57 protein-coding genes and 1 pseudogene are annotated in these 46,808 nt (G+C 56.1%); 41 read left to right on the top strand and 17 right to left on the bottom strand.

Annotated features, from left to right (window positions below; translation table 11 throughout):
- Positions 1 to 104 precede the first annotated feature (104 nt).
- The 3 genes from PHX60_RS13605 to PHX60_RS13595 all read left to right on the top strand — a co-directional run bounded on the left by PHX60_RS13605 (position 105) and on the right by PHX60_RS13595 (position 3,034).
- Complete coding sequence (locus PHX60_RS13605; RefSeq protein WP_300078720.1) at positions 105 to 1,019, top strand: hypothetical protein; 915 nt, start codon at positions 105 to 107, stop codon at positions 1,017 to 1,019.
- An 866-nt stretch (positions 1,020 to 1,885) separates the two neighbouring features.
- Positions 1,886 to 2,101: a hypothetical protein gene (locus PHX60_RS13600; protein WP_300078718.1), complete on the top strand. Its 216-nt coding sequence runs from the start codon at positions 1,886 to 1,888 to the stop codon at positions 2,099 to 2,101.
- 357 nt (positions 2,102 to 2,458) lie between these two features.
- Positions 2,459 to 3,034 carry a hypothetical protein gene (locus PHX60_RS13595; protein WP_300078716.1) on the top strand — a complete coding sequence of 192 codons (576 nt, stop codon included), beginning with the start codon at positions 2,459 to 2,461 and terminating at the stop codon, positions 3,032 to 3,034.
- Here the strand turns inward: PHX60_RS13595 and PHX60_RS13590 are convergent.
- The 8 genes from PHX60_RS13590 to PHX60_RS13555 form a co-directional block, all read right to left on the bottom strand.
- Positions 3,027 to 3,239, bottom strand: coding sequence for a hypothetical protein (locus tag PHX60_RS13590; RefSeq protein ID WP_300078714.1), 213 nt, complete (start codon positions 3,237 to 3,239; stop codon positions 3,027 to 3,029). The two genes, PHX60_RS13595 and PHX60_RS13590, sit on opposite strands and share 8 nt — an antisense overlap.
- 75 nt (positions 3,240 to 3,314) lie before the next feature.
- Positions 3,315 to 3,998, bottom strand: coding sequence for a phosphoadenosine phosphosulfate reductase (locus tag PHX60_RS13585; RefSeq protein WP_366144393.1), 684 nt, complete (start codon positions 3,996 to 3,998; stop codon positions 3,315 to 3,317).
- Between the two features lie 115 nt (positions 3,999 to 4,113).
- A complete protein-coding gene (locus PHX60_RS13580) occupies positions 4,114 to 4,365 on the bottom strand; it encodes a hypothetical protein (RefSeq protein ID WP_300078710.1) in 252 nt (83 codons plus the stop codon).
- A 74-nt stretch (positions 4,366 to 4,439) separates the two neighbouring features.
- Positions 4,440 to 4,640, bottom strand: coding sequence for a hypothetical protein (locus tag PHX60_RS13575; RefSeq protein WP_300078707.1), 201 nt, complete (start codon positions 4,638 to 4,640; stop codon positions 4,440 to 4,442).
- Between the two features lie 72 nt (positions 4,641 to 4,712).
- Positions 4,713 to 5,246, bottom strand: coding sequence for a hypothetical protein (locus PHX60_RS13570; RefSeq protein ID WP_300078705.1), 534 nt, complete (start codon positions 5,244 to 5,246; stop codon positions 4,713 to 4,715).
- Positions 5,239 to 5,523 (bottom strand): hypothetical protein, encoded by a 285-nt coding sequence (locus PHX60_RS13565; protein WP_300078703.1) that lies wholly within the window; start codon positions 5,521 to 5,523, stop codon positions 5,239 to 5,241. Before PHX60_RS13565 ends, PHX60_RS13570 begins: the two co-directional genes overlap by 8 nt.
- Positions 5,520 to 5,690 (bottom strand): hypothetical protein, encoded by a 171-nt coding sequence (locus tag PHX60_RS13560; protein WP_300078701.1) that lies wholly within the window; start codon positions 5,688 to 5,690, stop codon positions 5,520 to 5,522. Before PHX60_RS13560 ends, PHX60_RS13565 begins: the two co-directional genes overlap by 4 nt.
- Positions 5,687 to 6,274 carry a hypothetical protein gene (locus PHX60_RS13555; protein WP_300078699.1) on the bottom strand — a complete coding sequence of 196 codons (588 nt, stop codon included), beginning with the start codon at positions 6,272 to 6,274 and terminating at the stop codon, positions 5,687 to 5,689. The genes PHX60_RS13560 and PHX60_RS13555 overlap by 4 nt, the downstream gene beginning before the upstream one ends.
- A gap of 227 nt (positions 6,275 to 6,501) precedes the next feature.
- On the opposite strand from PHX60_RS13555, the gene PHX60_RS13550 reads away from it, so the two are divergent.
- Entirely contained in the window at positions 6,502 to 6,972 is a 471-nt protein-coding gene (locus PHX60_RS13550) for a hypothetical protein (protein WP_300078697.1), read from the top strand.
- A 15-nt stretch (positions 6,973 to 6,987) separates the two neighbouring features.
- On the opposite strand, the gene PHX60_RS13545 is transcribed toward PHX60_RS13550, so the two are convergent.
- The 4 genes from PHX60_RS13545 to PHX60_RS13530 form a co-directional block, all read right to left on the bottom strand.
- Entirely contained in the window at positions 6,988 to 7,419 is a 432-nt protein-coding gene (locus PHX60_RS13545; protein ID WP_300078694.1) for a hypothetical protein, read from the bottom strand.
- Between the two features lie 187 nt (positions 7,420 to 7,606).
- Positions 7,607 to 7,831: a hypothetical protein gene (locus tag PHX60_RS13540; RefSeq protein WP_300078692.1), complete on the bottom strand. Its 225-nt coding sequence runs from the start codon at positions 7,829 to 7,831 to the stop codon at positions 7,607 to 7,609.
- A gap of 58 nt (positions 7,832 to 7,889) precedes the next feature.
- Positions 7,890 to 8,429 (bottom strand): hypothetical protein, encoded by a 540-nt coding sequence (locus PHX60_RS13535; protein ID WP_300078690.1) that lies wholly within the window; start codon positions 8,427 to 8,429, stop codon positions 7,890 to 7,892.
- Positions 8,426 to 8,911 carry a hypothetical protein gene (locus tag PHX60_RS13530; RefSeq protein ID WP_300078688.1) on the bottom strand — a complete coding sequence of 162 codons (486 nt, stop codon included), beginning with the start codon at positions 8,909 to 8,911 and terminating at the stop codon, positions 8,426 to 8,428. The genes PHX60_RS13535 and PHX60_RS13530 overlap by 4 nt, the downstream gene beginning before the upstream one ends.
- Positions 8,912 to 9,588: 677 nt before the next feature.
- Here PHX60_RS13530 and PHX60_RS13525 point away from each other — a divergent pair.
- A complete protein-coding gene (locus tag PHX60_RS13525; RefSeq protein WP_300078686.1) occupies positions 9,589 to 10,386 on the top strand; it encodes an HNH endonuclease in 798 nt (265 codons plus the stop codon).
- A gap of 414 nt (positions 10,387 to 10,800) precedes the next feature.
- Here the strand turns inward: PHX60_RS13525 and PHX60_RS16045 are convergent, their stop codons facing one another.
- Positions 10,801 to 11,688 carry a hypothetical protein gene (locus PHX60_RS16045; RefSeq protein WP_366144392.1) on the bottom strand — a complete coding sequence of 296 codons (888 nt, stop codon included), beginning with the start codon at positions 11,686 to 11,688 and terminating at the stop codon, positions 10,801 to 10,803.
- 46 nt (positions 11,689 to 11,734) lie between these two features.
- On the opposite strand from PHX60_RS16045, the gene PHX60_RS13510 reads away from it, so the two are divergent.
- The gene (locus tag PHX60_RS13510) at positions 11,735 to 12,250 is read left to right on the top strand and encodes a phage regulatory CII family protein (RefSeq protein ID WP_300078679.1); all 516 of its coding nucleotides are present in this window, start codon (positions 11,735 to 11,737) and stop codon (positions 12,248 to 12,250) included.
- Between the two features lie 467 nt (positions 12,251 to 12,717).
- On the opposite strand, the gene PHX60_RS13505 is transcribed toward PHX60_RS13510, so the two are convergent.
- Complete coding sequence (locus PHX60_RS13505; RefSeq protein WP_300078677.1) at positions 12,718 to 13,092, bottom strand: DUF2513 domain-containing protein; 375 nt, start codon at positions 13,090 to 13,092, stop codon at positions 12,718 to 12,720.
- Between the two features lie 131 nt (positions 13,093 to 13,223).
- On the opposite strand from PHX60_RS13505, the gene PHX60_RS13500 reads away from it, so the two are divergent.
- The 10 genes from PHX60_RS13500 to PHX60_RS16040 all read left to right on the top strand — a co-directional run bounded on the left by PHX60_RS13500 (position 13,224) and on the right by PHX60_RS16040 (position 21,594).
- Entirely contained in the window at positions 13,224 to 13,403 is a 180-nt protein-coding gene (locus PHX60_RS13500; RefSeq protein ID WP_300078675.1) for a hypothetical protein, read from the top strand.
- Positions 13,404 to 13,405: 2 nt separating this feature from the next.
- Entirely contained in the window at positions 13,406 to 13,981 is a 576-nt protein-coding gene (locus PHX60_RS13495) for a hypothetical protein (RefSeq protein ID WP_300078673.1), read from the top strand.
- Positions 13,982 to 14,082: 101 nt separating this feature from the next.
- Positions 14,083 to 14,490 carry a hypothetical protein gene (locus PHX60_RS13490; protein ID WP_300078671.1) on the top strand — a complete coding sequence of 136 codons (408 nt, stop codon included), beginning with the start codon at positions 14,083 to 14,085 and terminating at the stop codon, positions 14,488 to 14,490.
- Between the two features lie 122 nt (positions 14,491 to 14,612).
- On the top strand, positions 14,613 to 15,317 hold the full coding sequence (locus PHX60_RS13485; protein WP_300078669.1) for a GIY-YIG nuclease family protein: 705 nt from the start codon (positions 14,613 to 14,615) through the stop codon (positions 15,315 to 15,317).
- Positions 15,318 to 15,328: 11 nt separating this feature from the next.
- Positions 15,329 to 16,441 carry a helix-turn-helix domain-containing protein gene (locus PHX60_RS13480; protein ID WP_300078666.1) on the top strand — a complete coding sequence of 371 codons (1,113 nt, stop codon included), beginning with the start codon at positions 15,329 to 15,331 and terminating at the stop codon, positions 16,439 to 16,441.
- A complete protein-coding gene (locus tag PHX60_RS13475; RefSeq protein WP_300078664.1) occupies positions 16,438 to 17,784 on the top strand; it encodes a DnaB-like helicase C-terminal domain-containing protein in 1,347 nt (448 codons plus the stop codon). Before PHX60_RS13480 ends, PHX60_RS13475 begins: the two co-directional genes overlap by 4 nt.
- On the top strand, positions 17,784 to 18,608 hold the full coding sequence (locus PHX60_RS13470; RefSeq protein ID WP_300078662.1) for a hypothetical protein: 825 nt from the start codon (positions 17,784 to 17,786) through the stop codon (positions 18,606 to 18,608). The genes PHX60_RS13475 and PHX60_RS13470 overlap by 1 nt, the downstream gene beginning before the upstream one ends.
- A 178-nt stretch (positions 18,609 to 18,786) precedes the next feature.
- The gene (locus PHX60_RS13465; RefSeq protein ID WP_300078660.1) at positions 18,787 to 19,236 is read left to right on the top strand and encodes a hypothetical protein; all 450 of its coding nucleotides are present in this window, start codon (positions 18,787 to 18,789) and stop codon (positions 19,234 to 19,236) included.
- On the top strand, positions 19,233 to 21,266 hold the full coding sequence (locus PHX60_RS13460) for a phage terminase large subunit family protein (RefSeq protein WP_300078658.1): 2,034 nt from the start codon (positions 19,233 to 19,235) through the stop codon (positions 21,264 to 21,266). The genes PHX60_RS13465 and PHX60_RS13460 overlap by 4 nt, the downstream gene beginning before the upstream one ends.
- Positions 21,217 to 21,594 carry a Mor transcription activator family protein gene (locus tag PHX60_RS16040; protein WP_366144391.1) on the top strand — a complete coding sequence of 126 codons (378 nt, stop codon included), beginning with the start codon at positions 21,217 to 21,219 and terminating at the stop codon, positions 21,592 to 21,594. The genes PHX60_RS13460 and PHX60_RS16040 overlap by 50 nt, the downstream gene beginning before the upstream one ends.
- 48 nt (positions 21,595 to 21,642) lie before the next feature.
- Here PHX60_RS16040 and PHX60_RS13455 read toward each other — a convergent pair whose 3' ends face one another.
- The 3 genes from PHX60_RS13455 to PHX60_RS13445 all read right to left on the bottom strand — a co-directional run bounded on the left by PHX60_RS13455 (position 21,643) and on the right by PHX60_RS13445 (position 23,479).
- Positions 21,643 to 22,089, bottom strand: a complete 447-nt coding sequence (locus tag PHX60_RS13455; RefSeq protein ID WP_300078656.1) for a hypothetical protein — start codon at positions 22,087 to 22,089, stop codon at positions 21,643 to 21,645.
- 285 nt (positions 22,090 to 22,374) lie between these two features.
- Positions 22,375 to 23,037: a zeta toxin family protein gene (locus tag PHX60_RS13450; RefSeq protein ID WP_300078653.1), complete on the bottom strand. Its 663-nt coding sequence runs from the start codon at positions 23,035 to 23,037 to the stop codon at positions 22,375 to 22,377.
- Positions 22,958 to 23,479, bottom strand: coding sequence for a hypothetical protein (locus PHX60_RS13445; RefSeq protein WP_300078651.1), 522 nt, complete (start codon positions 23,477 to 23,479; stop codon positions 22,958 to 22,960). The genes PHX60_RS13450 and PHX60_RS13445 overlap by 80 nt, the downstream gene beginning before the upstream one ends.
- A gap of 661 nt (positions 23,480 to 24,140) precedes the next feature.
- Between PHX60_RS13445 and PHX60_RS13440 the strand changes: the two genes are divergently transcribed.
- The 25 genes and pseudogenes from PHX60_RS13440 to PHX60_RS16035 all read left to right on the top strand — a co-directional run.
- Complete coding sequence (locus PHX60_RS13440; protein ID WP_300078649.1) at positions 24,141 to 24,266, top strand: hypothetical protein; 126 nt, start codon at positions 24,141 to 24,143, stop codon at positions 24,264 to 24,266.
- Between the two features lie 204 nt (positions 24,267 to 24,470).
- Positions 24,471 to 24,834: pseudogene (locus tag PHX60_RS13435) on the top strand (recombinase family protein).
- A gap of 87 nt (positions 24,835 to 24,921) precedes the next feature.
- Positions 24,922 to 25,182: a hypothetical protein gene (locus tag PHX60_RS13430; RefSeq protein ID WP_300078647.1), complete on the top strand. Its 261-nt coding sequence runs from the start codon at positions 24,922 to 24,924 to the stop codon at positions 25,180 to 25,182.
- A 2-nt stretch (positions 25,183 to 25,184) separates the two neighbouring features.
- Positions 25,185 to 26,795 carry a phage portal protein gene (locus PHX60_RS13425; protein ID WP_300078645.1) on the top strand — a complete coding sequence of 537 codons (1,611 nt, stop codon included), beginning with the start codon at positions 25,185 to 25,187 and terminating at the stop codon, positions 26,793 to 26,795.
- Positions 26,792 to 28,162, top strand: a complete 1,371-nt coding sequence (locus PHX60_RS13420; RefSeq protein WP_300078643.1) for a S49 family peptidase — start codon at positions 26,792 to 26,794, stop codon at positions 28,160 to 28,162. Before PHX60_RS13425 ends, PHX60_RS13420 begins: the two co-directional genes overlap by 4 nt.
- 15 nt (positions 28,163 to 28,177) lie before the next feature.
- Positions 28,178 to 28,546: a head decoration protein gene (locus PHX60_RS13415; protein ID WP_300078640.1), complete on the top strand. Its 369-nt coding sequence runs from the start codon at positions 28,178 to 28,180 to the stop codon at positions 28,544 to 28,546.
- Between the two features lie 20 nt (positions 28,547 to 28,566).
- Entirely contained in the window at positions 28,567 to 29,607 is a 1,041-nt protein-coding gene (locus PHX60_RS13410) for a major capsid protein (protein WP_300078638.1), read from the top strand.
- Between the two features lie 4 nt (positions 29,608 to 29,611).
- Positions 29,612 to 29,923, top strand: a complete 312-nt coding sequence (locus tag PHX60_RS13405; RefSeq protein WP_300078636.1) for a hypothetical protein — start codon at positions 29,612 to 29,614, stop codon at positions 29,921 to 29,923.
- A gap of 2 nt (positions 29,924 to 29,925) precedes the next feature.
- A complete protein-coding gene (locus PHX60_RS13400; protein ID WP_300078635.1) occupies positions 29,926 to 30,336 on the top strand; it encodes a hypothetical protein in 411 nt (136 codons plus the stop codon).
- Between the two features lie 22 nt (positions 30,337 to 30,358).
- Positions 30,359 to 31,150 carry a hypothetical protein gene (locus tag PHX60_RS13395; protein ID WP_300078632.1) on the top strand — a complete coding sequence of 264 codons (792 nt, stop codon included), beginning with the start codon at positions 30,359 to 30,361 and terminating at the stop codon, positions 31,148 to 31,150.
- 38 nt (positions 31,151 to 31,188) lie between these two features.
- Positions 31,189 to 35,097, top strand: coding sequence for a tape measure protein (locus tag PHX60_RS13390; protein ID WP_300078630.1), 3,909 nt, complete (start codon positions 31,189 to 31,191; stop codon positions 35,095 to 35,097).
- Positions 35,094 to 35,486, top strand: a complete 393-nt coding sequence (locus PHX60_RS13385) for a hypothetical protein (protein WP_300078628.1) — start codon at positions 35,094 to 35,096, stop codon at positions 35,484 to 35,486. The genes PHX60_RS13390 and PHX60_RS13385 overlap by 4 nt, the downstream gene beginning before the upstream one ends.
- A gap of 3 nt (positions 35,487 to 35,489) precedes the next feature.
- Entirely contained in the window at positions 35,490 to 39,122 is a 3,633-nt protein-coding gene (locus PHX60_RS13380) for a hypothetical protein (protein WP_300078626.1), read from the top strand.
- 15 nt (positions 39,123 to 39,137) lie between these two features.
- Positions 39,138 to 39,797: a hypothetical protein gene (locus tag PHX60_RS13375; protein ID WP_300078624.1), complete on the top strand. Its 660-nt coding sequence runs from the start codon at positions 39,138 to 39,140 to the stop codon at positions 39,795 to 39,797.
- A 225-nt stretch (positions 39,798 to 40,022) separates the two neighbouring features.
- Positions 40,023 to 40,313: a hypothetical protein gene (locus tag PHX60_RS13370; RefSeq protein WP_300078622.1), complete on the top strand. Its 291-nt coding sequence runs from the start codon at positions 40,023 to 40,025 to the stop codon at positions 40,311 to 40,313.
- A gap of 2 nt (positions 40,314 to 40,315) precedes the next feature.
- Complete coding sequence (locus PHX60_RS13365) at positions 40,316 to 41,107, top strand: discoidin domain-containing protein (protein ID WP_300078620.1); 792 nt, start codon at positions 40,316 to 40,318, stop codon at positions 41,105 to 41,107.
- On the top strand, positions 41,104 to 41,505 hold the full coding sequence (locus PHX60_RS13360; protein WP_300078617.1) for a hypothetical protein: 402 nt from the start codon (positions 41,104 to 41,106) through the stop codon (positions 41,503 to 41,505). Before PHX60_RS13365 ends, PHX60_RS13360 begins: the two co-directional genes overlap by 4 nt.
- 9 nt (positions 41,506 to 41,514) lie before the next feature.
- Positions 41,515 to 43,518 carry a hypothetical protein gene (locus PHX60_RS13355; RefSeq protein WP_300078615.1) on the top strand — a complete coding sequence of 668 codons (2,004 nt, stop codon included), beginning with the start codon at positions 41,515 to 41,517 and terminating at the stop codon, positions 43,516 to 43,518.
- Positions 43,515 to 43,736, top strand: coding sequence for a hypothetical protein (locus PHX60_RS13350; RefSeq protein WP_300078613.1), 222 nt, complete (start codon positions 43,515 to 43,517; stop codon positions 43,734 to 43,736). The genes PHX60_RS13355 and PHX60_RS13350 overlap by 4 nt, the downstream gene beginning before the upstream one ends.
- A gap of 15 nt (positions 43,737 to 43,751) precedes the next feature.
- Positions 43,752 to 44,042 (top strand): hypothetical protein, encoded by a 291-nt coding sequence (locus tag PHX60_RS13345; RefSeq protein WP_300078611.1) that lies wholly within the window; start codon positions 43,752 to 43,754, stop codon positions 44,040 to 44,042.
- Entirely contained in the window at positions 44,039 to 44,629 is a 591-nt protein-coding gene (locus PHX60_RS13340) for a lysozyme (protein ID WP_300078609.1), read from the top strand. The genes PHX60_RS13345 and PHX60_RS13340 overlap by 4 nt, the downstream gene beginning before the upstream one ends.
- Positions 44,630 to 44,681: 52 nt before the next feature.
- Positions 44,682 to 45,059, top strand: coding sequence for a hypothetical protein (locus PHX60_RS13335; RefSeq protein ID WP_300078607.1), 378 nt, complete (start codon positions 44,682 to 44,684; stop codon positions 45,057 to 45,059).
- Positions 45,056 to 45,325, top strand: coding sequence for a hypothetical protein (locus tag PHX60_RS13330; RefSeq protein WP_300078604.1), 270 nt, complete (start codon positions 45,056 to 45,058; stop codon positions 45,323 to 45,325). Before PHX60_RS13335 ends, PHX60_RS13330 begins: the two co-directional genes overlap by 4 nt.
- A gap of 286 nt (positions 45,326 to 45,611) precedes the next feature.
- On the top strand, positions 45,612 to 46,325 hold the full coding sequence (locus tag PHX60_RS13325) for a DNA-binding protein (protein WP_300078602.1): 714 nt from the start codon (positions 45,612 to 45,614) through the stop codon (positions 46,323 to 46,325).
- Between the two features lie 266 nt (positions 46,326 to 46,591).
- Positions 46,592 to 46,808 (top strand): helix-turn-helix domain-containing protein (locus PHX60_RS16035; protein ID WP_366144390.1); only part of this gene is annotated, 217 nt, incomplete at its 3' end.

Genomic DNA, 46,808 nt, shown 5'->3' with positions numbered 1-46,808 from the left:
GGTAAACACGTCAAGCCCTATGCTTTGGATAAGGCTATGGGTGCGCTCAAAATTTGGACTTGGCAAGAACATGATGGTACCGATGGAACCTTGGGAGCCGTGCCATGCGTTTAACCTCTGAATACCATATTCCTACCACTACCCGCTGGATTGCCGGGGGGTTGGCCAGTGTGGTGACTTTAGTGTGTGCTGGTATGGCTGCTATGTCGGCAATGGAGCGTTCTATCAGCCTTGCCGGGGCTGTCATGTTCGTAGCGCTGGCATTGGTCATGGTGGTTGGTAGCCATTTGCTACCCGCATTGGCCCGTGGTAGCCGCATTGGCCAAGGTGTATTTGCCGTCTGCGTACTGGTGACGCTTTACAACCATGCCTATTTCTTTGATAGCGAAAAACGCCACATGGGCCAGCAGCGGCAGGCTGAAGTACCGCCTTCGCCCGAAGTGCTGCGCTATGAGCAAGAGCTAAGCTTGATTGCTGCCCGTGGTCTGCCATTGGTGTCTGCTGACCTGGCAAACGCACAGGTAACAGTTGCAAAGGCGACAGCAGCATTGGAGCGTTGCCAAGCCAAGGAAGGCGCACGTTGCACCTCTGCTGCAGCTGCGCTGGATATTGCCCAAGCTAAGGTCGGTGCGTTGCAAGATGAACGCGCCCAAGCCTTACGTGCTGAAGACTTGCGTTCCAGTCTGTCCACAGCAGTAGCAGCCCATAGCGCCAAAGTAGCCAAAGCCGGTGTCAATGCCGTGGATGCCTCGATTGCACGCTTGCTCGGCATTGACGCCGATACCGTGGCCACCATCACTTCGGTCATGCAGTCCATCGCATTGGAAGTGATGGGTGCTTTGCTCTGGGCCGTAGCTCTGCCCAAAGTTGTCAAAAAACCCAAGGCACAAGAGGTGCGTATCAAGCACTTGGTACCTTATCGCCCACAGGCCCAGCGCACTGTGCAGCAGATTGGTTGGGTGCAGAAAGTGCTGGCTCATAGCCAAGCACGCTCTCGCGACTCGCCAACGCTGGCATAAAGCCCTTCTGCCCAACAAAAAGCCGCCTTTTTTGCCAAGGCGGCGCTGCTGCATGGGCCGCAAAGAAAACAGGTTTGCATAGAAGAATCTCCATTTTTAGAAAACGATGCCCCAAGTTTGGTAAGAAAACCAAAAATTGGGCACTAGGTTTCTTTGGTTGGAACGCCGTAGCAATCCGCTAGGAAATTTAGCGCCGCCTGCCGCAAAACGTTCCATTTTTTGGAAAATTTTATTTGGCCCAAGGGAGTTATACAGCTCGCAAGTGCGGCGCTATCATCAACAGCACTTGATGCCGCTTTTGCGGAAATGTCATAGAGGCCTTCGCGGCTAGATTAGAACTGGGCGCAGCTTTTTTGTTGGGCCACATGCAAACAAGCCCGTCCCTGCTGGCAGGCTGGCGCTTTTTCTTGGGCGCACGAAACCTCCAACCACCACCACTGTCTTTCCAAGTTTGGCCAGCGTAGCAATGCCTTGGTTTTTTTCCTCTGCGGCCACTGAGGGTTTTTTAGTCCCAGTCGATTCTCAACAGACAAACACAGAGTGTCAAAAAAACGACCCACAACTCAAATGGAATCAATAGCTTAACTAAGTTGATTTTCCACAGAGAGGGACACAGATTGAAAAAGAGAGGGGTTTTTATTGTTGATTTGCTGAAATTTTGAGCAATTTCTAGAGTGCTGATGGAGCATATAAAAAGGCCAAAACGAAAGGAAATATCTGCTGGTGTGGCGGCCAGTGCGCGTGGGTTTTGGTGAATTACCACCTTTGGCCCAGCGTAGGTAGATGGTTAAAGACGGGGTTTGCGCTCCGTGGTGGCCCAAGGGCTGCCGAATTAGCGCACGCTGCTCGCGTAGAGCGCCGTTCCGATGCGACTGAGCCTTTGGCGGCGGTATCGGGGGCCACGTTACCGTAAGGGCGTGGGTACGCAAGTCTGGCACGGCTTGCGTACTGCTTTCTTCTTCTTTAAGTACCGTGTCGGGGTGCAAATCCCCAAAGCCTTATCCGGCAAAGGGCAAAAAAAAGCCACCCGCTGGGGGGTGGCTGCTGCATGGAAATACCGGCCAAATTTGGCCGGTCGGTAGTGCAGTTCAAGACAAGGCTTGCTCCCGTCCAGCCTTGCTGCTGTAACAATGCGCTCGGGGCAATGCTGCTCAAACTCGGGCGGCGCAATCCATTCCCCACGCGCTGGTATTGGTGTGCAGCGGCGTTGGCATTCCAGACATTGCGGGTCTAGGCGTGGGCCGCCAGCTAGGTAAATTCCGGCGCAGTGGGCAATGGGTTTTGTGGTGGTTGTTGGCATGTGTTTGGGCGTAAAAAAGCCCGCTTGGGGCGGGCTGGTGGGGGTGTTTTTTAGGTTTGGCTAAGCAGCTTTTGCGTGTAGGATGTTCGTTTAGACGGCGCTGGCATGGTGTTGGCTTGTCGTCTAATCAGCGTTATGCATGAAAAAGGAATTTGCAATGATTAAAGCGCTACCCACGCCAATACAAAACATGCTCAGTACTGGCCTTATATTTATGTACACAGCGAATGTTCAGGGAACCATGGCTGACTTGATCATTGCGAAAAAATATCCTGATCTTAAGAGAAAGTTTGTGGCAACACCAAAAATAGTTCCAAAAGACTATCTGAAAAAAAGATGCAAGTATTGGGAAAAGCAGTTTGGCTCTGTAAAAAATGAGTTTGTAGAGATATTTTCAGAGGAGTTGAGCCCTGAAGAAGTTGGTAGAATTACAAAAATACATCATCTAAGAAACATGATAGCGCATGCTCATGTGTCGCATGGACGTGACTATATGATGTATCGCCCGCACGGAGGAGAAAAGCTAGAACAAAAGCTCATTGAAGATTTGGGTATCCAGCTATCAGATGAAGCTGCTGAGCCTATGCTATTGAAAATCGAGCTTTGGAAAGAAGATGAGTTTCAGGCCGTGAGCAACTTAATATCCAGCATTACAGAAGATACGTTTGTTCGGCTTGCCAATAATTTAGGTGTTCCTATTGGACAAATTAGCTAAATGCATAACAAATCATTGCAGCGGACAAGCCGCTGAATGCGGCGTTAGATGACAAGTCAGGCCCAAGCAATGCTTGCCCAACAGCATCTATTGTTGCGCTCAAATCGTCGTGTAGATAATCAGGCATTCGCTTTTCTTGCGAAAGCCCCCAAGATTCAATTGCTGACAGCAGGCGCACTAGGCGCAGTAATTCTTGTTTGGTCATAGCGTTGTTTGTTGGTTTATGGATTGTTCTAACCCACCGTTGCACGGGACTGTTGCCAGCCCGTGAACTTGGGCGTTAGCCATCGTAGCAACCGCATGGCACATCTTCTGAGCGATGGAAAAGTCCCATCTGCGCCTTGTCTGCGCGGATTAAGTCTGCCCACCTCCAGCTACGCCCAAGTCCAGCTATCACCGTCAGTTCGGCGTTCGACTCAATCGCCAGCGCCCGGTCGATCAGGGGCTGCGGTAGGCTCAAAATTTCATGCACTTTGCTGTTCGGGCAGAAAAAACATGCGCTCTTACCAGGTGTTGGCAGGCCAGCCGCCCGGATAGTGTCAAGGCACTCATCGCGACCCATGTCCCATTCAATGAGCGGATATCGTTTAGCGTAAGGGTCAGCGCTGGCAGCGCCCCGGGCAGCGCGGTGCGGCTCGTCTGCGTCAAAGCCAATACACACAGTCACGTCGTCGCCGAGCGACTGCGACTTGAGCCATTTTGCAAACGGACGGCGCTTGTACTTGTCGCTGCACGATTTGTAGCCAAAAACCACTGAGGGCAGGCGCTTGTTTGTCAAGCACTCCACTTCAAGCGTCCGGTGCATCCCGTCGTTCTGCACACTCACAATCGCCGGGTAGCCACGCGCCACCAGCCACTCGCTGAACATTTTGGTGTAGGAGTAGGTTTCAGGGCGCTCGCCGCCAGTATCAGCAAACAAAATTACCGCGCATGATTCGCCGCGCCGCATCATTTCAATAAGCATAGCGGTGCTATTTACTCCGCCGCCGTAGCTCACAATTTGCATTGTATTTCTTTCATATTTTTTAGGTCTAACCGTTTCATTGCACGGGACGCTTTCGCGCCCGTGAATTCAGGCGTTAGATTTCAAATGCATGCTCAGTATCGAGCCATCGTTTCCCCGCATCAGTAATCTCAACACGGCAGTTGTTGTGAATGTAGGCCAGCTCCACCATCTGACCCTCGAATTCTGGGTTCTCGGCGGGCATTTCGACCACCATTCCAGCAAACTCCCCTTCGTAGCCACGAACCACAGTTCCGCTTGGCGCTTCTCTTAAAAAGCAGCAAAGCCATACTGCACTTACACCGTCTCGTTCTAACGCATCAGCCATTTCAATGCTCCTTGTGTATGTGTTCTAACCCGGCAATGCACGCGGACTGCTACGCAGCCGGTGATTGATGGGCGTTAGCGGTATTTCGCCGGTTCGCGGCCCTCGTTGAATGCAATCACATCTTCAAGCCGCTGCATCGACTCTTTGCTCAAATAGATGCAGTAACCGTCACGGTAGCCAATCCGCGCTTGCAGCTCCTTTAGGTGGCGCACTGGGTCGTAGTCCACGTACATCCTGCCAGTAGCAATGGCCTCGTTTTTTGCGCTCTCGCTCATCTCTTATCCTTGGATTGCTCTAACGTTCCGTTGCACGGGACTGTTGCCAGCCCGTGAACTTGGGCGGTACGCTCAAATCTCCACCACCACATCCCCCGGCTGGCGTTTCCCTCGGCGCACTTCCAAAATCCGCTTAGCAGTCATGCGATGGCAGCGAATCACGCTGCGCTCGTTAAGCCGCCCTAGTGCCTCCGCATAATCAATCAGCACCATGCGTACACAGTGCAGACTGCCTGGTGGTGGCACCTGCTGCTGTGGTGCCAACACCAGCCCGGCCATTGCTGCGATGGCCTCTTTCAGCAAGCCGCTGCCATCGAGCACATCGACCAGTTGCCCTTGGCAGTCCATCCACGGCCCGCACTCCACTAGGGTTTCCATCAGATTCACGGCATCTGAGCACACGCGCCAAGCATCTGCCGGGGGCGATGGCTGCGTCTCCAGTGCGGCCAGCGCTTCCCACATCTGTGTGAGTTGGTGAATGCGGTGCGCTTCTGGTACCGGCGTAGTGGCGCTGGCCTGCATTTCATCAATCAGGGTGTAGGGCATGGCCGAGGCAGCACGGTGGCGGCGCTGGTGGTGCCCCTTGCGCTTAACAACTTTAGCCATGAGAGGCCCTTTCTTTCACTTTGCTGAAATGGTGCCGGTGGCCGGGCAGGTTGCGCCACGGCAGGTGTTGGTCTTTAGCGACAGCTGCTGCCTGCACTGTGTGTCCAGTGGGCAGGGCATCGCCTTGCTTGTCGGGGAATCCAGCCAGCCAAGCGGTGCCGTTCCAAAAATCGAATGGGCAAGGGTGCTGGTAGCGTCCATGAATGAGCGGGTATTGGCGCTCGTACCAACCGATGTGAGCTGGTGGCGCGCTGGCTCTAGTCCATTTGGTACTCATGCTGCATCTCCTTGCTTTTGTGGGCGCTGTGGTTGGCTCTTGGATGGTTCCGGTGCATCCACTTCATCCCGGTCATCAGGCGGTGGGCCGGGGTAGAAAAACTCGGGCAGATCGGCATGGCGCAATGCACGTTTGGCCTGGCTTTGGCGGCTGTGTGCGGTCTTCATAAGTCCACTGCCTCTCTTGGCATCACGTCGCACATCCAAGCGTCGCCCACGCGCTGCACATGGAAGTTGGACTGTGGTGTGTAGCCGCTGCCGATATGCCAAAGCTCCCCGCCAGCAGTAGCGACAAAACGTTGCAGATCGGGCGTGCTCGCATCTAGCGCTACGTTGGAATGCGGTGGCTGTAGCAGTAGATGCGCCCGGCTGGTTAGCAGGAAGTGCCAGTAGGTGCAGCCACGGTACTGTCGCCACCAGTGCATGATTTCTGCCGGGGTGCGTGGCACTTGCAGGTCGATGCCCAACTGCTGGCTTTGCAGGTGCAGCAAAAACGCATCGCTGTCGCAGCGGCACAGTGCTAGTTTTTCTTGCGGCTGCTCGTGCGTCTCTGGGGTAATGAAGGTGTTGAGGGGCACACGCCAGCGCATACAGGCTTGAGCTGCGATGCACATGCGAACTGAGACTGGGCGGTAGCGGTAGCTATGGGACAGCGTGGCCATGACCTTGGCCCGGCTGTCGGCATCGGGGCCACACAGTCCGATGAGGCGGTTGGATGGTGCGGTGGGTAGTAGTGTCGTCAGGGGATCCATGTGGCTCCTTTGGGGCGAAAAAAAGCCCGCACTGGGCGGGCTGTGGTTAAAAGTCCCCGTCTATTTCCGAGGTGCCACCCAGCTTTTAAGCGCGTACTGGGATGCGCTATTCTTGGGTCTTCCATAACACCAAGAGTTTAAAAATGCCATTACAGATCATTCCTGGGCAGGCACAGGTGCCACCAAGACCACCACCGCCACGCCCACCACCTACCGGGAGGTAAACCATGCCGCAGACCAGCCGTGACGACACCCTTTTTAACTTGCGTTATGCCGTGCGCGTGCTGGAGCGCCAATGCACTTTGTGGCGGCGCACAGGTGCTGCTCTCAAATTTGTGTCAGTAATAAGCGGTACCGGGGCTGTGTCGGCGGTGATGGCTGCACAACAAAGTTGGGCCATCAGTGCAGGCATTGTGTTTGCCGCTTTGCAGGCTTTGGATGTGGTGCTAGACCCATCTTCTAAGGTATCGATTGCATCGAGTTTGCGCCGGGAATATGCCCGGTTGCTGGCGCGCCAAAGTCAATATGACGATGCCGCGCTGCACAATGTCTATCAAACCATCGTGGCAGAAGATGATGTGTTGGTCGCTAAAAACATGCGCCATGCGGCCTACAACGATGTAATCAACGAGCAAGGTCGAGACCCTGATGGCAAGGGCCAACTGCCCGCTGGAGTGCTGGGCTGGCTCAGTGATTAAAGCGAGAGAGCCTGTTTACTCAGGCAATGGCCTGAAGTAGCCTTTAATGCAGGCTTGTGGGTTACGCACCGCAATTTGGATGTGGCTTTTCTTGTCAAACCCCGCGCCGGGGTACAGCTCGCCACCTTCCCAGAATGCACCGCGTACCGAGTCGTAAGGGGACTCGTTGACTTTTGACCGTAGTGTGTGCAGGGTGTCTATCACCGCAGCATCTAAAAATCGTGCGCCACGATCTTTCCCTTGATTTTCTGGAAAGACGGGGTGCTTCTTGTTTGGGATGTATGTGGCATGAAAGAAGTCGTAGGCTTCTTTCAACTCATCCAGACCGGCACGCTCCAGTAGGTCTAGGCACAAGCCCAAATCAATTACAGCACCAATCACAAACGGTTTTTTAATGCGCCCTTTGCTCAAGTGAGGCTTCTTGCTGGCCTCAGTAGCAAATTCCATCGCACGCTGTGGGTCGTTTTCCCAGAAGTAAACACCACCGCCTAGCCAGTCGTAATCATTTGTGCTCGGTGCTAGGTGCGTCTGTTTTCCACGCAACACAGCCTCGCCCACCGCTTGATCGCAGCCGTGGAATCCAAGCACCAGACCAGAGCGCCGCTGGTACAGGTCGGTCGCCCATGAAGAATTTTCAACCACCATAGCGTTCAGACAGCTTGCCGTCGGCAGTCAGGATGCCTGCGTCTTGGTAGAACTCATTGGCCAACTTAGGGTTGGCAATTAGCCTTTGTTTAAGCTCCTCCACCGCCTTTTTCCCTGCTGGCGAAGCGAGTGAGTAGGAGGGTGCTACGTAGTAGTTGATTTGCTGTTTCTGGCGCGATTTCGGGGTCTTTTTGCGCTCGACTGTTGCGTGCATGATGTGTGCTCCTGTGCTAGGTATCAGTTCAGGTTACCAGAACTCAGACATTGCCGTATTAACGTTTTCTACCGCCGCCACCGCTGCTGCGCCCATAATTGCCACTGCTACGCATGTATGGCTGAACGTAGGTGCCGTTGCTGCGGTAGTGACCTTTCACGTAGGTGTGGCCCCCACCTGTACTACCTCCAATATAGGTATTGGATGCTGTAGGCCCAATGTCGTAACTGCTACGGTGAGAGCTGCCTCTGGTATAGCTACCCCCACTGCTGTAGTTTTGGCCCGAGTTCGTACCAAGGTTGCTGGCAGCGTAACCGCTGAATCCATTTGTTTCTGTAGCAGTGTTCGTGTTGTTGTTGCAAGAAGAAAAGTCTGATAACCCAATCATCATCGTGCTGCCTGCCCCATATTTTTGAGGCACAGTTTCGCTGATGCGCTTGCTTAGGTCTACCGGAGGATCGGCTGCTTGGTCGATAATTTTGCCTGTACTGTCGCGTACCGTGTAGCAAGTGACATCCTGCGCTTGGGCCGGTAGGGCGGTGATTGCAGCTATGGCCAGTAGCGTTGATAGAGCAAGACGGTTTGGACGGATTTTCATGATTTTTCCTGCTCCCCGCATTCTTGGGTGTAGGCCGTCCGCACGCTGGCATCTGCCATATCAACAACCGCCATCGCTAACTCGGTAGAAATTTTCGAGAAAAGCCAAAAGATACCAAACACGGCAGCGCCGATAAAAGTGCCCAGCAGTACAGCTTTGCCCGAGAAGAAACTCGACATGAGCGCCCCAATGGCGATGATGACGCACATGATGATGCAGAAAATCGTTACCACCTTATGCACTGCATTTACCCACCAGCGCGTGGTGGGGTATAGGCTTTCTTGGCGTAGCTGCTCTACAAATTGCTCTCTGCTGGTATGGCTTGCCTTTACAGTGGCAGCCCGCTTACTAGTGGCCAACAGCCCAGCCGGTAGTTCTGGTATGGGGGCTGGTGCAGGTGCCGCCTTGGGGCGTAAACCAGCATTGGCATGGGCAGCTTCCACTTTGGCATAAATGGCTCCGCAGTGTGTACAAGCATCCAATGGGTTTCCGGTGGTATGGCCAACTTTCCCGCATTTGAGGCAGGTCTTTTCCATGAGCGATCTCCGTTGCTGATTAGACAGCGTCCGGTTCTATCACATTCGCCATCTGCACTTAGGTGAGTACCCTCTGGATTGGATGGGGCACCATTCCGACAACGAAGGAGTTCAAAAGCAGCGCGGCCAAGACGCTGGGCCAGACGGCGCTCGCCTGAGTGCAGAAAAATGCTTCTGCGCGCTACCAGCCCGGTAGCGGCAGAAGAGAACTATTAACCCTGCTCGTGCGCTGGCTTAGTTTCGGCAGCAGCTTGCGAACTTGCTTTCTGCACAGCACTTTTCTCCGCGTAACGGACAAGCTCACTTTTGCAGCCGTTGTAGGCTTTCGCTACGCCGACACCTACGTCCCAGCTCCCGTTGGTTCGGTCTAGTGGAACCCGAAGTGCCGCAATCAGCGGCAGTAAAAATTTGAACATCTAACTCTCCATACCGCCTCAGTGGCGTGGTTTTTGTTGCCCGCCGTTCCGGGGCGGGTGGCCGGTGTGGTTGGGGGGCGATGCCTCCCAAAATTTGGTCGAAAAAAAGCCCGCTGGTGTAGCGGGCTGTGTTAGAAGTGAGAGTGGGTGAAACGCTTCACTCTTTAGTTTTCAGATTTTTATAAATATGACGTTAAAGGAAATTACGTGCGTACACTAAAAATAAAATACCTAGAAGACAATAGGAATATTAGCGAGAAAATAATGCATGGCTTTGTTCCGCACGATGAATTAAAATGTTCGGCACTTACTCAGTGTGGTATGTTCATGAATTCTCTATTATATGAGAATATTTTGGATGCTATCGATTTGGAAACAGGAGAAATGATTTCTGTCCGTGAGTTATGTGGCGCACCACCTTTGCCAAAACCAATTAAAACCATATTGCAGCGTCAAGATAGGCCAAAAGGAAAGCGCCGCAGTGGTCAGCAGAAGGTGAGTAAAAGTACACGACAAGAAGATAGTAATTTATTTTATCATAAATATAGAAATGACCTGATTTTTAATCATTTCCGCAACAAATTAATTGATTTGTTTGATGGGCGTTGTTATGCCTGCGACCATCCTTATGGTCTGCAAATGGATCATCACGTACCTTTCGCTAAAGGTGGACGCAAAGAACCAGGAAATATCGTGATGCTTTGTTATAAATGCAATGCGAAAAAATTGGATTATTTGCCTGAGGAATTTTATTCGTCATCCGAACTTATCTACCTGCAGTCGTTATTAAATAAAGAACATGAAATATTGAGTTTCGATTTTGATGAAGAAAGATGGGGGAATGATCGAATCGCCTATTTGCAAGATATAGGAATAAGTCCAATCTTGCTAGATGAGGTAAAAACAAACGATTATCATGAATGGAATATTTTAGTAAAGCCGGAACGAAATATTTCCATAACCATAAGCGTTGATACAAGTCAATTGCTCCATCGAAATCTCTAGCTTATCTGTTTAACTTAGAGCCCTTTCGGCGAGCGAGTCAAATCAAGAGAAAGCATTGGCCCTTCTACGCAAGACGCTGGGCCTACCCCACAGTTTTAGTGGAGGCCCTGCGCTGGGAAAGACTGCCACCAAAACGCCCTATCTCTAGGGCTTGGTCTGCCGCTACCAGCCCGGTAGCGGCAGAAGAGGGCTAATTGTTAAAGAGCGAGATGGAACCACGGGCGTGCAACGCCCTCCCCAGCGCTCCAGCGCTGCCGGTTGACCATCTGGCCGGTGCAATTAGTTTACCGGAAGGTAAGCTAAAAATTTACCTATTGGTAAGTTATTTGCACAAAAAAAACCGCCAAGTGGCGGCTTTAACGGACGTGGGGAACCGCCGCAGCGATGGCAGCCTCCACACCATCAGCAAGCGCTTTACTGCGCCGCCTCTGTTTTTTGGCCCATGCTCTCGCGAACGCAGTCGAGTAGATTTCGCAGGCAGGCTTCGGCATGGGTGCGCTGGCTTTCGGTCAGCTTGGCCCACTCCAGGCGGCTAATGCCTACGAATGGCCAAGCATTCCCGCCGGAGAGCGATTGAGCTCCGTAAGCGGGTGATTCTCCCCGCACACATGGCCGACTATCGCTCATGCCATCGACTACCAACATGTAGCTGCTGCTGATATTTGCCGTCTGCGACATCTCGAGCGTTGTACCGATTGGCAAATCCAGCCACCCGCAAGGCAGCTCAAAAGCTTCCTCTACTTTTGCCCGAAATTCTTCGCCCATTTGCCTGTTACCAGACGACAGTCTGGACAGATAGCTGGCCTCACAGCCGATGCGCTCGGCAGCCTTTCTCTTTGCCCCACGATCCCCGTGGTAGGTCATGGCAATCAATTCGTCCAGCCGTTGGCGGCGGTGTTCCTTGATGTCTTTCATATTTCCTCCGAGAGGTGTAAAGAACGGATTGTTTCTATTTATTACCTTTGGGTAAATGCCCAAAAGGTAATCTTTGTGTTTATGATGCTTACCATCTGGTAAACTTTTCGGATGCACATCCTGACTGCTTACCTGAACTCCCTCGACACGCGAGAGCAACAAGACTTCGCTCGGCGGTGCAACACGTCGGTTGGATATCTGAGAAAAGCGGTGTGCAACGGGCAGCGACTGGGAGAAATCCTTTGTTTGCACATCGATACCCACTCTAGTGGGAAGGTGAGCTGCGAGTCCCTGCGGCCAGACATTGACTGGAGCTTGCTCCTGAACTGGGCCAAGCGACGGCTGGAAAAGCAGGTTTGATTTTTGATTGAAGTGAGGTGTTTTCATGCGACCAAGTATCTCGATCACCACCCCTGAGAGCTATATAGCCGGAGTGGATCAAACAGATGGTGATGGCGGCTGGCCCAGTGTGGACGAGACTGTCCACCGCATGGTTCATGAGTTCCCCGGTGGGTTAGCAGCTATCGCTGAAGCAATGGGGATATCCAAAGGGGTGCTGGCCCACAAAGTGAACCCAAATAACAGCCAGTACCACCTCACGATGTGGGAGTGCATCAAGCTGCAAAAAATCACCCGCGATGTGTCTTTGCTGCAAGCCATTGCTGCCGAACTGGGCTATGTCGCCATCCCCTGCGCTCGCCGCCCGGATGTGCTGACCCCCTATGAAGCACTTACCAATCTGGCTGCTGAGTTCTCCAACCTGATGAAAGCGCTGGCAGACCCCATTCACCGGGCAACGGCTGACGGCTCTGGCCCACTCGAATCAGTGAGCATCAGCGAAGAGAACCGGGTGAATTTCATGGCCGCTGGGCTGATTGAAGCCATCGGTGATGCCCAAGCCTCGATGCGCGCCCTGCGCCGCGAAACGCCAAAGGCTGGGGGGAAGTGATGATTCCGCCAACCTACCAACCAGCATCGGTGCGCTGTGCTACCAGTCGCTGTCCCAAGACTGGCGATATCGCGATTGGACTTGGCTTGCCCGATGGAACGGTGGCGCGTTACCGCCTAGCGACAAGCGACGCGGTGTTTCTCCAGCAGAGTCTGGCGCTTTATCTGGGCAGGCCGTATGCCTGCCAGCCTTCCAATGCTTCCGATAGCCTTAGCCATGTTGGCTCTCCGCACGATGGCCAGAACGTGAGTCCATTGGAAAGATCGTGCGCTGCGCCTGCTGGGGATGCCGTGTTGCCCGAGTCAAACAGACAAACTACGCCGGATATTCTGGCTGCACTGGTGGCGCGGTGGATGGAATTGGCCGGTTCACACATCACGTTTCCGATAGATTTGGCAGACGTGGTTGCAATGAGTGACACCAGCAAGGCTGGCTTGTTGGCTGGCGCACTGGAATTGCGCAGCCTGTTAAGTAAGCTGCCGCAAGGCCGGAAAGCCTTGGGCAATCTCGGCTTTGAGCCAGTCCTTGAGCACATCGAAGGTGAATGACATGCCAGGCCCTAGCACCTTGGTCTTGGCCATGCTCCAAGTTGATTCACTACGTACTGCATCAGCAAATTCACATCCAGCCCATGTAAGTCGAAACACCACAGCAAACCTAGCAGGAGCCTTGCTATTTGGTGGTGACAAGCTGGCGTGGACAAGCCCAGCTTCTGCCATCCATTGCGCGTGCATTGCAAAGGTGTGGTCATCAATTCCGTCAAGACTTTGCAGCGCTTGGCTATGGTTTAACTCTGCTGTTGCTAGTGCGATCTGTCGAATGACATCCATGTCACGGTGCATGGCCTGGCCCTTTCGTTCGGTGGTTGTGGCAACTCCCATTCTAGGAAGGTGTCCAGCACCGCCAGCCCAGAACAGGGGCCAAGCTGTTGCAGCTGCGGAGGTGTGTCATGTCGCCTAAGTCTCGCAAGGCCATGTCCAAGCGCCGCAGAAAAATCAAATTTCAGTCTCTTACGGCGTTTGCTGTCACCCGCAACGCCAGCGGTGAGCCTGAAGCCCTGACCGTTTTTTCTGGTCGCCGTGCGCTTACCCGTGCTCTCACCCCGCAAATAGCCTCAATGCTGGTGGCTGCACTTAGCCCTGAAGGCCAATGACCATGCCAAACCAAACTGCGCCTGTAGCCACTGCCACGGATATCCAAGCGGATGACCACGAAACACCAAAGGCTGGTGGGCAAGAGTTGATGGCCACGTTGCGCTTAGTGCCAGTTCGTGCCCTTGTCATTGACGAGATTAGCGCCTTTCCCCGCGTTCCAAATTTGGCCGATCCAAAGCTGGGGCAATTACTGCCCCTACAAGAGGTTGACTACCAAGATGCGATAGACCAACTTGCTACCGAGCACGAGCAGCGCCGTCGGGCCTTGTCAAACCAAACTGCGCCTGTAGCCACTGCCGGGGATATCCAGGCTGCCGGTGCTTCGACCCTTGTACTGGTCGTTGATGCAGCCGAATGCTTGGCGGACATTGAGCTACTTACCCAAGCGGCTAATAGTTCGCTGCAAGTCCGTCATCACCTTTTCAACTTGTGCCAGTGCGGTCTTGAGTTGTCTAGCCTCAACTTGGAAGTTGTTCCCACAGCTAACGCATCTGATTGTGGGATTCGTTTTCAGCTTCCCCACGCTTTCCGACAGCTTGCGCTTGCACTGAGGGCAGGGGAATTCGATGCGCTGTGAATCCAGCAAATTTTTCATGGGCACCCCTCTCGTTGGGCGGTTTGAAGTGAGAAGCACATTGTTCAACGTCTGCGGATGCCCGCCCTTTTGAGCCAATAACCATGTCAAACCAAACTACGCCTGTAGCCACTGCCACGGATATCACCACGGCTGAGGCTGTTGTGTCGGTCGCCGATGAAAGCGCCGTCATTACTTCAATGGATATCAGCAGCGATAGCTTGCGCGCTGTGGGCCTGCGTGCTCTAGCGGGCCAAGCGCGTGAGATTTACGACATCGTGCGCGCCGCGCAACTCAGTGGGCTGCCAGATATGACACGGGCAGAAATTCGTGAATCGTACCGGCGCGTTTATCACAAAGATATGGACTCGGGCACGGTGTCGGCACGGGTATCGGCGCTAAAAGATGCCGGGCGCTTACTCCAGCGCATACAGCCGCGCCAATGCCGCATTACCGGGAAAACCAAGACAGCGGTTTACATCCCCGAGAAACAAGCCAGTCTGTTGGACTGATGGGTGGTTTGGCGTTGCCTGCGGCCAGCAAAAACGGCAGGCACAAAAGGGATGCGCCGGTCAGTGGTCAAGACTGAACCGGCGCGGTAGATGTGGCTAAAAGCCCTAAATGAGCGCAGATTATGAAACAGAAACTCAACACTGGCAAGCACATGGAATTCCAGATATCGCGAGGGTCAAACCGTGCCGTGGCGGCTGCAGGGGAAGCAGTCTTGGGTTTGCCTAGCGGGCAAAGTACCCCAATGGAAGATCATGAGGCTTCATCTTTTTACGACGAAATTCCTCCCCTTTTCTTTGTCTTGGCAGACGCATTCTGCACACACCTGAAAAGCGAAGATGCAGCGGGGATAGATGTCATTCTTGAGCAGTCCCAAATTTTTGGACTGTGTTTTGCGTCCGGAATTAGCCAGCGCAATTGGTTCGCAATGCGAGAGGCATCGAACTACATCCTTGTTTCGCTTGGGCTTGAACCAGACCCGTTGGAAGAGTCGCTCAAGATGCCGCTGCCTCAGAGGAAAAATCAAGAACAAAAACAAGAAAAACCGGGTCATGTTTATATCTTGACCAACCCATCTTTTCCAGAATTGGTGAAGATTGGCTATACATGCATGACGGTAGCCGCACGAGTACGGCAGCTCTCTAGCAGCACATCGACACCGACACCTTTCGTGATAACGGCCTCATTTACAACCGATACACCGGTCACGCATGAGGCACGTATTCATGCCCTTCTTGCCGCCTACAGGATGCCTGGGCGCGAATTCTTTTCTGTTCCAGAGTCCAACGCCATCGCTACCTGTAAGGCGGTGATTGGGGGTGTAGCATGAGCATCAAGGTAATGACCCTCGTGTGGGACAAGTTCCCCGCATCTGGCAGCGAGCTATTAACGATGTTGGCCTTGGCTGACTGGTGTGGCGATGATGGTGGCAGCCTTTACCCTTCTATGGCGGCAGTTGCGGGCAAGATTCGTGCAAGCGAAAAGCAGGCACGGCGCATCATCCAAGGGCTGGTTAAAGACGGCTACTTGACCGTTGTTGGCAATGAGCATGGCGGTGCGCCAGGAACAACAAAGCAGTTCCGCATGAACACGCAAAAGCTGGCAAGCCTGCCAGATTTACCCAAAAAACCAACCAAGACGGCTCCCACCTATGTCACCCCTCCCGTGGGTGTCACCCCTCCCACCGGCGTCCCTGACCCCTCCCACCCATGTCCCTTGACGCCTCCCACCGGTGGGAGCCTAACCGTTATTGATACGTTAATAGATACGTCAAGAGAGAGAGAGCGTGCGCCCGCGCCCGCAACACTTCCCCCAGCGCTGCCTACCCCGATTGCTACGCCCAAGGAACCGAAGCCCAAATCCAAATCAGCCACCACCACCTATCCCACGGACTTTGCCCCGGATACCACTGCACAGGCACTAGCGCAAAACTTGGGGCTGAACTTGGACGAAGAACACCCCCGCTTTGCTGACCACCACGCATCCAAAGGCACACGCATGGCTGATTGGCAAGCAGCGTTCCGCAACTGGCTACGCAATAGCGCTAAGTACGCCCAAAGTGAAAAAGCCCCGTCCAAGACAGCATCGGCGGCATCCAGCCGTCAAAACGGTGCGGGCAATACCTTGGCACAGCATTTGGCCGATTGCCGTTCTAAGAGCGTTAAAGCCATTCCAGAAAATCATCCGGTTCGCACCTACATGAACACAGTGGGGTTGGACGAGGTCATGCAGCAAATGGCCTGGATACGTTTTTCTGATGAACACACCACTGGCCGCAGCAAGGATGTGCTCTGTGCTGATTGGCCTGGTCGATTTGCCGATTCGGTGCGTGGTCGCTGGTACAAGCTGTGGTTCATCAATGACGCTGGCGTGCAACTGACCACTGAGGGACAGCAGACACTGCGTTGGTATGACGCACAGCAGCAAGAGCGAGATGGGGGTGCAGCAGCATGAACGAAGCGCAAACCATCATTCACCAGGCTGAATCTGAGGTCATCGGCTCGGTCATTACCTTTGGTCCTGCTGCCTATGATGCTGCTGCACAGTACATCTCCAGCGATAGCTTTTCTGACCCACTGCACCAACAACTATGGTCGGTTGCTGAGCGTTTGATTCTCAAAGGTGAGGACGTTGGGCTGGTGCCGCTGATGCACATCTTGCAGGGGCAGGACATCGATTGGGGGCATGTCAACGCTATGGCCGATGGCGTATTGAGTGCTCGCAGTGCTGGTAGCCGGGCACAAATTGTGGCTGCTGCAGCCAGTGAGCGCGCTATACGCAAAGCGGCTGCACAGGTCAAAAGCATTGCTGAAGACGAGGATGAGGGCACGGTGTCGCAGCGGGTGGCTCGGTCTGTCGAACTACTGGAAGCGGTGGCCGATGTGCGCCTGCGCCAAGACCCACGGCCTGTGGCGGATTTTGCTGCCGATTTTCTGGATCGCCTGAGTGCTTTGGCTGAAGGCAAAACGGAGTCGGGCCGGGCCACTGGCATTCCAAGACTCGACAAGATGCTCTCTGGTGGCCTGCGTGATGGGCAGCTGGTGATTGTGGCGGCACGGCCATCGGTAGGCAAAAGTTCGTTCGCACAGCAACTGGCTATGACACATGCCAGTAGCGGCTATGGCTCTGGCTTTTTCGGCATGGAAATGACCTCTGCCGAGTTGACAAACCGCACGGTGGCGAACTTGGGGCGTGTGTCACTGAGCAACATCAAAACTGGCAATCTCAGCACTGAGCAATGGCAGCGTGTTGTAGAGGGGGTCGAAAACCTACGCAGCTTGCCTTTGTACCTGTACGACCAACCCGCTATGACACTGGCCGAAGTGGGCGCCAAAGCCCGGCTGCTGGTGCGGCGCTATGGGGTGAAAACGCTGGTTGTCGATTACTTGCAGCTGATGAAAGGCGGCAATGATCGCAACGACCGGCGTGTCCAGCTGGAAGAAATTACGCGGGGACTGAAACAGTTGGCCAAGCAATTGGGCATTACTGTCGTGCTGCTATCACAGCTCAATCGGCAGATAGAGCAGCGCACCAACCCGCGCCCCATTCTTTCCGACTTGAAGGAGTGCGGGGCGATTGAAGAAGATGCCGACATCGTTCTGGCCCTGTGGACACACGTCAAAAGTGACATTGGTTTGGACATCAAGGGCTTGGCTGTACTGAAAAACCGCGATGGCGAAACAGGGGAGGTGGCCTTGCATTTCAATGGCCCACACCAGCACTGGACTGAATCGACGGAATCTCTCCAGGCCCTTGGGAAAACAACTACAGGCAAGCGTTACTCGGAGGATTTTTAATGATCACTGGACTGGGCCTTTCCCTCAACATGCGTAACATGGGTGCGGTGGCAGAGCAGCTGGCGAAACTGTCTAAGGGCCAGATCAATCAAGCTCTGGCTAAGGCTACCAACGACACTGCATTTCAGGCACGACGGGCGATGCAAGCCAAATTTGGCAGTGCCTTTGATCGCGTCACGCCTTTCATTCAGCGTGCGCCCAAAGTATTTCCAGCTGCACCAGACCGGCTTACAGCAAGCATTGCGCCTACCTTGAGCAATGACAACCGGCCTACCAAAGGTGGCAAGGTGGGTGTTGATCCACAGCATGTACTGCAAGCACAGGAGTTTGGTGGTCGCCGGGCTGACAAGCGCAGTGAGGTGTTGCTGCGGCGTGCAGGCATCTTGCCGACAGGTTACCAAACGGCTATTCCTGAGCGTCCCTACCCCGGTAGCGACGATGGCCGTGGCAATCTTCGTGGCCCGTTCCTAACGCAGTTGCTCTCGTACCTTCAAACCTTTGGAGAGCAGGGCTTCAAAGCAAACATGACGGAAAGGCGCAAGAAGAACCTAGAACGTGGCACAGCCAAGCAAGCCGGTCGGCGCTACTTCGTAGCCTATGGCAAGTTGCGTGGTGGTTCGGCATCGCACCTTGCTCCGGGCATCTGGGCCGCATCGGGCACGCATGGCAGCAATGTGCAGCCCGTGCTGCTTTTTGTCAAAACACCGACCTACCAGCCCCGTATCAGCATGGATCAAATCATCCGCGATGCCAATTTGCAGGACTACTACGACAAGCGTGTGCGCTATCGGGTTCGGCAAGCGGTGGAGCGGCTGGGGTTTTGACCGTGATGGTGCTCGGGTCCTTACCAGAGAGGTGCGGTGCGGGTAATTCGAGCCGCAGTGTCGGACTGTTGCAGAAGTTTCCTAAGGGGGTTGTATTGTGATAATTAATCTTCAAGACAAAGCTACACAAGAGGTTGTTGCTACAGTTGTAGGAGTATCCCAGCAGGCTATTAGCGCCATGATGAAAGAAGGCAAGTTGCCATCTTTAGGCTCTACTGGTGAGTTGATATTGGCCTATTGCCAACGTTTGCGTGAACAGGCCGCAGGTCGGGCCGGGGGGGAACTGGGTGGTCTGAATTTAGTGCAAGAGCGGGCCGCATTGGCACGGGAGCAGCGCATTGCACAGGCTCTCAAAAACTCGGTATCCAAGGGAGAGTATGCCCCGGTAGGCCTGTTAGCCGATGTGTTGGGCCGGGCTGCGAGTGCCGTGGTGGATCGCATGGAGCAGGTCGATGGGCAACTGCGAAAAGCTTGTCCAGATTTGTCGGAAGAGGCCCGCACCACTGTGCTGACCGTTTTAGCAGGTGCCCGTAATGAGTGGATCCGCGCCACAGCCAAGCTGGTGAGCGAAGACATCGATGCCATGCTGCAGGAGCAGGACGAAAGCGAAGAGGGGCTGGCGGGATGAATGCCCCACTGGCCAAGGAAGCCTTGCTCGCCATCCAGCAAGCCGTAACTTTGGGCCTAGAGAGCCTGCGGGCAGAAAAGCCGCAAACCTTGAGTGAGTGGGCGGCAGAGCATTTCCTGTTGGCCGGTGAATCCAGCCATCAAAAGGGCGGATGGGTGGCATGGCCGTTTCAGATCGGCATTATGGATTTCATGAGTGACGACCGCATCGAGGAGCTGGCGGTCAAGAAATCCAAGCGGGTAGGGTACACCAAAATGGTCACTGCCTTTGTTTGCTACAACATCGCCCACCGGAGGCGTAAACAGGCCCTCTGGCAGCCGACAGACGATGACCGCGATAGCTATGTCAAAAGCGAGATCGAACCCCTGTTAGATTCAGAAACTGGAGTTCCAGCCGTTCGAAAGGCCCGTAAATTAGGTGGCCGTGTCGAAGAGACCATCAAGTACAAGCCTTTTCGTGACAGCGTTTTGCACTTACTAGGGGGCAAGGCTGCACGCGCTTATCGGCGGATTACCGTAGCAGCAGCGATCTTGGATGAATGGTCTGCATTTGACCAAACCATCGAGAAAAGTGGCGACCCCGGCGGCTTGGCCAAGGGGCGCTTAGAGGGGGCATCCTTTCCTAAATTTGTGGGCGGTAGCACCCCACGCATCAAGGGCTTGTGCCATGTCGAACGTGCCTGCAATGATGCGGATGCCTATCTGGAGTACCACATCGAATGCCCTCGGTGCGGTATAGAGCACCCTCTCAAATGGGGAGGCAAGGAGGTGCTGCATGGTTTCAAATGGGAGCATGGCAAGCCAGAAACGGTGCGCCATGTGTGCCCCCACTGCCACCAGTCCATGACCCAAGCGGACTATCTGCCAGGCGGCGTGCCGCTGACAGGGGTCTGGGTGTGCCGCAAAACAGGGATGCGCTATGGAGCAGATCGCGTTTGGCGTGACGTACATGGTGTTCCGTGTCGCCCACCTCGTACCGTGGGGGTGCATATCTGGACGGCGTACAGCCCACAGCGCACTTGGGAAAACATCGTAGATGAGTTCTTGAAGGCCTATCACACCTTGCAAGCGGGTGATGCGGGGCCGATGACCACTTTCACCAATGAAACGCTGGGAGAAACGTGGGAGCTGGCCGGTGAGCGCAGCGATGAACATGCGTTGCAGGCCCGTGCCGAGCCGTATCCGTTGCGCATCGTGCCCGTAGGGGGCTTGATTTTGACGGCCAGCGTGGACGTGCAGCGTGATCGCTGGGAGATCTCTGTCTGGGCATGGGCGCGTGGGTTGGAGAGCTGGGTAGTCGATCACCACATCATCTATGGCAACCCCGCCAATGAGGCCGATTGGGAGCCGGTGGCTGAATACCTGCAGCGGCGCTATCCCCAAGCTTGGCATGGCGGTAGTCTGGGCTTATCGGCAATCAATATCGACAGTGCTGACCAAACACAGTCGGTGTACCACTGGGTGCGTGAGAACCAGCACCGGATACCCGGCTTGCGTGCTATTCGTGGGGACACCAATGACAACCGGCCTGTAGTTGGCCCAAGCAGTTTGCAGGAACTCAACCATCGGGGGCGCAAGATTGCCCGAGGCATCAAGCTGTGGCTGGTGGGCGTGGATGCAGCCAAAGACTTGTTGCTAGGCCAGCTGGCAATTGAGGCTCCCGGCCCCGGTTACGTACACACCAGTCATGAATTACCGCGTGAGTGGTACGAGCAGCTCACTGCAGAACAGCGCATTCTGACCAAGGCCAATGGCAAAGAAGTTTACAAGTGGGTCAAGCGGCGACCTCGCAATGAGGTACTCGATTGCCGCAACTACGCCCTGCATGCAGCCTTGTTGTTAGGGCTGCATCGCTGGACAGATGACCGCTGGCAGCAACTGGAGCAGGCCGTCCAGCCGCCACAAGACCTTTTCAGCACTCCTGCTGTAGCTGTACCAGCCCCATTGATGGCATTACAGCCCGCTGAGCCCCAGCGTTCAGATGACAGCCACAGCCCAGAGGACATTTTTTCACCTATCAGCCTGTATTGAGTGTGAAGCGATGAAGAAGGAAACCGTAGAACTGATTGATGTGTTGGGTGCAGAACTACGCGCCGCAGGGCTGTGCTTTGGCGTGGATCGGGCCGATGACATGGCGCAGAGTGTGCTGCGCCGGGTGGTGAAGCGGCTTGGAGGACAGCGCGTTTATGTCCGCACTACGGTGCGCAGCCGGGCGGAGATAGAGCGGGCTGTGGTGCGAGACTTTAATGGTGCCAATCTGGCTGAAGTAGCCAGAAAGCATGGTGTATCCGTGAGGACAGCGTACCGAATGTTAGCTGTAGGGCAGCCCGTTCGCGGTGGGCAGTGTTGCCCGACATAGGCCGAAACTCAACCACGATCCCACCCCATGTTGGCAGATGACTTCCAATTACTTTGACTTGACACACAAGTCGTAGATTGCCTGTGGGCTAACTACTGCTCTTGGGTTGTTGTTTAGTTGCGTGAACGCAGCTTGAATGCACTCAACAATAGTGTCTGGATCGGCATCTGGGCAGTCTTGGCGAATGAGGCGAAAACCTTCCTGCCTGGTCTTCATCGCTTCTGACCGCGTATCCGCTGCAAGAAATGTCAGCGGGTCAGGGTCAACCGCCTCCACCCAAAAACCACCGGGTGGTCTCTTGTAAACCGTACGATCGGTGCCATTTCTGATGGGGACACTCAAGAATACAGTGCCATCTGGATCTGGATTACTTATTTCCGAATGAACTACCAAACCGCTTGGGGTCATTCGACGGGCTGCATCAATAGCCTTGTTGAAATCGGCACTTTTGATGTCCTGATAAATTTCGTCAAGTTCTTTTTGACTGTGGAGCATGGTTTTAACCTTTGTAAAGAGTTTGGCACCACCCCGCCAAGACTATGGCGAGACATGGGCCAACCAATAGGTGGGGTCTTTGACGGACTACATCAAGTGGGGAATATCAAATTTTTGCAAATGATGGACTGGTGGCAGAGACTGCCCTAAGTCGATGCCCGCTAGGTTCGGCTACGGCAGACTGACCGGGTCAGGCTAGATGCGACCCCGTTTGTTTGGTGTGATGTGCTAATGGCCTTACAATCATTAAAGATTGCAAGGCCATTATTACTATCAGGCACTGACCTAGTTGCTAGGGAGAAGGGCTTTTATACCATTGGGTATATTTGCACTTGCCCAGATTTGACTAGCACTGTTAAGGATGACAACTGGCTTTGGCCCTAACTCCATAGGGCCAGAGTTGTCAAAAATAATGGCTGTATCGACAAATGTCAACGCGGTTTTGATGTTGTCCATGCAAGCATGGTAACGCCGTAGCAATTTTTCTTCTGGCACAGAATGGCCTCCATTTTTCACGCGCTGACGAACGCGAGCAATAGAAGCTGCAACGCTGGGTATCCATACTGCAAGCAATACGACACGATAACCAGATAGTGCTGCATTCCGAAGAAAATTTATTTTTTCACCAACTTCGTCAGAGAACACTGTCTCGGTTGCAAAAGAGTCGTGTTCCTCGACGTAGTGTTTACGCATCACATCAGCAATTTTTTGCGCCAAAATCGTTGGTTGAGGTGCATTTTCGATTATTTTTTTAATCTCATCTGCATTGATGAATGCTACTGACTGTCCTAGCTCTTTCAGATATTCAAAAAGAGTAGACTTACCAGAGCCATTCGGCCCTACTAAAAAGTAGAGTACAGGGCGTTGGTCAAGCGGGTTCTGGCACTTTTTGAGTGCTTCCAACACGTTTAACGATTTCGATTGATTTTTTTTCTGGCTTTTTGCCATGTTTAGGTTCCTTATCGGATTGAGGTTGAAAAGGATCAGGAACAAAATCACCGTTATCTAACAACCGACCCTCAACTACAGAGCCATCTGGTTGTGTACAGAATGCCTTTGTAGGGTCATTGGGGTCGAAGTGGATACGCGATGGATTTTGCTCTTTGATCCGGGCTAACGCTGTGCTTTTTGATAAATCGCTGAGCACAGCAGCGAGTCCTACCAGCAATTGGTTTGCAGGATACAAGCCTTTTTTCAGTTCATTGACCGAGCTTGCTGGTAAGAATGCTTCGACGGCTTGAGCAATGCGAAGGGCGTGCTCAATCTGCTTTGCAGCAGACCTGCCAGATAATTCGGATGCTGCACTCAATTGGGCAGCTAATGTGCGAGGCAAAGAAACTGCGGTATGACCTTTTTCTTTGCTTTCGACTTTTATATTGACGTTAGACATAAGTAACATCCTCTAATTGTTAGAGATTAAACAGGCGGGTCTGTAAGACTCTATAAATTAGTAAGAGACTTTGGGCTAACGAATTTTTGTGTCTTGGTGTTGATATTGATGTTACTCATTTTGGTTCCGATTGATGTTGATAATGATATTTGCTTGATTTTTGACACTTTTAGTGTGATTGGTGTCCAACCACTGCGCCTTGACGAGTCAAAGCGCAGGTGCAGTATAGCACCCAGCACTGTGTTTTGCTGTGTTTTGCTGTGTTTTGTGATGAAAGCCACAGGGATCGAGGCACGCTAGGTTCGGCTACGCTGGTAGCAAAACTGTGCTAAATTCTATGAGTCAGCCAACGCAATAGGCTGATCGGGTGTGGTAGCCCGAATGGAGCGGTGGTGAGCCGCGACACTTGCGACAGTGAGCGCGGCTTTTTTACGCCCGAGCCCTACACATCCGCACGCCCATACTTGAAGGCGTGCCGACAGTTTGGTGGCCCGGACGAGGGAGCCGCAAGGCTCGCCGGTGCTCCATCGGTCTACCAAACTCGTTCGGGCTGTCTCCCATTTGGTAGTGGGAAAGCAGCGATGCAAACCGTAACTGGAGCACGCGCCAAGGCCATCGCCATTGTGGAAGTCTGCGTGCCAACAAGCCAGCTATCGGCATCGTGCAAAGCTACATGCGCGGCGAGCATGTCAATTTGCGCCCGCTGGAGCTGGCTTGCGAAGCCTTGCGTATCAACATCAAAGCCCTGCGCGCCCAACGCCGTCCAGTTGCCACTGCCGCCACTTAACATCCCAAGGGGTCGCTGTAGAAAACGGAATTTAAAGCACGCTAAGGTGCTGGCTGGCTTCTCGCAAATCCTCGTTTTCGAGAGGAGAACCAGCCCTCGGGCACGGTACGCAAAAACAATGCCCTACCCTTCTCGAAACTCGTTCTTGAAATCTGTTCTTGATTGGGTACGATGCCCACCAGTTTCGAGAAAAAGGGTTGCTCTATGCTGATTGGTTATGCGCGTGTCTCAACGCAAGACCAGAGCCTTGAACTACAGCGTCAAGCGCTGAGTCAAGCGGGTTGCCAGAAGGTCTTGGAAGACCACGTCAGTGGGGCGCAGACTGAGCGGCCAGGCTTAGCAAAGGCACGAGAAATGCTGCGCGAGGGCGACACACTGGTGGTTTGGAAGTTAGACCGACTGTGTCGCAAAGGGGGGGCGAAAACCGAAGATGACAGAGAGCAAAATCAAGTCGGCAAGAAAGCTACTGGCCAGCGGCATCGCAGCCAAGGAGGTGGCTCACAACCTCGGTGTCTCGGTTCCGACACTGTACCGCTGGCTGCCCGCCTCTAGCTTGGCACAGGCTTAGCGTGCTTTAAATTCCGTTTTCTACAGCGCCCCCCCCAAGCGCAACACCAGAAACACAGCGAAAAAGTTTTGACAATCTCTCCCCAATTTGTCACAAAAACGCACCGACCATCGGTGCATGGGAACGTACAGCCACTACAGCACTGACCAACTCACCAGCCTGCGCAGCCGCCTCTCTGCTACGCTGGAATCGCGCCTAACCGGCCCCGCATCGGCGGCCAGCAATGGCCGCTCAGTGCAGTTCCACCAGAACAGCACCACCGATCTGGAGCGCCAGATCGCCGCCGTCAATGCGGAGCTGGATCGCCGCAATGGCCGGTTCACCCATCGCCCCATCTACTTGGTGTAAGCATGGGGCACAAGAACCACCTCACCCGCCGTCAACGTGCTGCCGCTTCGCTGCACTCTGGCCCAGCCATGACAGCGCACCAAGCAGCCTCGCACACCGACTTGGCGCTGGCCGATTGGAACCCGTTTGCTGGTAGTGCCGATGCTGATTTGCTGCCCGAACTAGGCACTCTAGCCAGCCGCTCCCGTGATCTGGCCCGCAACAACGGACTGATGGCTGGTGGCATCCAGACCCTGCGTGACAACATCATTGGCGCTGTGCTGCGTCTATCGGCCAAGCCTGATTACCGGCTGCTGGGTTGGAGCCTAGAGCAAGCCCGTGAGTGGAGTAACAACACCGAGGCCCACTTTCGCAGTTGGGCCGAAACCACTGAATGTGATGCCGCCAGTAGCCTGAATCTGCTGGGCCTGACCTCACTGAGCCTGAGTAGCTCTTTGGTCAACGGCGAAGCTTTGGCATTGCCACTGTGGTTGCCAAAGCCCGGTCGGCGGTGGAATACCCGTCTGAGCCTGATTGAATCCGACCGGCTCAGCACCCCGCCCCACCTGACAGGCATGGCCGGGATGCGCGATGGCATTGAGCAAGAACAGTATGGCGAGCCACTGGCCTACCACATCCAAGCGGCCCACCCCGGTGAGGCTATCTACCTGAATGGTAGTGAGGCCATGAACCTGATGCGCTGGGAGCGTGTGCCAGCGTTTACTCCGTGGGGCGGCCGCCGGGTACTGCACCTGCACGACAAAGAGCGCACCGGCCAAAGCCGTGGCAAGCCTGTCGTTACAGCGGTGATGCGTGAGTTCCACATGGCGGGCAAATACGCGCAAAACGAGCTGGAAGCGAGCTTGGCCAACTCCTTGGTAGCGGCCTTTTTGGAATCCAGCCTCGATCAGGAATCGGCGGGAGCCTTGTTTGGCGACGACCCACGCGCTGCATGGAACAAGTCAGTCAAGGAAATGCAGCACATCCGCAAACTTAAAGGTGCGGCGGTGATTCCTTTGCCAGCAGGCGCACGCCTGAACAGCTTCACACCAGGTCGGCCCAATGCAGCCTTTGAAGCCTTCATGATGGCCACGCTGCGCCACATTGCCGCAGGCATGAACTTGCCCTATGAGCTGCTGCTCAAGGACTTCAGCCAAAGCAATTACTCCAGCGCCCGTGCCGCCTTGCTCGAAGCATGGCGCTACTTTCATGGCCGTCGTCGCTGGCTGATGGATTACTGGCTGCGCCCTATCTATGAGCTGTGGTTGGAAGAGGCCGTCAATGCAGGGGTGGTTGATGCCCCCGGCTTCTATGAAAACCGCTACGCCTACACGCGCTGCCGCTTCATCTTTGGTGGCCGGGGCTGGGTCGATCCAGTCAAGGAAGCCACAGCCTCCAAGATTCGCCGTGAGTCGATGGTCAGCACGCTGGAACAGGAATGCGCCGAGCAGGGCTTGGACGTTGAAGAGGTGCTCGACCAACAAGCTATCGAGAAGCAAATGATGCTCGACCGGGGCTTAGACCCGAACGCAGATACCCCAGTGACACGGGCAGCAGCCTCTGCACCACCAGAGAGCGACAACAAAAACGACAAGAAAAACGATCCGCCAGAGCAAGAGGAGGCCGTGCCATGAGCCACCTGTCTTACCCCCATGTGGCAGCGCGGTTGTTCAACACACCGCTGCTGCTGCATCCGCAAAAGCTCGATGCCATCATCGCTGGCATTGGCCCCCGGCTACTGGGCGGCAACCAGCAAATTGTGCTACCCGAAGCTGTGGTGCAAGAGGGCATACAAGCCCTAGCGCCCGAACTGTTTAGCACCCAACGCGGCGTGCGCAGCGACCGTGGCTATCGTGTGGTTGACGGCGTGGCCGTGGTCTCTGCGATGGGTGCATTGGTACATCGCACCCGCATGGAAGCCGACAGCACCATGCTGATTGGCTACAACGACTTGGCTGCAGACGTTGAGCATGCAATGGACAGCAGCGATGTCCATGCGGTGCTTCAGGTGTACGACTCTCCGGGTGGTGAGGTGGCCGGTGCCTTTGAGCACGCCCAGCGCGTGTTCGATATGCGGGGGCGTAAACCCATGATCGCCATTGCCGATGGCATGGCTGCCAGCGCAGCCTATCTCGCAGCCAGTGCTGCCGACGAGGTAGTGCTGACCAACACCAGCTATGTCGGATCGATTGGTGTGGTCATGCGCCATGTGGATTTTTCCCGCGCTCTGGCCAACGACGGTATCCATGTCACCAGCATCTTTGCCGGTGCCCACAAGGTCGATGGCAACCCCTATGAGCCCCTGCCCGCCTCGGTACGTGCAGCGCTCCAGGCTGACATCAATGGCCTGTACACGATGTTTGTGCAGGCCGTCTCCCGTCATCTCGGTATGGCCGAAGCCGCTGTGCGCGCCACACAAGCGCAGACCTACATGGGCGAAGCCGCTATTACCGCCGGGCTGGCCCGGCGCATCAGCACCACCGATGCACTGATTGCCGAACTGGCGGCGCAGCGCACCCGTATCCACCCCAGTACCCACCACCCTTCTTCCTCCAAGGCCAACGCCATGCAAACTCCTGGTACCACACCGGCAGGGCAGCCCACCGCCCCTGTCGCCTCCACTACACCCACAGCACCGGCTGCTGTCAGCTTTAGCCAGACTGACTTGGACAAGGCCCGCGCCGAAGCCGCCACGGCAGAACGCACCCGCGTCAGTGCCATTCTGGCCCACCCGGCTGCTGCTACGCATCCCGCTCTGGCACAGCAGTGCATTGCTACCGGCCTGAGTGCTGAGCAAGCAGCAGGCATCTTGGGGGCTGTGCCCCAAGCAGCCGCTCCTGCTGCGTCCAAAGCCGACAGCCAATTTGCACAACACATGCAGGCGCTGGGCAATCCGCAGGTGTCGGGTGTAGAGCCACCGGCCCACTCCGCTGAAAACAATCCCGGCCTGATCCAGAACTCTTGGGCCAGCGCTTTCGGTACTTCCCAGAAAAAGCATTGATCCAAGGCCAGCCCCATGACGACCTACCTCCAACCGCCGAGCAATGGCCGCTATATCAGCAGTGAAGCCAATGGCACCCGCTCACGCGAAGTTATCACCCTCAAAACCGGCCACCACTGGTCTGGCACCGTGCTGGGCCAACTCACCGGAACGGACGAATACGTGCAGCTCAACCCAGCAGCCAACCCTGCCGACGGTAGTGAAAAAGCAGCCGCAGTGCTGTATGCCGAAGTCGATGCCAGCACCGCCCCCCAGCCTGCAGTGATTACCGCCCGCGATACCGAAGTGGTCACCCACGCCTTGTTCTGGCCCGACGGCATCACCCCTGAACAGAAAACCACCGCCCTGATCCAACTGTCCACCTTGGGCATTGTTGGCCGCTGAGAACGCCCAAGGAGTACTACATGGCAGACATTTCGATTTTTAACCACGCGGCGTTTGGGATGCGTGAAATCTCGACCGCAATTCAAAACGCCCCCTATGTGCCTCGCACGTTGGGAGCACTCAACATTTTTACCCCGAAGCGGGTGCGGACACCAACCGTTTCTGTGGAAGGCAAAGGCGGGGTGCTGTCGCTTATCCCCACCAGCGAACGCGGGGCCCCCATCGACGAGGCCAAAGGGGAATCGCGTGACTTGCGCGATTTCCGCACCTTGCGTATTGCCCGTGGCCGCACCTTGTTGGCCACTGAGATTGAAGGTATTCGTGCCTTTGGTCAAGTCAGTGAACTGATGGCAGTGCAGCAGGAAGTGGCCGAAATCATGGATGGCAAAACTGGGTTGCGCTCTGCGGTAGAGCTGACGCACGAGAACATGCGTCTGGGGGCTGTGCAGGGCATCGTGACGGATGCGGATGGGAAAGTGCTGTTCAACTGGTTTGACAAATTTGGCATCAACCAGCCCGACGAAATCGATTTCGATCTGGCCAGTGCGACTGCTGAAGAAGGTGCCATCCGCAAAAAGTGCAATCAAGTCATCCGCACTATGGTCAAGGCCAGCGCTGGGGCATGGATCAATGGCCAAACCTATGCCATGGGACTGTGCGGTGACAACTTCTTCGATGATCTGACCCAGAACAAAGAAACCCGCGCCACCTACCTTAACCAACAAGCAGCGAGCGATTTGCGCAATGACGTTGGCCAAGCCTTCGGCACTTTTACCTACGGCAACATCGTCTTTATGAACTATCGGGGCACTGACGATGGCAGCACAGTGGCTGTGCCCTCCGACAAATGTAAGTTCTTCCCCGTGGGTGCGCCCGATGCGTTTGTGGCGGGTTTTTCGCCCGCTGAGTTTTTGCCCTTCGTGAATACCCCCGGCCAAGATGTCTACGCGATGGTCATTCCGGACAAGGCCCGCCAAGCTTGGGTGCGGCCCGAGGTGTACAGCTACCCACTGTTCATGTGTACCCGTCCTGGCATGTTGCTGCGGGCTAAACGGGCTTGATGCCATGAACACACTCAATCCCTTTGCTGGCGTGGAGGCCCTCATCAACCAATCGGTGGGTGCATGTCTGGCCAACGCGGTCGCCATCTACAACGGTGGGCCAGCTTTTGGTGTGCTGCTAGACCGGGGATATACCGACCAGTTTAGCGGCGTGGTCGATAGCACGCGCTACACCGTATCTCTCGATTTAGCTTATGCGCCAGACTTGGCCGAGGGTGCTGTGTTGGTGATTTCGGGCATCGACTACTGTGTCGGTGGTGCCGTGGCTCCAGATACCAGCGGCTGGGCCACTGTGCCCGTCTATCCGGTGGTGTGACTATGTTGGCTCTCTCTGCCCCCCTGTGCGCCCGCCTTGCAGCCCTGCCAGTGCTGTCAGGCTGGGATGTACGCACCGACATCGACCACAGCAACCGCCAGCCCGTGCCAGCAGTGGATGTGCGCTGCGAGGAGGCCCGCGTGACCAGCGCCCGCCAGTCGGGCTTGCTGCTCTCGCCTATGTGGCGCATCACGCTGGCTGTCAAGCGTTCCGATGCTGCCGTGACCACGCTCGATGCCGCGCTGTCTAGCGTGATTGAGAGCCTGCACAACTGGATGCCCGGCACACACGGTGGCCGTAGCTGGGAGCCGCTGCAACTGGTGCAGGTGGTGCATCAGCCATTTCAAGATGTCGCTGTAGTTGGCTACGAGCTGATGTTTAGCACCGGCGCGAAGTACGTCGGACAACCCTGACCCCTATTTTTTGGAGATTGCCATGCCTATCACCCACGTTCAAAACGTTTACATGATTCCACGCGGGCGCGTCTATTTTGACCCGTTCAATGCCAGTGGCGAAAAGACCGGCGAGATTGCGCTTGGCAACTGCCCCGGCTTCTCGTTTTCCACCGACACTGAAAAAGCAGAACACTTTTCCAGCGAATCGGGCTTGGCGCAAAAAGACGCATCTTTCGTCGTCAAAATCACGCGCACTGGCAAACTGCCCTGCGACAACATCAGCACCGACAACTTGGCCCTGTTTGTAGCAGGCACCAAAGGCACACAAAGCCAAGCCAGTGCCACCGTGACCGCAGAAGCGCATACCGTGCGAAAAGGCCGCTTGTACCAACTGGGCAGCACCAGTGGTAACCCCGCTGGCGTGCGCGACATCAGCGCCGTGGCTGTGAAAAGCGCCGACGGTCTGACCACCCACGCAGCTGGCACCGACTACAACATCGACTTGGCCTTGGGCCGTTTGCAGATTCTGGAAAGCGGCACGATTGCCAACGATAGCGTTATCAAGGTCGACTACACCACCCCGGCCAAGACGTGGGAGCAAGTCAAATCCGGTACTGCAGCCGAAGTGCCCGGCGCACTGCGCGTGGTGGCTGACGTAGCCAGCGGTGTCAACCGTGATTGGTACTTTCCCAGCACCGTGCTGATGCCATCGGGTGATTTGCCCATCATCCAAGAAGGCACCGAGTTTGTGGTGATGGAGTTTGAGCTAGACATCCTCAAACCCGCCAACGCCGAAGCCATGTACATCGACGGTCGCCCACAGGCCATCTAACCCCACCTTTTGCCGCCTAGCACTGCCAAACCCCGGCAGTGCAGGCCGCTGCATTGCCCCAAGCACCTACCAACGCACCACGCATGGCACTCAAGCCCATTGAAATTCTCATTAAAGCTGCCGTTGACGGCATGGATGAAATCAAGCGACTGATTGCAGGGCTTGATGAAACCAGCGAAGAAGCCAAACAGCTCAAGCAACATGCCGAGCAACTGAGCGCCGCTTTTGATAGTGTTGGTAAACAGCAGGCGCTGATTGACAGTTTCGTCAAGCTCAAGCAGTCCAGCAGCCAAGCGGCAGATGCGTTAGAAGAAGCTCAACGCAACGCCCAAGAATTAGGCAAAGCCTTGGCGCAAACAGCGGCGCCCACCAAGACACAGATTGCAGAATTTGAGCGTGCGCGTAAAGCCGTTGGCGATGCCAAGCAAGCCTACCAAGAAATTAACCGCCAGCTAGACCAAACGCGCACCGCAATGGCCTCGGCTGGCTTGTCTACCAAAGACCTTGCAGCACAGCAGGTTCAGCTCAATAAAGCAGCGCAACAAACGCAAGCGGGCCTAGAAACACTAACGACTGCTGCACGCGAAGCTGCCAGCAAAGCCCAAGCCTTAGAGGCCAGCACCAAGGCCCAAGCCACAGCCAGCACCACAGCAGCCAAAGCGACTGATGCCCACACCACAAGCATCAAGCAAATGGATGCCAGCGCCGGGAGCTTAGCTTCTGAGCTAGGCAGCTTGCAAAACACCATCGCCACAGTGTTTGGCGTGCAAATTGGCACCGGCCTACTGTCTGACCTGGCCAAAACCGCCGATGCGTATAACAACCTGTCGGCACGCATCAAAATCACCACCGGCGAGGGCGCGGCCTTTGAAGCTGCTATGGCTGGGGTGCAGCGCGTAGCCATCGCTACCCGTAGCAGCTTGGAAGAAACCGCAGGGCTATACAACCGTTTGGCTGAGGCGGGCAAGACCCTCAAGCTCACGCAAGACCAAGTGCTGGGCCTGACCCAGACTATCAACCAAGCCATCCAAATATCCGGCGGTAGTGCTGAATCTTCGCAAGCCGCCATTCAGCAACTGAACCAAGCCCTGCAATCGGGCGTGTTGCGCGGCGAAGAATTCAACAGCGTGATGGAGCAATCACCCCGGCTGGCTAAAGCACTGGCGGACGGGCTAGGCGTGGGCGTAGGCAAGCTACGCGAAATGGCCGAAGCAGGCCGCCTGACCACCGACGTGGTGATTGCCGCCCTACGCGGTCAATCCGAAGCAGTAGAGAAAGAATTCGCCAAACTACCAGCCACCGTAGGCGGTGCGCTGCAAAACTTGTCCACCGCTTGGACGGTGTATATCGGCGAGACCGACAAAGCCACCGGGGCCAGCAAGGCCGCTGCTGATGCCATCAATGCGCTGTCGAGCAACCTCAAGGATGTGGCCGGGTTTTTATTGGATGCCGGTCAGGCAGCTGGTGCCCTGTTTGCGCTAAAGATGGCGCAGAGCTTTTTGGGCATTGGGCAGGCAGCAAAATCCAGCGGCTCAGACATTGCCACCAACACACTAGCCACCAACAACAATACTAAAGCGGCCACCGACAATGCGTTAGCAACAAAAAACAATGCAGCCGCACAAAAAGAGCACGCAGATGCTGCACGGCAAGACGCAGCAGCCACCGACACTGACACAGCCGCCACCCAGCGGAACACCAAAGCAACTAATGACAACGCCCTTGGCACACGCGCCACTGGCAGCATCATGCAAAGCTACAGCGGAGCCATCAAAGAGGCTACTGATGCCAAAGAAAAGGCCACCCAAGGCGCTGGGCTGCTTTCAAAAGCGATGGGCACTTTGGGCGATGCCGCCAAAGGAGCTGTTGGCTTTTTAGGTGGCATCCCCGGCATTGCCGTGATGGTGCTATCGAATGCCAAAGACATCGGCACCGCTATTGGTGAGACCGCTGGCAAGTTTGCCTTGTGGGCCACCGGCCAAAAAAGCCTAGAGCAATCCACCAAAGAGCTAACTGCCGCACAGGAAAAAGAAGCCGCAGCCGCCAAAGCCGTAGCCGAAGCGCGTGAAAAACAAGCTGCCGCCGACAAGGCCGCCGCTGATGCCAAGTTTGGCTTGAATGACCGTGCCAAAGAACTCATTGCCCAGTTTGACGACCTGATTAAAAAGGGCGATAGCGCCTCCGATGCCATAAGCAAAATTGGCAAAGATTTTGACCTATCCACCCAGCCCGGCATCCAAGCCGCTGCTGGGGTGCTGGATAAGCTGGCAGCCGATGGAAAAATCACCGCACAGCAGTTTCAAGATGCTTGGGCACAAGCCTTAGACGGCCAAGACTTGGCCAAATTTGAGACCAACTTCCGGGCCATGCTGCTCAATTTAGAGGTGGCAGCAGATAAAGCCGGAAAAGAAGTAGAGGCCGCCATTGCCCGAGGAGCATCAGACGATGTGGTAAACGCCCTGCGCCTGAAAGCCGAGCAGGCCGCCCAAGCCGTGCAAGAGGCAGGCAAGCGCATGGCCACCGTGTTTGACGTTACCTTGAATGAGGCCATACGACGCACCGGCTTGGATATGGATTTACTAGCCCAAGGCATGGGCAAAGCCAGTATCAGTGCCATTAACGATGCCGACAAGCTAATCAACAGCCTAGAGCAACTCAAGGCCAAAGGCATAGACACTGGGCGCGTACTCACAGCCAGCTTATCCAAAGCCATCGACACCGCAGACGGCCAAAAAGCGCTGGATTTAGTCAAGCAGAAAATTGAGGAAGTGCGCTCCACGCTGGGCAACAAAATAGCCGACGGCTTGCTGGACCAAGCCAAAACCAAAGCAGACGAACTCAAGGGCGCTTTAGAGGGCGCATTGCCCGGCATCCAAAGCGTAGCCGAGGCCATGAAGCAACTGGGCATTACCACTGACGCGGCCCTCAAGCAAAGCGCAGACGGTGCCAAGCAAGCCTATGACGCAGTGCGTACCAGCGGCACCGCCAGTGCGCGCGAAGTGGGCGAAGCCTTCAAAGCGGCCGCCGATAAAGCCATTGCGGCCAATAACGGGATTATCCCAAGCTGGGTGCAGGCCGAGGCATCGTTGCGTGGGTACAAGATTGCGACTGATGCCGCCGGTAAATCCACGCTAGAGCTTGCCAGCGCAATGGGCACAGCCAAAGGTGCGGCGATGGATTTCTCGATGTCTTTGGAGGAAATCGCCAAGAAATACAGTGACGCTGGGGCTGCCGCGCTGGCTGCCAAAGGGCAGTTTTTGGCAGCGGCGCACGCGCAGAAAAATGCAGACACGGCCAATTCCAGCATTACCAAAAAACAAGATACTGACAAAGACGGCTTTAAGCTGGGCAGCAATGGGCAGCGACAAACCCAGTTCATGCCCTATGAAAACTACATTATTGAGGGCGCGCAAAGCCAAGGGCTAACTGACCAGCAAGCCAACGAATTACTGCAAAAGTTTTGGCAAAACGGCCAACCAACCGGCTGGGGTGCTGGCGGCCAAGATTGGTTTTCCGCGGTAAACGAGGCGATTTCCAAGCAAGCCACGGACAACTTCAAACGGCGCGCCGACGCTGAGAACGCACTCAAGCAACTCGTGGCTAATGGGCGCACCATATCAGATAGAGAAGCAAAATCATTTGAAGATTTGGGTCTTACCGTGCCTGACTCCATCAGGTCCAAGCCACCAGCACCCGCACCGCAAGCCCCACGCGCCCCTACCCCAGCCCCGCGCGCCCCCACTCCTGCGCCCACTCCCGCACCGCAAGCCCCGGCGCCACAGCAGGGCGGCGGGCGCATGGCCATCACCGCCGCGCCCACCTACGTGAGCAATATCAATTTGCCGGGCGTAGGCAGCGCCAGAGCCATGTTTGATAACCCTGGCGACCAAGCGAGCATGGAGTCCATGTTGCGTGCGCTAACCAGTGCAGCAGGAGTCGCCCAATGACTACCCCCAAAAAGTTCCACACCTTGGGCACGGTGCAACTGCCGCGCGGCATGGTCTGGATTGATGAACACGACTGGTCACCGGCCGAGAAAGCCACCGCTTACAGCACCACCGGCGCGCTGCTGGTCGATGTGGCAGTGCGTCAGGCAGGCCGCCCTATCACCCTGCAAGGCGAACCCCATGCGGGCTGGATGCGGCGCAGCGTGCTCGATGCCCTGTGGGCGCTGGCCGCTGATCCAGTGGCCCAGCACACGCTAGAGCTGGCCGATGGCCGCACTTTCACTGTGATCTTTACCCAAGACCCGATCAGCGCCAAGCCCATCGCCCGCCCTGAACTGCCGCCCACCCATTACCCCTATTTCGCCACGCTGCGACTTTTGGAGATTTAACCCATGCCCATCCAATCAGGCGATGTAAAACTACTCAAATCAGCCGTAATGGCTGACGTGCCCGAGGGCGGCGGTGCGCCTACCGGGCTAGTAATACCTGACGGCCTGAGTAACGCCATCCTGCCAGACATATCCGAACTCGATAGAGCCGTGGGCAGGGTCAATCTGCGTAAAGCCTTTGTATCGGTGCAGACCGATGATGCGGATACCTACTTTGGCGGCAATTTGATTGTGGCCGAGCCGCCCCAAGACCCGCGTGTTTCTATCACTCTGTTTAGCAACCGCCTGACCTTTGACACGCGCCAGCAAGCCGCCAGCCGCGTCGAGGCTTACCTTAACAAAGGCAGCGAATGGAGCGGCTACTTGTTTGAAAACCACATTGCTGGTCAGCGCGTGCTGCAACTGTTTCAACGCCCAGAGGCCAAGGCCCCCAACATTGGCGAAACCATCGTGCTGCTGTACCAAGAGGGCACCGTGGCAGAGAAAGAACAATATGTGCGCGCCACACGGGTATCTTCTGAAATCCGCAAGTTCTATGATGAGTCAAAGGTTATGGACTACGACGCTGCCGTGGTCACGGTAGAGTTGTCCGATAGTCTGCGCCATGACTTTAAGGGTTCGCCGCCATCGCGTACTTTTCTACGTAACAAGACCGATTCGAGTGTGGTGCGCGAGACCGTGGTGGCTGATGCCGGTACTTATGTGGGCGTGGTGCCACTGACAAAAGCCGCAGCGCTGGGTGATTTTGTCGTGTCTGGCAAAAACATGTTTACCCAGCTGGTGCCCAGCGCACAGACCGAAACCCCGGTGATTGATATGGATGCCGCCGGGCAAGTGACCACACTAATCACCTCGGACAATGGGCCGGTAACCTACACCACCGGGCAGGTGTTTAGCTACACCACCACGCTATCGGTGGGCAATGCCATTTACCCCGGCAGTCTTAACATTGCTGCCAGTGGCGTAACCCTGACCGATAGCGGCAGCCAGCTCTATGACGGCTCCACCGTGGTGGCCACGATTGACTACGCGCGCGGCATCATCCAGTTTGTGCTGGGCGCACCCACCTACAACGGCAGCAAAACCATCAATTTCACGCCAGCGGCTGCGCCGCTATCGGTGCAAGATACGGCATCGTTGGCCGTAACGCCAGAGACGCGCTCTTATAACTGGACACTGACCATCGTGCCACCGCCAGCACCGGGCAGCCTGTTGGTATCGTACCGCGCCAATGGCCGCTGGTATGACCTGCGCGATGGCGGTGCTGGTGTTCTGAATGGCCGCGAAACTGCCTATGGCGTGGGCACCATCAACTACGCCAGCGGCACCTGTACAGTGACCTGTGGGGCCATGCCCGATGCCGGTAGCGCCATTATGTTTGCTTGGGGCAACAGGGCTACCTATGTCGATAGGGCCAAAACCTTTGCGCTACCCAAGGTGCAAATACCTATGGCATTGCAGCGCACCGACATACAAACGCTGGCCAATACCACGATTGCATGGAACGATGGCACGGCGCGATTAGCTACCGTCAATTCCGTCGGGAGAATCACCGGAGATGCAAAAGGCACTATGTCGGGCAATCGGATTGACCTGATACCGGACACCCTGCCTGCACCCGGCCAGCAATTTACGGTGCAATACCTCTACGGTCAGCCGACTGAGGCCGATATTCCAGACCTTGGCACGGTAGGAGCTGGCGGCGAGATTGTGTTAGATGTAGGGGCGACGGATTTATCGCCCGGGACGGTGTCGTTCTCGCTCACAGTGACGCGTGCAGTCGTGGGCGCAGTGGCAGTGACCGGTGCCACCAGCAACGGCTACGGCGGGCTTACGGTGGGGCCGCTGATAGAGCCACAGCCCGATATGGGGCTGCCTTACAACACCGACACAGCCCAAGCTGCTTTTAGCGTGCGCGATGATGGCTTTGGCATCCTGACAATCCCAGACGGCACTGTCATGGGGCTGATTGACTATGACACCGGCATTGCATCCATCAATCTGGGCCTGCTGAATGTGGGGTACTATCATCAAGCCTACGCACCCACCACCACTACCGTACCAGCGACAACACCGGACGGTGCGGATACCACTACCACCACATGGCGCTATGTGGGCACCAAGCTACTCACCGGACCCGCCGAGGTATTGGACTATGCCACGGTCAGACATTACTCACTTGGCGCAGGAAATGTGGATACCGAGACTTTTACGCTGGGCCAGTTTGAGATGGATTTTGGCCGAGGCTACACCAATACCGCGCGCCCCATTGTGCCCGGCTCCATTGCCTTCACGCTGGGCGATAAGCGTTATTTTGACAGCGGCGGCGCACTCTATACCGACTTGAATGTGACCACGGGCTACGCACCCCAAGCGGGCACCATCAATTACAGCACTGGTCGCGCCACTATCCACACTTGGGAGGCCGGGGTAAGCAACGCACTGGCTTTGCAGTCTTTGTTGGTAAACCAAGCGCGCAGGCCGGTTAATCAGCTGTCGTTTCGCATTCCGGTATCGCCGGTGCGCGTGGGGTCGGTGCAGGTGTTGGCTACCACTACCACCGGCACATTGATTAACGTCACTGCGGACCTGGATGGCATTTTTAACACCGCCGATGTGACTGGCAAAGTGGATTATGAGACTGGCGTGGTGCGCTTGATGTTTCGGCCTCGCCAGTTTATAGACCATTATGGCAAACTGATTAGCGATGATGTTTATGCCTTCGCCGACACCGTGCGTTACAACGCCGTCAGTTACAGCTACCTACCGCTAGATGCCAGCCTGCTCGGTATTGACCCGGTGCGCCTGCCGCAAGATGGCCGCGTGCCTATCTTCAGGCCGGGTGGCTTGGCTGTAGTGGGCCACACTGGCGAGATTTCTGCCACCGTATCCAACGGCCAAACCATCAATTGCGCGCGTGTACGCCTGTCGCGCGTGCGCGTGGTAGGCAGCGATGGCGTAGTGATTAACACCGGCTACACGGCTGATTTAGAAGCTGGCACCGTCACATTTACCGATGTGACCGGCTACGCGCAACCCGTCAAGATTCAGCACCGCATTGAGGACATGGCCGTGGTGCGCGATGCCCAAATCAATGGCGACATTACCTTTACGCGCCCTCTCACGCATGATTACCCGCTAGGCAGCTACGTGAGTAGCGCACTGGTGGCCGGTGACCTTTTCGCGCGCGTGCAATCCGTGTTTGACCAAAAATCTTGGGACGGCAAATATACCGACGCACCGGTGGGCGACCCAGCTACCGGCACGTTCAATAATGCCCAATTCCCGGTCGCAGTGACCAATCGCGGCGCACTGACCGAGCGCTGGGTGGTGCGCTTTACCAACACCACAGCTTTTGAGGTGATAGGCGAAAACGTCGGCGTGATTGCCACGGGTAATGTGGCTACCGATTGTGCGCCGATTAACCCGGCTACCGGCGTGCCGTATTTCACCATCCCCGCTTTAGGCTGGGGCTTGGGCTGGGCGGCTGGCAACATCATGCGGATTAACACCATTGGGGCGATGTTCCCCGTGTGGATTGTCCGCACTGTGCAGCAAGGCCCTGAGACCGTGACCGATGACAACTTCACGCTGCTGATTCGTGGCGATGTGAACACCGAGCCTGTTACCCCCTAAACCCAGAGAGACCCCATGACAAGCGTAAAACATTTTCACAGCGCGATGAATGGCGCTCCGGTATTGAACGGCGTGGCTGGCAGCATAATTGCGGTGCTAGAAGCCTGCCTAGTGACTGGCTTGGGCTTGCAGTCGGTGGCCACGTTGGTGGTATCCGGTGGCGTTGCCACGGCCAACTTTGCCAGTGGCCACAGCTTTGAGCCGGACACCATAGCCCTGATTGACGGCGCGGCCCCGGCGGGCCTCAATGGCGAAAAGCGCATCATCAGCACTACCACCAACAGCGTGACATTTGCCGCGCCCGGCATCAGTGACCAAACGGCCACCGGCACGATTACCGCCAAACTGGCACCAGCGGGCTGGGAAAAAGCTTTTAGCGGAACCAATTTGGCGGCCTTCCGTTCGCTGGCTGTGGAAAGCACGCGCATGTTTTTGCGGGTAGATGACACCGGCACTACGAACGCACGAGTCGTTGGTTACGAGTCTATGTCGGACATCAACACAGGCACCGGGCCATTTCCGACTACTACGCAAATCAGCGGAGGGGGCTGGTGGCCCAAGGCCAATGCGGCCAACGCCACGGCACGGGCTTGGACTGTGATTGCGGATAGCAAGGGCGGGATACTGCATGTACATACCGCTACAACCAATCCCGGCATTAGCGGCGTTGTTTAGGAGTTTGGCGACTTTGTCAGTCTGAAAAGCGGCGATGCTTATGCTTGCCGCTTGCAGTGCAGCAACGCGGACATCGCAAATACGACTAACCTGCAATCAACCGCATCCACTCACTGCGGCACTGCTGGCGGAGACGCTGGCCCTTATCTGCCGCGCAGCTTTACAACATTGGGGGGCGCAGTGGCAGCAACGCACAGTGCAACTGGGCTTTTTAGCACGTCGCGCATGTCCGGCGCCTCCACCCCCAGCGTCTTAACACCAAGTTACCCCAATGGCCCAGACAACGGGCTAATCCTTGCACGCAAAACTCTCATTGAGCCGGGCATATGCTTGCGCGGATATAGCCGTGGCCTGTACGTCACGCCGCAAAACTGCCACGCTCAATTTAACTGGCGCGACAAAATCGACGGACAAGGTGAGCTGGCAGGTCGTAAGTTGCTAGCAATCAAATGCGGCGGCCCCGCAAGCACAACCAGCGAAGGCGTGGCTTTTGTTGACATTACCGGGCCTTGGTAATCATGGCGGCGCAAAACACTTGGCGCTTGACTTTTAGCGAGAGCAATGGCGGGACATACATCCAACTCACAGAAGTGGCGTTTTTAGACAGCGGCGGCAACGACTTGTCAGTTGGCGGAGTTGCGCTTGCATCCAGCTTTTACGGCGGCGGCTACGAGGCGGCAAAAGCATTTGACAAATCTAACGGCACAGACTGGTGTAGTGCTGCCGCCGTGACCCCGCCACACTGGCTGCAATACACCCACGCAACTCCGGTAGAAGCGGCGCAGGTGCGGATTACTTGCTCGGCAAGTAGCGCGTGGCTGCCACCAAACATCAGCACAATCAGCTTGCGCGCTGGTGCGAGCCAAGAAGACCGCTACGACTTGTCCGTTGCGTCCGGCAGCTTCAGCCCGAGCGCCGTGGTTGTGCTCAACGCTACCCCGTATGTGCCACCTAAAGGGTCTTTGCATCCGAGCGCGATTGTGCTATCCGGCGGTGCATCTTCCCCGGCTGGCCCAGTGCTATCGCCCACCGCTGTGCAGATAGACCGGCAAGACGGCGGCCTGTATCGCATCGTGGGCGACACGAAAAAGCGTGGAACTTTAGCCCCCCTACGCCGCCGCGTGCAGCTCTACAACCAGCGCGACAACCGTCTAATCCGCGAGACGTGGAGCGACGCCGCCACCGGCGACTACGTTTTTGACAACATCAAAGGCGGCCCCGGCGTGCTGTATTTCGTCTGCGCGTTTGACCACACCAACACCGACAAAGCCGTGATTGCCGACCAGCTCGTGCCGGAGCCAATGCCATGACCATCCAAATCACCGCTGCCCTTAAAAATGCACGCCTGCAAGCCACGCTGGCCTACATCGACACCGGCCCTGATGCACCACTGGTGCAACTCTACGACGGCACACGCCCCGCCAATGCCGACACCGCGCCAGCTGTGGGCAACCGCCTATTAGTGGCCATCCCACTGACCCAGCCCGCAGGTGCGGTACTGGATGGCGTGCTAACCCTTACCCCCGAAGCCCCCGGCCTCATTATCCTGACGGGCACCCCCACATGGGCGCGACTGGTCAACGGCGCTGGCGACGCGGTACTAGATGCCGACACAGGCGTAGGCGCTGGCGCATGGGAAGTGCAACTGGCGCAAACCGAGCTATTTGCCGGCGGCGATGCAAAAATCACCAGCTTTGCACTGACCTAAGCAGCGCGCATGGCAAACCCCGTCGAGCTACGCTTTGGTCAGCCACAGGACTACAGCGCCGCCCTGCGCTTCGGCGAAGAAGACGACGACGGCACCATCAGCGCCGTAGAGCTGGCCATAGCGGGCACCCTGCCCGAGCTTGGCGCGGCAATGCAGGTGCGCGCATCGGTGCCAGCAGCCATAGCGGGCACACTGCCCCAGTTGGGATTGCAAGCGCGCGTCGTGGCTGGCGTAGAGCTGGCAGCGCTAGGCACCTTGCCCGAGTTGGGCTTACAGCTACGCATAGCCCCCATTGCCGAGTTAGCCATAGCAGGCACCTTGCCCCAGCTGCACATGGCAATGCAGGTGAGTGCATCGGTGCCCGTGGCCATCGCCATTGCTTTGCCAGAGCTGGGCCTTGGCAGCGCCATTGGCTACGACAGTAACACAGCGCGCCCCACCGTAGGCCGGGCGCACGCACAGTGGCAGCACGGGGTAACGGCCCTTGCTGGTGCAGCACTGCCCCAGCAAATAGCGCGCAACGGCCACGCAGCGATGCAAGCGCCTTGGCAACAAGCAAGCATCAGCCCGCATGGCGTTGCCCACCGGCTGCCCGGCGCACTGCAATCTGCACCGCTGCCCACGCAAGCCAAGCACCAAGACGGCACTGGCCTGCACGCTGGCCAGCAATTGCGCCACCAAGACAGCGCACGCCAGCGCCTACACACCAGCGCACGCACGCAAGAGGCCCACCGCACCCGCCACGCCACAGACTTTAGGCACCAAGACGGCGACCACAGCAAGCGCGCCAGCCGTGTAGCCCGCTGGCAAGAGGCCACCAGCTTGCAGCGCCCACAAGGCAGCCACCAGCAAAACGCACGCCCCGCCCCTCGGCAATGGCTGGCGCGCCACCAAGATGCCAGCGTGCCGCCCATTGGTATCACCCTGCGCCCCACCACCACTCCCAAACCGCCCTTTGTGCCTGACCCGCGCCTGCGCTTTGGCGATGCCATCATCATCACCCCTAAGAGGGCTTACATCGTGCTTAACGCCATCACCCTCACGCGCCTAGACAACGGCGCGCCGCTACACGCCTTCGGGTTTACAGCCTCGCTCAATGATGGAAGCTGGACGTGGCAGTGGAGCGCTACGCTCCACGAAAGCGCCGAGCCGCACTTAGGCCGCCAAGCCAACGGCGACCCGCCTGAGCTACTGGCCAGCATTAACGGCCAGCCACTGCGCCTGACGCTGGAGCGCCAACGCTTGAACCAAGAGTTCTTGCCGCAACGGCGCTGGCAGGTGTCAGGCCGTGGGCGTGCCTCTATTTTGGCAAGCCCTTGGGCACCAACGCTATCGCATGGCGGCCAAACCGAACAACGCACCGCACAGCAACTGGCGCAAGAAGTCCTCACGATTAACGGCGTGGGTATAGGCTGGACAGTAGATTGGCAGCTGCCCGATTGGACAGTGCCCGCCGGACTGTGGGCTGTGCAAGGCAGTTATATCGACGCACTGACCGACATTGCTGGGGCTGTGGGTGCATACATACAGCCGCATCCTACTGATGCCACGCTGCACATCATGCCCAAGTATCCGCTGGCACCGTGGGAGTGGGGCAGCCTTACACCAGACTACGAAATCCCCCTAGATGCCGTGCAAACGCTGGGCACAGAATTTATCGACAAACCTGCCTATAACGGCATCTACGTCGGCGGCGTGCAAGCGGGAGTCTTTGGCCCTGTAATCCGTGCGGGCACTGTGGGCGACCTACAGGCACCGCAAGTCACCCACCCGCTGATTACCGATGCCACCGCCCAACGCCTGCGCGGCCTAGCCGAACTGGCCGATACCGGCAAGCAACGGCGCGTATCGCTATCCATGCAAGTGTTACCAGAAACCGGCCTGATAGTGCCCGGCCAGCTGCTGCAAATCGGCAGTGGCAGCAACGCCATGCGCGGCCTGGTGCGCGGCACGTCGATTCAGTGGAGCGCTCCCAACCTACGCCAAAACCTAGAGCTAGAGGTACACACATGAGCAACATCTACCGCGAGTTTTTAGCGCTACTGCCTAAACGCGCACGCTACGTGGGCACTGTGATAGCCAGCACTCCTACTGGGGCCACGGTGCAACTCCCCAGCGGTGGCGTGCTGCATGTGTTGGGCGAAGCCACCGTGGGCCAGCGTGTGTTTGTGCGTGATGGTGCGATTGAAGGACCAGCTCCAACGCTGGTTTATGTGGAGGCAGAGGTTTAAAGAGAGGAGAAGGAAATGCAGGACGATTTTGGAAACCAACTGCCTGTGGCAGCCATTGCCAAACGCTTAGTCGAGGGCGATGAACGCATGGAAAAGATCGAAAACTCGGTAGCGGCCACGCGTGAAGACCAACACGACATGCGCGAGCAAATGGCAGAAATGCTGGAGTTTTTCCAGGCGATGAAGGGTGCGTTCAAAGTACTCAACTTGATCGGCGCATTGGCTCGGCCAGTGGCAGGGATTGTAGGATTGGGTGTGGCATTGACAGGGGCATGGACTGCCGTGCGTGGCGGTGGTGGGCGATGAACAACTCATTACGTAATCGCCTATTGGCCCTCGTTGCCACAGCCGCTGCTGCTGGTGTCTCAGTAGGGGCAGTTGATATTGCTACCGTAGTGGGCGACCACTTTGAAGGCACAGGCCCCACGGTGCAAAAGAACGGCCAAATCTACTACCGGCCCTACAAAGACCCGGTGGGCATTTGGACAGTTTGCCGTGGTGTGACGGGCAAAGGTGTTGCCCCCGGCAAGCTCTACACGCATAACGAATGCAGCAGCATGGAGCGCGAGCGCTTGCTGGTGGCCGAAGAAGCGGCACAGCGCAACGTGGGCACCTATGCTGCACTGAACCCGTGGGCCAAAGCGGCGCTGATTGATTTTTTCTACAACGCCGGTGAGAAACCCGCAACAGTGCAATCGACGCTAGTGCGAAAGTTCCGTGCTGGTGACATCGATGGCGGCTGTAACGAGCTGGTGAAGTGGGTCAATGGCCGGGTGGATGGGCAACTCGTGAAGCTGCCGGGGCTTGTGAACCGGCGCGAAGCCACACAAGAGCTGTGCTTGTACTGGGGTCGTCCGGGCTACCCCGGCTATACCAAAGGGGGCAAAGCATGAACCCACTGATGCTGATGTTGTGCGCCAATCCGTGGTTTTGGTGGGGGCTGGCATGGGGAATTTGACCACCATCGCGCTGACAGCAGCGGTTTTGAGTTCGGTGGCAAACGTGGGGCAAGCGTGGGCCTATCTGAACTTGCGTGACGAGCTGGCGTTGGCCAAGGCCGCAACCAGCACCCGCGAACAAGAGCGCGACACAGCACGACAAGCTGCCAGTGCGTGCAGCGATGCTGTGGATGACCTGCGCACACTGGCTGACCAGCGCACCAAAGATGCCGCTACAGCGCGGGCTACCGCTGCCGCACAAGCCCGTGCAGCAGCACAGCGAGCCGATGCCATCTTGACCGCCCCTGCTGCCGTGCCGGGTAACGATTGCACCAGTGCCCAAGTGCGGGTAGAGAGCTGGCTGCAAGGGAGGGGACAGCAATGAGGGTGCTATCTCTACCGCTACTGCTGGCCCTACTGGCCGGGTGTGCAGCACAGCCGGTAGTGCAGTTGCAGCAGGTCAAAGTCCCTGTGCCAGTAGCGTGCCAAGAGCCGATACCTGAGCGCCCGGCCATGCCCACCGAAGTATTACAGCCCCCAGTGACGCTGGATGCCTTTGCCCAAGCAGCAATGGCAGAGATTGAGCGGCGCGAAGGCTATGAGCAGCAGTTGCTGTCGGGGCTGCGCGCTTGCACAGCACCAGTGCGCTGATGTCTAGTTCCATGTGGAACTACGTTATATTTCATATGTAATATGTAAGAAAACATACAGCAAAAACAAATAGGTCACGGTAACGTTCCTTTATCAGGGGCAAATTTTGAGCTAGCGCGAGGAGGGCGCGAACAGCTGTAGCACAACCCGTGAAGGCTTGATGCACGATTTTTACAAGTCGCGCAGCAATACCATCCGCATCGATACTCTCTTTAGTTTATTTATTAGTTAGTTTGTTTATTAGTTGTGCTATGATGTGTTTCACACACTTTCTAGGAGACGAACGATGCGGCCTGCTGCTTTTTCTGATGAGGAAATCATTACCGCTGGACAGGCCTTGCTGGCTACTGGGCGGGCGATTACAGGCTTTGCGCTGCGCCAAAAACTCGGTGGTGGTAATCCGAACCGGCTCAAACAGGTATGGGATGAAAGCTTGGCCCAAGCTGCACCTACCGCCCCAGTGTCTGAGCTACCCATCGAAGTGGCCGAAGCCGTGGCCCATGTCAGCGCCAACCTCGTGGCGCGTATACAGCAGCTGGCCATTGAGCTGAACGACAAGGCGGTAAAGGCAGCTGATCGGCGGGTCGCAGAGGTGGTTCGCACAGCCGGGGAGCAACGGCAACAGGCCGAACGAGAACTGGCTGATGCTGCTCAGGCCGTCGATGAGCTAGAAGCCACCGTAGACGCACAGCAGCAACAAGCCCAAGAGCAAGCCCGGCATTTGGCCAAGGCCCAAGAACAGGTGCAGGCCCAAGCAGTGGAGTTGGCGCAATTGCGTGAGCGCCTTGCAGCAAGCGATGATGCAGCCCGCAAATCGGATCTGACCCAAGAGCAAGCCCATGCCGAAATAGCTGCGCTACGTGCTGCGATGGAACAGATGCAGCATGAGGTGGCGCAGGCACGTGAGGCCACAGCGAAAGTTTCTGGGCAACTGGAAGCCACACAAGCACAGAATGCTCAATTGCTAAACGCAATTCGTGCCACTGAAGCAAATCGCTGAAGATACCTGTTTGGCTCACATGGAAATTTGCACCCGCTTACTGTTTTACGGCCGTTTGCCGGTGGGCGCAGTGCTAAAATGTACGTCTGTCTGCGTTGGTGCTGAATAAGCGCCAGACAGCAAAAAGCCCGGTGACCGTAGGAAAGTTAACCGGGCTGATTGCTAGTGCAGATGTGAAGACCCCCCACTGAAGAAGGCTCTGCACTTATTAGCGCGGATTTTAACCGGATTCAGTGGCCCTTGGCACACTTTCCTGAATCCGCATCATGGCCTTCTGTCTCTCAGAGCACGCTTGGACTGCCAGCGACCTCGACTCCTCGACCAAGATGGTCTTTATTTCCCTTTGCCGCCGCGCAAAAATCAACACCCTGCAATGCTGGCCCAGCATCAGCACCATTGCTGCTGATTGCAGTTTGAGTGAGCGCACCGTCCGGGATTGCATTAAAAAATTGGCCGATAAGTCCAAGCCCTATATTACTTACC

Source organism: Giesbergeria sp. (assembly GCF_028686475.1).
Classification (GTDB): Bacteria; Pseudomonadota; Gammaproteobacteria; order Burkholderiales; family Burkholderiaceae_C; genus Simplicispira.
This window is presented reverse-complemented; position numbering and strand designations above follow the sequence as displayed.

Excerpts from the sequence above, each read along its gene's own strand:
- PHX60_RS13345 (WP_300078611.1), top strand. The coding sequence starts at position 43,752 with ATGCAGGACGATTTTGGAAACCAACTGCCTGTGGCAGCCATTGCCAAA.
- PHX60_RS13370 (WP_300078622.1), top strand. The coding sequence starts at position 40,023 with ATGTCCGGCGCCTCCACCCCCAGCGTCTTAACACCAAGTTACCCCAAT.
- PHX60_RS13480 (WP_300078666.1), top strand. The coding sequence starts at position 15,329 with ATGACCCTCGTGTGGGACAAGTTCCCCGCATCTGGCAGCGAGCTATTA.
- PHX60_RS13410 (WP_300078638.1), top strand. The coding sequence starts at position 28,567 with ATGGCAGACATTTCGATTTTTAACCACGCGGCGTTTGGGATGCGTGAA.
- PHX60_RS13475 (WP_300078664.1), top strand. The coding sequence starts at position 16,438 with ATGAACGAAGCGCAAACCATCATTCACCAGGCTGAATCTGAGGTCATC.
- PHX60_RS13325 (WP_300078602.1), top strand. The coding sequence starts at position 45,612 with ATGCGGCCTGCTGCTTTTTCTGATGAGGAAATCATTACCGCTGGACAG.
- PHX60_RS13385 (WP_300078628.1), top strand. The coding sequence starts at position 35,094 with ATGACTACCCCCAAAAAGTTCCACACCTTGGGCACGGTGCAACTGCCG.
- PHX60_RS13395 (WP_300078632.1), top strand. The coding sequence starts at position 30,359 with ATGCCTATCACCCACGTTCAAAACGTTTACATGATTCCACGCGGGCGC.
- PHX60_RS13350 (WP_300078613.1), top strand. The coding sequence starts at position 43,515 with ATGAGCAACATCTACCGCGAGTTTTTAGCGCTACTGCCTAAACGCGCA.
- PHX60_RS13575 (WP_300078707.1), bottom strand. The coding sequence starts at position 4,640 with ATGAGCGAGAGCGCAAAAAACGAGGCCATTGCTACTGGCAGGATGTAC.
- PHX60_RS13600 (WP_300078718.1), top strand. The coding sequence starts at position 1,886 with ATGCGACTGAGCCTTTGGCGGCGGTATCGGGGGCCACGTTACCGTAAG.
- PHX60_RS13400 (WP_300078635.1), top strand. The coding sequence starts at position 29,926 with ATGTTGGCTCTCTCTGCCCCCCTGTGCGCCCGCCTTGCAGCCCTGCCA.
- PHX60_RS13565 (WP_300078703.1), bottom strand. The coding sequence starts at position 5,523 with ATGAGTACCAAATGGACTAGAGCCAGCGCGCCACCAGCTCACATCGGT.
- PHX60_RS13485 (WP_300078669.1), top strand. The coding sequence starts at position 14,613 with ATGAAACAGAAACTCAACACTGGCAAGCACATGGAATTCCAGATATCG.
- PHX60_RS13595 (WP_300078716.1), top strand. The coding sequence starts at position 2,459 with ATGAAAAAGGAATTTGCAATGATTAAAGCGCTACCCACGCCAATACAA.
- PHX60_RS13465 (WP_300078660.1), top strand. The coding sequence starts at position 18,787 with ATGATGAAAGAAGGCAAGTTGCCATCTTTAGGCTCTACTGGTGAGTTG.
- PHX60_RS13555 (WP_300078699.1), bottom strand. The coding sequence starts at position 6,274 with ATGGATCCCCTGACGACACTACTACCCACCGCACCATCCAACCGCCTC.
- PHX60_RS13460 (WP_300078658.1), top strand. The coding sequence starts at position 19,233 with ATGAATGCCCCACTGGCCAAGGAAGCCTTGCTCGCCATCCAGCAAGCC.
- PHX60_RS16045 (WP_366144392.1), bottom strand. The coding sequence starts at position 11,688 with ATGAAAACACCTCACTTCAATCAAAAATCAAACCTGCTTTTCCAGCCG.
- PHX60_RS13425 (WP_300078645.1), top strand. The coding sequence starts at position 25,185 with ATGGGGCACAAGAACCACCTCACCCGCCGTCAACGTGCTGCCGCTTCG.
- PHX60_RS13495 (WP_300078673.1), top strand. The coding sequence starts at position 13,406 with ATGCCAAACCAAACTGCGCCTGTAGCCACTGCCACGGATATCCAAGCG.
- PHX60_RS13605 (WP_300078720.1), top strand. The coding sequence starts at position 105 with ATGCGTTTAACCTCTGAATACCATATTCCTACCACTACCCGCTGGATT.
- PHX60_RS13570 (WP_300078705.1), bottom strand. The coding sequence starts at position 5,246 with ATGGCTAAAGTTGTTAAGCGCAAGGGGCACCACCAGCGCCGCCACCGT.
- PHX60_RS13540 (WP_300078692.1), bottom strand. The coding sequence starts at position 7,831 with ATGCACGCAACAGTCGAGCGCAAAAAGACCCCGAAATCGCGCCAGAAA.
- PHX60_RS13455 (WP_300078656.1), bottom strand. The coding sequence starts at position 22,089 with ATGCTCCACAGTCAAAAAGAACTTGACGAAATTTATCAGGACATCAAA.
- PHX60_RS13415 (WP_300078640.1), top strand. The coding sequence starts at position 28,178 with ATGACGACCTACCTCCAACCGCCGAGCAATGGCCGCTATATCAGCAGT.
- PHX60_RS13335 (WP_300078607.1), top strand. The coding sequence starts at position 44,682 with ATGGGGAATTTGACCACCATCGCGCTGACAGCAGCGGTTTTGAGTTCG.
- PHX60_RS13590 (WP_300078714.1), bottom strand. The coding sequence starts at position 3,239 with ATGACCAAACAAGAATTACTGCGCCTAGTGCGCCTGCTGTCAGCAATT.
- PHX60_RS13490 (WP_300078671.1), top strand. The coding sequence starts at position 14,083 with ATGTCAAACCAAACTACGCCTGTAGCCACTGCCACGGATATCACCACG.
- PHX60_RS13340 (WP_300078609.1), top strand. The coding sequence starts at position 44,039 with ATGAACAACTCATTACGTAATCGCCTATTGGCCCTCGTTGCCACAGCC.
- PHX60_RS13585 (WP_366144393.1), bottom strand. The coding sequence starts at position 3,998 with ATGCTTATTGAAATGATGCGGCGCGGCGAATCATGCGCGGTAATTTTG.
- PHX60_RS16040 (WP_366144391.1), top strand. The coding sequence starts at position 21,217 with ATGACAGCCACAGCCCAGAGGACATTTTTTCACCTATCAGCCTGTATT.
- PHX60_RS13365 (WP_300078620.1), top strand. The coding sequence starts at position 40,316 with ATGGCGGCGCAAAACACTTGGCGCTTGACTTTTAGCGAGAGCAATGGC.
- PHX60_RS13360 (WP_300078617.1), top strand. The coding sequence starts at position 41,104 with ATGACCATCCAAATCACCGCTGCCCTTAAAAATGCACGCCTGCAAGCC.
- PHX60_RS13500 (WP_300078675.1), top strand. The coding sequence starts at position 13,224 with ATGTCCAAGCGCCGCAGAAAAATCAAATTTCAGTCTCTTACGGCGTTT.
- PHX60_RS13560 (WP_300078701.1), bottom strand. The coding sequence starts at position 5,690 with ATGAAGACCGCACACAGCCGCCAAAGCCAGGCCAAACGTGCATTGCGC.
- PHX60_RS13470 (WP_300078662.1), top strand. The coding sequence starts at position 17,784 with ATGATCACTGGACTGGGCCTTTCCCTCAACATGCGTAACATGGGTGCG.
- PHX60_RS13355 (WP_300078615.1), top strand. The coding sequence starts at position 41,515 with ATGGCAAACCCCGTCGAGCTACGCTTTGGTCAGCCACAGGACTACAGC.
- PHX60_RS13535 (WP_300078690.1), bottom strand. The coding sequence starts at position 8,429 with ATGAAAATCCGTCCAAACCGTCTTGCTCTATCAACGCTACTGGCCATA.
- PHX60_RS13505 (WP_300078677.1), bottom strand. The coding sequence starts at position 13,092 with ATGCACCGTGACATGGATGTCATTCGACAGATCGCACTAGCAACAGCA.
- PHX60_RS13550 (WP_300078697.1), top strand. The coding sequence starts at position 6,502 with ATGCCGCAGACCAGCCGTGACGACACCCTTTTTAACTTGCGTTATGCC.
- PHX60_RS13330 (WP_300078604.1), top strand. The coding sequence starts at position 45,056 with ATGAGGGTGCTATCTCTACCGCTACTGCTGGCCCTACTGGCCGGGTGT.
- PHX60_RS13375 (WP_300078624.1), top strand. The coding sequence starts at position 39,138 with ATGACAAGCGTAAAACATTTTCACAGCGCGATGAATGGCGCTCCGGTA.
- PHX60_RS13420 (WP_300078643.1), top strand. The coding sequence starts at position 26,792 with ATGAGCCACCTGTCTTACCCCCATGTGGCAGCGCGGTTGTTCAACACA.
- PHX60_RS13445 (WP_300078651.1), bottom strand. The coding sequence starts at position 23,479 with ATGTCTAACGTCAATATAAAAGTCGAAAGCAAAGAAAAAGGTCATACC.
- PHX60_RS13450 (WP_300078653.1), bottom strand. The coding sequence starts at position 23,037 with ATGGCAAAAAGCCAGAAAAAAAATCAATCGAAATCGTTAAACGTGTTG.
- PHX60_RS13580 (WP_300078710.1), bottom strand. The coding sequence starts at position 4,365 with ATGGCTGATGCGTTAGAACGAGACGGTGTAAGTGCAGTATGGCTTTGC.
- PHX60_RS13545 (WP_300078694.1), bottom strand. The coding sequence starts at position 7,419 with ATGGAATTTGCTACTGAGGCCAGCAAGAAGCCTCACTTGAGCAAAGGG.
- PHX60_RS13405 (WP_300078636.1), top strand. The coding sequence starts at position 29,612 with ATGAACACACTCAATCCCTTTGCTGGCGTGGAGGCCCTCATCAACCAA.
- PHX60_RS13380 (WP_300078626.1), top strand. The coding sequence starts at position 35,490 with ATGCCCATCCAATCAGGCGATGTAAAACTACTCAAATCAGCCGTAATG.